General features: G+C 27.2%; 38 protein-coding genes and 1 tRNA gene. 15 read left to right on the top strand and 24 right to left on the bottom strand.

Going from position 1 to position 42,261, the window contains the following annotated elements; genetic code table 4:
- Positions 1-101: 101 nt before the first annotated feature.
- A complete protein-coding gene (locus N9R85_RS01235; protein ID WP_262858256.1) occupies positions 102-779 on the bottom strand; it encodes a hypothetical protein in 678 nt (225 codons plus the stop codon).
- Positions 780-1,032: 253 nt separating this feature from the next.
- On the opposite strand from N9R85_RS01235, the gene N9R85_RS01230 reads away from it, so the two are divergent.
- Genes N9R85_RS01230 through mip form a run of 3 tightly spaced genes read left to right on the top strand, consistent with a single transcriptional unit; the run spans position 1,033 to position 8,810 of the window.
- Positions 1,033-3,375 (top strand): putative immunoglobulin-blocking virulence protein, encoded by a 2,343-nt coding sequence (locus N9R85_RS01230; protein WP_262858255.1) that lies wholly within the window; start codon positions 1,033-1,035, stop codon positions 3,373-3,375.
- A gap of 37 nt (positions 3,376-3,412) precedes the next feature.
- On the top strand, positions 3,413-5,767 hold the full coding sequence (locus N9R85_RS01225; protein ID WP_262858254.1) for a putative immunoglobulin-blocking virulence protein: 2,355 nt from the start codon (positions 3,413-3,415) through the stop codon (positions 5,765-5,767).
- 10 nt (positions 5,768-5,777) lie between these two features.
- Positions 5,778-8,810 (top strand): Ig-specific serine endopeptidase MIP, encoded by a 3,033-nt coding sequence (gene mip / locus N9R85_RS01220; protein WP_262858253.1) that lies wholly within the window; start codon positions 5,778-5,780, stop codon positions 8,808-8,810.
- 39 nt (positions 8,811-8,849) lie between these two features.
- Here mip and N9R85_RS01215 read toward each other — a convergent pair whose 3' ends face one another.
- Positions 8,850-9,584, bottom strand: a complete 735-nt coding sequence (locus N9R85_RS01215) for a nitroreductase family protein (protein ID WP_262858252.1) — start codon at positions 9,582-9,584, stop codon at positions 8,850-8,852.
- Between the two features lie 172 nt (positions 9,585-9,756).
- Between N9R85_RS01215 and N9R85_RS01210 the strand changes: the two genes are divergently transcribed.
- Positions 9,757-10,158 carry a hypothetical protein gene (locus tag N9R85_RS01210; RefSeq protein ID WP_262858251.1) on the top strand — a complete coding sequence of 134 codons (402 nt, stop codon included), beginning with the start codon at positions 9,757-9,759 and terminating at the stop codon, positions 10,156-10,158.
- A gap of 72 nt (positions 10,159-10,230) precedes the next feature.
- Here the strand turns inward: N9R85_RS01210 and rpsR are convergent, their stop codons facing one another.
- Genes rpsR through rpsF form a run of 3 tightly spaced genes read right to left on the bottom strand, consistent with a single transcriptional unit; the run spans position 10,231 to position 11,531 of the window.
- Positions 10,231-10,491: a 30S ribosomal protein S18 gene (rpsR, locus tag N9R85_RS01205; protein WP_205852676.1), complete on the bottom strand. Its 261-nt coding sequence runs from the start codon at positions 10,489-10,491 to the stop codon at positions 10,231-10,233.
- Between the two features lie 18 nt (positions 10,492-10,509).
- On the bottom strand, positions 10,510-11,073 hold the full coding sequence (locus tag N9R85_RS01200) for a single-stranded DNA-binding protein (protein WP_216490128.1): 564 nt from the start codon (positions 11,071-11,073) through the stop codon (positions 10,510-10,512).
- A 29-nt stretch (positions 11,074-11,102) separates the two neighbouring features.
- Complete coding sequence (gene rpsF, locus N9R85_RS01195) at positions 11,103-11,531, bottom strand: 30S ribosomal protein S6 (RefSeq protein WP_262858250.1); 429 nt, start codon at positions 11,529-11,531, stop codon at positions 11,103-11,105.
- 187 nt (positions 11,532-11,718) lie between these two features.
- Between rpsF and topA the strand changes: the two genes are divergently transcribed.
- Entirely contained in the window at positions 11,719-13,578 is a 1,860-nt protein-coding gene (gene topA, locus N9R85_RS01190; RefSeq protein WP_262858249.1) for a type I DNA topoisomerase, read from the top strand.
- A 36-nt stretch (positions 13,579-13,614) separates the two neighbouring features.
- Here the strand turns inward: topA and tyrS are convergent, their stop codons facing one another.
- Both tyrS and tapR read right to left on the bottom strand, forming a co-directional pair.
- The gene (gene tyrS / locus N9R85_RS01185; protein WP_262858248.1) at positions 13,615-14,859 is read right to left on the bottom strand and encodes a tyrosine--tRNA ligase; all 1,245 of its coding nucleotides are present in this window, start codon (positions 14,857-14,859) and stop codon (positions 13,615-13,617) included.
- A complete protein-coding gene (gene tapR, locus N9R85_RS01180; protein ID WP_262858247.1) occupies positions 14,844-15,434 on the bottom strand; it encodes a TyrS-associated PheT N-terminal domain-related protein TapR in 591 nt (196 codons plus the stop codon). The genes tyrS and tapR overlap by 16 nt, the downstream gene beginning before the upstream one ends.
- A 48-nt stretch (positions 15,435-15,482) precedes the next feature.
- Between tapR and N9R85_RS01175 the strand changes: the two genes are divergently transcribed.
- The 4 genes from N9R85_RS01175 to tsaD are packed head-to-tail and all read left to right on the top strand — an operon-like array spanning position 15,483 to position 18,207.
- Entirely contained in the window at positions 15,483-16,349 is an 867-nt protein-coding gene (locus N9R85_RS01175; protein ID WP_262858246.1) for a DegV family protein, read from the top strand.
- A complete protein-coding gene (gene tsaE, locus N9R85_RS01170; protein WP_205852000.1) occupies positions 16,330-16,716 on the top strand; it encodes a tRNA (adenosine(37)-N6)-threonylcarbamoyltransferase complex ATPase subunit type 1 TsaE in 387 nt (128 codons plus the stop codon). The genes N9R85_RS01175 and tsaE overlap by 20 nt, the downstream gene beginning before the upstream one ends.
- Position 16,717: 1 nt before the next feature.
- Complete coding sequence (locus tag N9R85_RS01165; RefSeq protein ID WP_205851999.1) at positions 16,718-17,275, top strand: hypothetical protein; 558 nt, start codon at positions 16,718-16,720, stop codon at positions 17,273-17,275.
- Positions 17,275-18,207: a tRNA (adenosine(37)-N6)-threonylcarbamoyltransferase complex transferase subunit TsaD gene (gene tsaD, locus N9R85_RS01160; protein WP_205852683.1), complete on the top strand. Its 933-nt coding sequence runs from the start codon at positions 17,275-17,277 to the stop codon at positions 18,205-18,207. Before N9R85_RS01165 ends, tsaD begins: the two co-directional genes overlap by 1 nt.
- Positions 18,208-18,286: 79 nt before the next feature.
- Here the strand turns inward: tsaD and N9R85_RS01155 are convergent, their stop codons facing one another.
- On the bottom strand, positions 18,287-19,948 hold the full coding sequence (locus N9R85_RS01155; RefSeq protein WP_205851997.1) for a PTS transporter subunit EIIC: 1,662 nt from the start codon (positions 19,946-19,948) through the stop codon (positions 18,287-18,289).
- Positions 19,948-20,229, bottom strand: coding sequence for a hypothetical protein (locus N9R85_RS01150; protein ID WP_262858245.1), 282 nt, complete (start codon positions 20,227-20,229; stop codon positions 19,948-19,950). The genes N9R85_RS01155 and N9R85_RS01150 overlap by 1 nt, the downstream gene beginning before the upstream one ends.
- A 251-nt stretch (positions 20,230-20,480) precedes the next feature.
- On the opposite strand from N9R85_RS01150, the gene N9R85_RS01145 reads away from it, so the two are divergent.
- The 5 genes from N9R85_RS01145 to obgE all read left to right on the top strand — a co-directional run bounded on the left by N9R85_RS01145 (position 20,481) and on the right by obgE (position 26,619).
- Entirely contained in the window at positions 20,481-21,332 is an 852-nt protein-coding gene (locus tag N9R85_RS01145) for an N-acetylmuramic acid 6-phosphate etherase (protein WP_262858244.1), read from the top strand.
- Positions 21,325-22,446 (top strand): N-acetylglucosamine-6-phosphate deacetylase, encoded by a 1,122-nt coding sequence (gene nagA, locus N9R85_RS01140; protein WP_262858243.1) that lies wholly within the window; start codon positions 21,325-21,327, stop codon positions 22,444-22,446. The genes N9R85_RS01145 and nagA overlap by 8 nt, the downstream gene beginning before the upstream one ends.
- Positions 22,447-22,448: 2 nt before the next feature.
- Positions 22,449-23,174 carry a glucosamine-6-phosphate deaminase gene (nagB, locus tag N9R85_RS01135; RefSeq protein WP_262858242.1) on the top strand — a complete coding sequence of 242 codons (726 nt, stop codon included), beginning with the start codon at positions 22,449-22,451 and terminating at the stop codon, positions 23,172-23,174.
- A gap of 46 nt (positions 23,175-23,220) precedes the next feature.
- Positions 23,221-25,200 (top strand): excinuclease ABC subunit UvrB, encoded by a 1,980-nt coding sequence (uvrB, locus tag N9R85_RS01130; RefSeq protein WP_262858241.1) that lies wholly within the window; start codon positions 23,221-23,223, stop codon positions 25,198-25,200.
- A gap of 150 nt (positions 25,201-25,350) precedes the next feature.
- On the top strand, positions 25,351-26,619 hold the full coding sequence (gene obgE, locus N9R85_RS01125; protein WP_262858240.1) for a GTPase ObgE: 1,269 nt from the start codon (positions 25,351-25,353) through the stop codon (positions 26,617-26,619).
- A 249-nt stretch (positions 26,620-26,868) separates the two neighbouring features.
- Here the strand turns inward: obgE and rplA are convergent, their stop codons facing one another.
- The 13 genes from rplA to gltX form a co-directional block, all read right to left on the bottom strand.
- Entirely contained in the window at positions 26,869-27,564 is a 696-nt protein-coding gene (gene rplA / locus N9R85_RS01120; protein WP_262858239.1) for a 50S ribosomal protein L1, read from the bottom strand.
- Positions 27,565-27,566: 2 nt separating this feature from the next.
- Positions 27,567-28,166 carry a 50S ribosomal protein L11 gene (gene rplK, locus N9R85_RS01115; RefSeq protein WP_262858238.1) on the bottom strand — a complete coding sequence of 200 codons (600 nt, stop codon included), beginning with the start codon at positions 28,164-28,166 and terminating at the stop codon, positions 27,567-27,569.
- Between the two features lie 235 nt (positions 28,167-28,401).
- Positions 28,402-29,301 (bottom strand): MurR/RpiR family transcriptional regulator, encoded by a 900-nt coding sequence (locus N9R85_RS01110; RefSeq protein ID WP_205852686.1) that lies wholly within the window; start codon positions 29,299-29,301, stop codon positions 28,402-28,404.
- Between the two features lie 12 nt (positions 29,302-29,313).
- Positions 29,314-30,396: a M24 family metallopeptidase gene (locus N9R85_RS01105; RefSeq protein ID WP_262858237.1), complete on the bottom strand. Its 1,083-nt coding sequence runs from the start codon at positions 30,394-30,396 to the stop codon at positions 29,314-29,316.
- An 81-nt stretch (positions 30,397-30,477) separates the two neighbouring features.
- Positions 30,478-30,630, bottom strand: coding sequence for a 50S ribosomal protein L33 (gene rpmG / locus N9R85_RS01100; protein ID WP_174892645.1), 153 nt, complete (start codon positions 30,628-30,630; stop codon positions 30,478-30,480).
- A gap of 117 nt (positions 30,631-30,747) precedes the next feature.
- Complete coding sequence (locus tag N9R85_RS01095; protein WP_262858236.1) at positions 30,748-31,575, bottom strand: deoxyribonuclease IV; 828 nt, start codon at positions 31,573-31,575, stop codon at positions 30,748-30,750.
- Positions 31,568-32,644 (bottom strand): potassium channel family protein, encoded by a 1,077-nt coding sequence (locus tag N9R85_RS01090; protein ID WP_262858235.1) that lies wholly within the window; start codon positions 32,642-32,644, stop codon positions 31,568-31,570. The genes N9R85_RS01095 and N9R85_RS01090 overlap by 8 nt, the downstream gene beginning before the upstream one ends.
- 38 nt (positions 32,645-32,682) lie before the next feature.
- On the bottom strand, positions 32,683-33,672 hold the full coding sequence (locus tag N9R85_RS01085; protein WP_262858234.1) for a LacI family DNA-binding transcriptional regulator: 990 nt from the start codon (positions 33,670-33,672) through the stop codon (positions 32,683-32,685).
- A 335-nt stretch (positions 33,673-34,007) separates the two neighbouring features.
- Positions 34,008-34,982, bottom strand: coding sequence for a 6-phosphofructokinase (gene pfkA / locus N9R85_RS01080; RefSeq protein ID WP_262858233.1), 975 nt, complete (start codon positions 34,980-34,982; stop codon positions 34,008-34,010).
- A gap of 17 nt (positions 34,983-34,999) precedes the next feature.
- Entirely contained in the window at positions 35,000-35,830 is an 831-nt protein-coding gene (locus N9R85_RS01075) for a bifunctional 5,10-methylenetetrahydrofolate dehydrogenase/5,10-methenyltetrahydrofolate cyclohydrolase (protein ID WP_262858232.1), read from the bottom strand.
- Positions 35,818-38,304 carry a valine--tRNA ligase gene (locus N9R85_RS01070; protein WP_262858231.1) on the bottom strand — a complete coding sequence of 829 codons (2,487 nt, stop codon included), beginning with the start codon at positions 38,302-38,304 and terminating at the stop codon, positions 35,818-35,820. Before N9R85_RS01070 ends, N9R85_RS01075 begins: the two co-directional genes overlap by 13 nt.
- 198 nt (positions 38,305-38,502) lie before the next feature.
- Positions 38,503-38,877: a hypothetical protein gene (locus tag N9R85_RS01065; RefSeq protein ID WP_262858230.1), complete on the bottom strand. Its 375-nt coding sequence runs from the start codon at positions 38,875-38,877 to the stop codon at positions 38,503-38,505.
- A 1-nt stretch (position 38,878) separates the two neighbouring features.
- On the bottom strand, positions 38,879-40,288 hold the full coding sequence (gene gltX / locus N9R85_RS01060; protein WP_262858229.1) for a glutamate--tRNA ligase: 1,410 nt from the start codon (positions 40,286-40,288) through the stop codon (positions 38,879-38,881).
- A 64-nt stretch (positions 40,289-40,352) separates the two neighbouring features.
- Here gltX and N9R85_RS01055 point away from each other — a divergent pair.
- Positions 40,353-40,428 (top strand) — tRNA-Lys (locus N9R85_RS01055).
- Between the two features lie 51 nt (positions 40,429-40,479).
- On the opposite strand, the gene N9R85_RS01050 is transcribed toward N9R85_RS01055, so the two are convergent.
- Together N9R85_RS01050 and recA are read right to left on the bottom strand one after the other, a co-directional pair.
- A complete protein-coding gene (locus N9R85_RS01050; protein WP_262858228.1) occupies positions 40,480-41,031 on the bottom strand; it encodes an inorganic diphosphatase in 552 nt (183 codons plus the stop codon).
- A 50-nt stretch (positions 41,032-41,081) separates the two neighbouring features.
- Entirely contained in the window at positions 41,082-42,053 is a 972-nt protein-coding gene (gene recA, locus N9R85_RS01045) for a recombinase RecA (protein ID WP_262858227.1), read from the bottom strand.
- Positions 42,054-42,261 lie beyond the last annotated feature (208 nt).

Below are 42,261 nucleotides of genomic sequence, written 5' to 3'. Positions count from 1 at the left end.
TTATTTTGATTTCAAATTTTGTATAAATTCATTTCAACTCCTTTAGATTTTCTGTATTTTTCCAAAACTCTTTTAAAAAAGAGAAAAATAAAAAATAGGCTTTAACCTATTTTGTTTTCAGACCCCCTAATTTTTTCATAATGTAACAAGATAAAACTTACTATAAGCAAAACAGACGAAACTATTATATTAGTTATAGCAACACCATTTACTCCTAATTGTAAAGAAATACTTAAATTAGAAATGAAAAAAATATCTAAAATTATAATTAAAAATAATTGTAAAAATAATGGTATATAGATATTTTTGTCTTTTTTTATTGTTATTAAGGAAACCAAAATAAATCTAAACATTATGTTAATAATACTTGCAATAGACTCTAACCTAACATAAGCAACGGTTTGATCAATAATAGACTCATTTTGAGCCATCGCTATTGTTAAAGGCCTAGCAGCTCCAATAACAATAAATGTTAAAAGTAAATAAATTGAAAAAGTAAATAACATACCTGTTTTCAACCTATTAATTAATTTTTCTTTTTGACTAATAACGGCTCCAACAAAGAAAAATAAAGGTAATATAAAGGACTCTTGAAGAATTTCATATAACAATTGAACTCATTGCATTTGAGCAGCAATAGAAAAGGTTCAAACATTAGGAACTTGACCTAGTCAATAAATTCTTATTGTATTGTAAATAGTTGGCAAAAACCCAAAAAACAATAAAGCCAAAAACATTCTTAAATTAATTCCTTGAAATATTTTTTTATGAATAACCATTTTAAAACTCCTTTTTATTTTTAATAACAAATTTATTTTACAAAAATAAGGTATAAAAAATAAAAAAAGAATAAAATAATAAAAATTTATAATAAAAAAACTAAAAAAAATGAATTTTTATAATTATAAAATAATTATATATACCTATATACAAGGCATAAAAGTAATAATGTTTTGCTATTTAAAAAATTTGGTAAAATATTTTTTAAATTATTAAAAGAATATAATTTAATTGTATTAAGGAGAAATGAATATGTTTAGTAGAAAAGTAAAAGTTAACTTGATTATAGGACTTACAAGTGCATCAGTTAGTGCTTTATCTGGTGTGGTAGTTTATGCTACTAACAATTTAAACTCTAACTATAATCAACCAGGTTTTGTAATAACAAGTAGTGATGCTAAGATTATTAGCAAAAATAATTTAGATTTAGACGTTTATACTCCAAGCGTTGTTGATAGAAACATCAAAGAAAAACCTGAACCGAAACCTATTGAAAAACCTCAACCTAAACCAATTAAAAATGTAATTATTGACAGGCCGAAACCTATTGAGGAAAAACCAAAAATTGAAAAACCAAAAGAAGTTATTCCTGAAGTTATAAAAGAACCAATCAAACCAAAAGAGGAACCTAAATTAACTCCACAAGAACAACCTAAACCTAAACCCAAAGAAGAATATAAAACCAAAACAATTAAAAAAGTTTATCAAAACTTTGGAGAAGTAGAAGTTAGTGTTACAGAATTTCCGGAAAGACAGGATTTTAGAAATGATGTTGAAAAAGGGATTGTTAACAGAGTTCCTTATAGAGCTGAAATCACACCAGATTTAAATGGTATTACTGTGACTGATCAATTAATTGCAAGAACCGCTGAAAACGCGAGAAAATCGATTTCAACTAAAATAAATACATTTAAGTTTATTCTAAATGAATTTAATTTGGACTCAAGACAAACTGAGACAGCAAAAAAATCACTAATTAGACAAAACGAAGATTATTATATTGACATAGTTTATAAATTTGGTAGACTGCTACAAAATGGAGATAAAATAAAAGAATTCCTTACAGATGAAGGGGTTCAAAAATATGACCAAATAAAACAAATACCAGGAACCTATGAGTATTACGATAGAGCCGGTAACCGCCATGAAATTAAAATTAGCGACATTGCTCTTATAACATATATTGATTTCGAAAAATTTAAAAACCCTACACTAAATGCTAGAAAACAACTAGAACAAGGTTATTTTATAGACCCAGATGATCCTAATATTTACATAACTGAAAATGGGGAATTAGATTCTCATACATACTCACCAATTGTAAATAAAGTTACAGCAGAATATGAACGTAATAACACCGAAAAAAGAGTTTTTGGATTTAAAACCATTTATACTCGTAATCCTGAACAAATTGCAAACGGTGGATATTATGGTTGAAGTAATAGAGATGTAACTTCAAATTACGCAAGCGAACATAATTTAGATATTCAACCTGGCGACGGAATTAAAGTCGATCACTTAACAAGAGATACAAGAGAAGAAGGAAAATTAAATGAAGCAGATGTTATTACAATTGACGCAAGTAATAATATTGGATATAAAAAAGCTCTCAAATTAATTAATGATATAAAAGAAAAAAATATTCCAGTTGTGGGATTTAGATTTAAAAATATAGGTAAAAACGACAGTTCACAAAAATTTAAAGATATTTTTGCGGCATTACCTAATAAAATACCATTATTAGAATTATTCTTAGAAAGTACAAACACTTCATCATTAAGAGCTCTTAAAGATAAAGAAATTGATGAAATGGCATTTTATACAACAACAAATTCTTTAGTTGAAGAATGAAACTTAAATCCATGAGCAGTTAAAGGGGCAGCTTGAGTTAATACAGCCGACTATAACGTAAGTTTCGGATATGCCTCCGATGCAAAAATAGTTTCAAGAATTACATTTGATAGTTTATCTTTTGACAAGGAAGATTTTATTAAGACAGATAACGGAGTAGATGCAACTTCAGTTAATAACGGATTGCGTATGGCATATTGAGTTAGAAATAATGAAAAAATATTCCAAGGTGGTTTTGGTCCAGGTTTAAAACCTGACAGAAACGAAGCAGGCAACAGTTATCCTGTTGGTTTAGATTTAAGTAGGGTACCTGCAATGAAATCTTTAAGATACTTAGTTTTTAATGATATAGAGCATAAAAATACAGGAACAAGAAAATTAAGAAGATTAGTTTTATTTAATGATAGAGATTATTTCGAAATAGATACTAACGAATTAAATAATGCTCAATTCTATGATATTATTGATAGAAATTCATTCAATGTTCCTAAATCAAAAATTATTTTTAGTAACGGAAAAACAACCAATAAAATACGTATTAAAGGAACTTCAAAAGGTCATACTCTCAACCCGAGCGGATTTAATAACTTAAATACATTAATTGATTTTAGTGATAATACTTTTAGTAGAAACACTATAATCGAAGTTCCACAAGATGAAACAAATTTAATTAATCAATTGAGAAATAGTGGATACAACGTAAGTACATACGACGAACAAGAAGGCGATATCCAATGATCATAGTTCAAATTTATGATTTAAATTTAATAGGAGGAAAATAATGCATTTTTTAAAATTAAAGAAAAATAAGATAAATGTGGCTATTATTATTTCCTCGTTAGCTATTTCCACTTCTTTGGCCGCTGGTGTTTATAATTTTTCATCAGGAAAAAATTCAAATGAATACGAATTTAAAATAGAAAACACAAGACCAAAATTAATTAATAAAAATAATTTAGATATTGTCAGAGGTGAAACTTCAATAATTGATGATAATTTAAAAGAAATTCCACAACCAAAACCTATTGAAGAACCTAAACCAGAACCAATTAAAGAAAAAGAAATAATCAAAAACGAAATAAATCCTAAAAGAGAAAAAATTGCTCCTAAACCAATACCTAAACCAATAGAAAAACCCAAAATAATTACTCCTAAACCAATACCTAAACCAATAGAAAAACCCGAGTCAAAACCAGTTGAACAACCTTCACCAATTGTTAAAGTAGTGCCGGAACCTGTACCTGAAGAAGTTAAAGATCCAGAACCTAGTCCGTCAGATAATAGGGCAGTTATTGATGGAGTTAGAGTTAGAGTAAAAAGAGAATTTCCGAAAGAACCGGTTGTAGAAGAATATGATATTAATAATAAATTAAATAATAGGATTAAATATATTGATTTAATAGGGACTAAAATCACAAGCATTGAAGCAACAGAAGAACTTAGAAAAGCTCAAGTTACAAAAGCTACAGATTTCTTATTTACTAATAAAAGCTTATTTAAAGCACACATAGAAGATTACAAACAAATAGTAAAACAAACTGAACAAACTGGTAAAACTTGAGATTGAGAACTTTATTTTAGTAGACCATCTAATCAAAATACTTTTAGCAAATTTGAGGATAGATTTGGATTGTTATTTGATCCTAAAAACGAAAAAAACTTTGTTAATTTTTTAACAGAGCAAGGACAAAGGGAGTGGCCTGAACATAAAAAATTATATGAAGGCAAACCATATGAAAAGATAAAATATGAGAGACTTTTATGATTAATGAGTAATTTAGATCAAACTAAATTAACAAAGATTTCTAACGATGTAGAGAATCTTTTCAAGGAAGGTCATACTTTAGGAGCGGAAGGTTCATATATAAATGAAAAAGGTGAAATAAGCAGTCATATAGGTGCCGTTCCCGATGGTCATAACCAAACATTAAATAGATATTATAGAGATAATATTGAAAAAAGAGCGTTTGGATATAATGATTGAATGTGGAGAACTGGCGGACAAATTAAAGACGGCTTATACCCTGGATGAGAAAAAAGAAATATAAAAAGTGATCCTAAATTTCAAAAATATAATATCCAAAACATTGATGGTATAGAAATTTATGAACTTACAAGAACCAATAATGACCCTGCAATCAAGAGAGAAAAAGGTACTGTTGTAAGTATTGACGCAAGTGATGATAGAGCTTACGAAAAAACCAAATCATTAATTGAAGAACTTACAGAAGATAAAGTTGAAATAACTTCATATAGAATATTAAACATGGGTCAAAAGTCAGCAGGTCAAAAATTCAAAGACATTTTAAAAGCTTTACCCAAAAAGTTACCGCAATTAGAATTATTTTTTGATGCGGCAGCTTCTAATACTTCATCATTAATTGAACTTGAAGATAAAGAAATTGACGAACTTTCGTTATACACAGAAGGTAATTCGTTAAAAGAAGAATGAAATCTTAACCCACTTTCTTTCCGTAATGTTGCTTGAGTAAACAGCATTGATTATAACGTAGGTTTTGATTATAAACCCGGTTCAAAATTAGCTACAAGATTAGTATTTAATACAATTTCATTTGATAAAGGTGACTTAATAGAAAATGCTCCAAATGATGTTGCTAAATTTAAACGTATCAACGACGGTCTAAGATTGGTATATTGAGCAAGACACCACGAACCTTTTTTTAGTAGTGGAGATTACTCGTACCCAATGAATTTAGATTTTAGCAGAGTCCCACAAATTAGATCACTCAAAAATTTAGTATTCACCGACATAGTTCACCCAGAAAAACCACAAAGAAGACTTAGAAAAGTTAATTTATTTAATACTGGTTCTTACTTCGACATTTACGCAAACGAACTAAATGATGCCGGATTTTCTAAAAATATGGTTATAGGAGAACCAGGACCACCCGAAACCAAAATTACCTTTTCAAATAATAATGAAACTCAATATGTTTACATTAAAGGAAATACAACTTTAAGTACAAGTGGTATTAACGAATTAAGAACTTTAATATCATTGGGTAAACTTAAAAATACAATAAAAGTGGATAAAGAAAATATCGCTTTAATCGAACAACTAAAAGCAAATGGATATGAAGTTGTTGATAGTGATGAAACATGAGAATTTTCATAGGAGATAAAAAATGAAAAAAAATAAATGAACTAAATTGTTATCCTTAACATTCGGAATGACTTCGATTGTCACTGCAATTTCGTGTGGAGCAAACAATAAACAATCTTCTGAAAAAGCTAATAGCAATTCTACTAATAGCTCAGAAAATGAAGATCAACCTACAAGTGCAATTGATATCAAAAAGAATAAAGTTACTGATTTAATAAATTTCTTACCAAACGATGTTAATAAGGACGAATTTATCAACAAAATTAGAGAAGCGAGCGATGATAAAGCACTCGATGCAATTAATAACGAAATAAAAAAATCAATATTAGAAAATGGTAATTCTGAACAATTAGTAAAAACAACAAAAGAAATTTCGAGAAGGATAGTTGACCAATCAAAAAGAAGTGAAATTAATTCAAAAATAGATGATGCTAATAACGAAACTAATGTATCTAACAAAAATAAACAACTACTTAATTTATTTTTATCAGCAACTCAGGAAGCAGAAAAACCTGCAACCGAAGAACAAAAAAAATTATCTAAACAAAAATTCACTGAAGTAGTTACTGACCCAGCTGAAGGAACACATTTTAATTTCGCATTTGAATCTATTAGAAATCAAAGTAAATCTGAAGTTTTACCTTCACAAGTAATTAGAAATATGTTATTAGATAAATTTGTACCTACCGATGAATATGCATGATTCTTAGATATAGAAGTAAATAACGCAAAAGGTGTAGAAGGAGAAGAAAATCCAAACAAAACAGGAAATGTTGTTTTTTATGTTACATTTAAAAATAGATTAACTAGAGAGACATCAGAAGTTAAACAAATTCAACTTTCTGGTTTTAAAAGCAACCAACAAGGTACTGATGAAAACGGAGAACAATACGGCGGAACTGAATTAGGCGGATTGCAAAAACCTACATCAAACAACGAAATAACAGAATACGTTAAAAAAACTCCAATCGAAAAATTTAAATATGACGATAACATTTATTTAACTGCTTTAAAGAACTATATAAAAAGTGCAGGCGATTTACAAGCAATTAGACCAGAATTAACATCAAACACTGACGAAAACATAAAATTCTTCAATAAAAAGGCCGAGGAAGTTGGTTTTAGCCCTTACGAAAGTGCTGTATATAAAGGATTTACATTACCAAAATATGGATCAAACAATAGTGTAGAAGGTTTATCTTTAAATAATGTAATGGAAATAGGTAAAAAAGATTCGTGAGTAGATTCTTTAGGAAAAAAACCTGGAAACGATCAAGGTTTAGCTAGAACAATAACAAACAAAAATTATTTAGATGCATCTTACATTACATATCACGTAGAAATTAATAATTATTTAGCTAGTGAAGATGAAAATCAAAGAAACCTATTAAGAAAGCACGTTAAGAACCCTGAAAAATTAAAAGAATTTGCAGAAAAAATAAACGACAAAAACGCAAAAGATGAATTTATTAGAAGAATTAACGAAGCACACGGCGATACTATGGAAAATCCTCTTCAAGATTATTTAGAGCAAATAACAATCGATATTTTTAGAGCATTAGTTCAACAAATGAATGGCGATGAAAATGGCGCAGCTAGAATTTACACAGATTACTTAAATAAATATAAAGATGTTGTTTTAAATAAAATAAAATCAGATAATGAAATAAACGAACAAACCAAACAAAACGCAGAAAACTTTATAAGAAAAGCACAAAGTATGTGAGATATTCAAAATAAATTTATAGACTCTCAAGATGTTATTGCAGGAACCATTTGAATTATGGATTACGAGTTACCTGAAAGCGGACATTATCCAACTAAATTTTACTTTGGTACAAACTTACATGTTGCGGATGCAATAAATCCAAGTAGATTTGCGGGAATGTCAATAACAAATGTAAATAAGGAATCTGTTAGAGGTGATTATTCAAAATTAAAAGTAATACCACTAGATTCTGATAAATATAATACAGGAGTTATTCAAAAAGAATCGTTAAAAAGAATTTTTGATGCTAAAGATTATTTAAAAACAAATCCATCACAATATTTGATAAATAAACAGCAAGAAAAATATAAGGATGTACAAGAATTTCTTGATTTTTCAATATTTGAAATTGATTTCGAAAAAATTTCAACCAACGAATTAAAAGGTAAAAGTCCTCAAGAATTTGCAAAATGAATAACAAATGATTATGCAAATTGAAAGGACGAAGATAAAGTTAAGTTTAAATCAGAATCATATTTAAAGAATTATGAAAAAATAAATAATCCTATTTTATCTAGAAATGTAGACTTAAATAAATTGGATCAATTAATTATTTTAGGTTATCCTAAATCAAAATCTAACAACTGATTTGATTGATTTATAAAACAATACGTTGAAGAAGATCAAATGAAAGTTCGTGAACATGGTTATAGCTTATGAACAAATGCTGATGGGGATTATTATAATAAAACTGTGACAGAAGACGAGTTCGATAAAAGAACAAAAGAGAAACTTGACCGTGGTAACTTTTTATCATACAATGTTGCTTGGCGTGGTTTTATAGACAAACCAGGTGTTGTCGACGCTTTCATTTCTTCACCAACCGTAGGAGCAAAACAAAAACCATTTGATAACTTATATGTTTCTGACGATAACAAAAAATACATTTTATACGGTCTTGAATATCTACCAAGAAATTATGTTCCGGGTGGTGGAGCTTCGGGAAGTGGTGTGAGAACAAAAAATAACGAAATGGTTTCTGTATATCACGCAAGTTTTCAAGGAGCTAAAACCGGATTATCATCTGCTTTTAGATCAGAAGGATATAATTATAAAGGTTTATTCGGAGATTATAACCTACCACAATATGATTTAATTTATGGTGGTGGGAAAGATCAACAAAATTCATATCGTGAAAGTATGGAAAAACTTTTTAAAGAAAATAAAGTTAAAAATACATGACTATTCCCTAATGGTTTTGAAAAAACAAATATTCCTACAGAATTCCAATTTGACAATAATAAATTAATAGAATATACACCAACAAAAAATACATCAGATATTTAATAAAATTAAAATGAAAGGAAAATGCTTCCTTTCATTTTTTTATTTAGTTAGTTCTAAATCTCAAATTTCTTCAATAAGTTCAGTTTGAACCGAATGTCTTTTTGCCGAATTTATTGAAGAGTCCACATAATTTAAAGGATCTATATTTGGAAAAGATTCCTTTATATAATCCACTAATTTTGGATTATATTCCTCTATATCCGAAGATATTCTTTCAATATCATAATTATTCATAAATACACGATTAATTTTAGGCTTAACCAAAGTATTGTTATTAAGTTTATTACCAATTGTAAGACCAATGACCGGAAATGCTTGCCCTTTTATATTTAATAGTTCAATTATTTCTTTTGCTATATGTCTAACAAAACCAACAAAACATGTTCCAAGCCCTAAATCAATTGCTTGATCTTGTGCACTAGTAGCTTGAATAAATGCATCACCAACAGCTATAGTATATGTTTCTGTTGAATTCTTATTAAATTTAACATCAGGATTACTTTTTAAAACCATATTCATCCTATTAAAATCTGCTAAAAATATAACAAAAATAGAAGCTGTTCTAATGTGAGTTCCTTTAGGATAAAGTTCAGCTATTTTATTTAATATAGTTTTATCAGTAATAACAATAGCACTTGATGAATGTCAATTCGAAGAAGTTGGCGTATTTTTAATTACATCTATAATATATTCTTTTTCTTCTTCAGAAACCGGATGATTTAGATCATATTCTCTAATACTTTGTCTTGATAAAATTTTTTCATGAAAATCCATAATAACTCCTATCTACATAAAATTATATCACTTTGAAAAATACATTTTTATGCTTAAATTTACTTTTAAATTTTTTTAAATAAAATAATTAATAAAATTTTTTAAAAATACTTCCGTTTTTTTTTTTTTTTTTAGAATTATATTGATTAATTCAAAAAATAGAAAGGTCAAAATGAATAAAAATAAAAAATTAGCTTTAACAAATTTATTAAGTAAAATTCTTATCTTAATACTTATAATAGTAATTATAGCCATAAACGTAACAAGCGTTGTAAAAGCAACCAACAATTATAACAATTATGGATATGATAATTATTACACAAACAAAAGTGAAGTTTATAATAGTGCTAAGGGAGTTTTAATCGGTTCTATAATAATAGGAATTTTATTATTTGCATTTTCTATAATAACACTTGTTACTCATATTATTTTAACTATAAATGCAAAAGATAAAATTAGAACTTTATTATTAATCGGATTCATCGCTCCGTTTGCAACTTTTGCTGCTACAATAATGATTTTAAGTTCTTCTAAAAAAGAATTCGTAAACAAAAACAAAATAATTACTGAATAAAAATTTAATCGATACAAAAAGCCTCTCAAAAACTTAATTTGAGAGGCTTTTATTATGAATTGTAACTATTAATTATTTTGATAAGTTACGAACACGAACTACTGTGTAAGGCATTAAAGCAATAAATCTAGCTCTTTTAATAGCTGTAGATACTTTTCTTTGATGTTTTGCACATGTACCTGTAATTGATCTTGATTTAATTTGTCCAGTTGCTGATACATAACCGTTTAATAATTCAACGTCTTTGTAGTCAACATAGTTAGATTTGTTTTCACAAAATGAACACACTTTTCTTCTACCTGAAAAAACTTTTTTACGTTTGTTGTAAGCCATATTAATCTCCTTGAAATATTAACCAAAAACTTCTTGGTCATCTGGTTCATTATTTTCATTTTCAGAATATCCGCTTGTGATATCTTCGAAATTATGTTTACTATTCATAACATTATTTTGAACCGAATTATTATTTTGTCATTGGTTTTGATTGTTAAAATTATTTTGTTGTTGATAGTTATTATTAAAATTATTATTAAATCCATTATTTGACATTTGTTGGTTGTTATTGTCGTTATTTCTCAATCTTCTTTGGAATTCATCTTTAGATTCCAAGAATTCAAATGTATCAACAACAACATCAAACGACCTAACTAATTGATTAGTTTCTCTAGAAGTATAAGTATTTGTTTGTATACTACCTTCTATCATAACTTTAGAACCTTTTGTTGTGTTTTTCGCAATTAATTCTGCTGTAGATCTTCAAGCAATAACATTAATAAAATCAGTAATTTCATTATTAGAAGAATTTGATATTCTTCTATTTATTGCTAATGTGAATCTTGTGTATCCTACACCTGAGCTTGTTGCGTTATACACAGGGGTAGATGTTAATCTACCTATTAAAATAACTTTATTCATATTAAATAACTACCTTTCTTTCTCGAAAATTATTTTTCAACTTTTTCAATTTTTACTGTTGTACGTCTTCTTGGTTTTTCAGTATTTTCAGTTGAGTTATTTTCATTTCTTGTGTTGTTTTTATCGTATGGTTTGAATGTTCTTCTTTTTCTATTTGGTTTTTCTTTTTTAGAACTATTTAAACCTTTTTCACTATCTAAATTAATTACAAGTGTTCTTCAAATTTGTTTAATGATATTTGCACGACGTGTAAATTCTGCAGGTAAGTTAGCTTCTGTTTCAACTTCTGCTTGAATGTATTGTGCAAATTTAGATTTATTTATTTCGTATGCTAATTCGTTTTTCTCTAATTTTTCAGCTTTTTTAACTCCTGCACCGAAAACTTCATTAAGTAAATCAAATGCAATTTTAGAGTCTGCTTTAGGATCAACGATCATCATAATTTCGTATTTAACCATTTTTTATCTCCTTTTGGTCTTTCTGGGCAATATTTGCCAAGGAGTACTCTATACATACTCATAGTTAATTATATAAAATTTTGTATATTTTCTTAATAATATTTTAAGAAATTTAAATTTTAAATTTAATAAATATTAAAATGAAAAACTTGACAAAAAAGTTAATAATTGTGATATATTTATGGTTATGAAAAATTTAGTTATTGTTGAGTCACCAAATAAGGTAAATACAATTAAAAAATATTTAGGTGACGATTATGAAGTTATTGCTTCAATAGGTCATTTTTTAAAAATGAAAACAAGCGGAGAATACGGTTTAGGTATTGATTTTGAAAATTGAGAACCTTCTTATTCTCTAGAAAGAGGCAAAAGTAAATTAGTTAGCGGAATAAAAAGCGCATTAAAAGAAGCTAAACATGTTTACATTGCAACTGACCCTGACCGTGAGGGTGAAGCGATAGGATCACATATTGTTGAATATTTCAAAATAAAACCTGAAATGTACTCAAGAATTAAATATAACGAAATAACAAAAGATGCAATTTTAAAATCTTTTGAAAAGGCAAGCGTACTAGATGAAGGTTTAGTTGATGCACAAAAATCTAGAAGAATGTTAGATCGTATCATTGGTTTTAGAGTAAGTCAATTGATTAGAAAAAAATTCAAAAACTCTCCTGGTACGCCAACTGCGGGTAGAGTTCAATCAATTGCGCTTAAGCTTGTCGTAGATAGAGAAAAAGAGATAAATGCTTTTATACCTGAGCAATATTACAAGTTGAATGCAAAGTTAGTAAATAATGATGTTTTAGCTATGTATTTTAATTCTGAAAATAGTTCTGAAAAAAGAGAATGAATCGAAACAAAAGATATCGATAAAATTAAAAAAGATTTTGAAAACATAGATCTAAAATTAGAAGTAATTAATATAACAAAAAGTCAAAGAAAAGTTGGAGCATTAACACCTTTCAAACAAGCTACATTATACAAAAAAAGCCCATTAAGTTCTTCTTCTACACAATCTGCGGCACAAAATCTTTATGAGGGTTATGGAGATGGAGGATTAATAAGTTACCCAAGAACCGATAGTTCAAGAATGTCGCAAACTTTTGTGAATGAAGCTCATAAATTTATTGCTAAAAAATGAGGAAAAGACTATATAGCTGAAGAAATAAAAGGCTTTAGTGGTGATCAAGATGCCCACGAAGCTATTAGACCAACAAATTTAGAGCTAACTCCAGAATTAGCAAAAAGTAAGTACCCCGAAATGTCAGAAAGTGAGTTAAAAGTTTATAAATTAATTTATGAAAACACCTTAATGGCACTAATAAAACAACCTATTAGAGAAAGCAAACAATATACTTATAAAACTAAAGAATATATGTTTAAAAACACTTATTCAAAAATTATTTTTGATGGTTATTATATAGTTACAAATAAAGAATTAGAACAAAATGATCCAAATTATCAACTAAATCAAATTGTTGCTGTCGAACAATTTAATTTTGAAAAACATGAGACAAAACCTGCGCCAAGATATAATGATGGAACATTAATTGAAAAACTAGATGAAATAAAAGTAGGTAGACCTTCAACTTTTGCTTCAACAATTAAAATAATCAAAGATCGTGCTTATGTTAATATGCAAGGTAAACAACTTGTACCTACAGAATTTGGTATAAAAGTAAGTGATTCTTTAATAAATGCCTTTCCAGATATTTTTAATGAATTGTATACAGCTTCAGTTGAAGAGCAATTAGACAAAATTGCAGATAATGAACTCGAAAAAAATAATTTAATGGAAGCTTTTTGAAACAAATTTCAAGTGGCATTAGAACAAGCTACAGATAAAATGAGTGTAGTTCAATTTGAATTAATTGAACTTGATGAAAATTGCCCACAATGTGGAAATAAATTACTTATTAGAAATAATAAAAAAGGACAAAAATTTATCGGATGTAGTAATTTTCCTAATTGTAAATACACTGCTAGTTACGAAGAAGGTAATAATTCTTCAAATAACGATAAGTACGATGAAGAAGAAGAATAAAAAAATCGCAAAATGCGATTTTTTTATTTATTAAAATTAAAAAATTATTTTAACAATATAAATAATTTTTTTACCAACGTGCAATAACGCGTATTTGTTGTTAAAATATTCTGAATAAACAACAAAATCTTCGTTTACTGGCTTTAAATTAAATTTAATTGCCTTATTTTGGATAAATTCTCTTGCTTCTCTTTTAGATTTTAAAATTGATTTACCGATTAATTGTTCTATTAAATTAGAGTCTTTTTTAATTTCTACTAAAGGTATTTCTTTTTCAAGAGAAGATAAAATATTAGAATCAAAACTACTCAAATCAAGTTTTTTATTATATAAAATTTCGCTTATTGTTTTTGATTTAATAGCCTCGTTTTCTCCATGAATATTTTTAATAACCTCATATGCTAGTGTTTTTTGAGCATATTGAGATGATGTATTAGAATTATGAATTTCCATAATTTCATTTATTTTTTCAATAGGTAAAAAAGTTAATCATAAAAGTAATTTTTCTACTATAGTATCAGTTTGTTTTATTAAAAATTGATACATATTAAAAGGCTTTGTACGTTCTTTATCGAGTCACAAACTACCTCCACCTGTGGATTTACCGAATTTATTACCATTCTCATCAGTAAGAAGCCCGGAAGTAAACACAAAAGCTTCATGATCGTTTCCAACAACTTTAGAAATTATTTCTAAACCTGTTGTAATATTTCCTCATTGATCTGAACCACCAAATTGGACACGTACATTGTACTTTTTATAAAGTTGAAGAAAATCTCACCCTTGTATCAACGGATATGAAAATTCAGTAAAACTCAATCCCTTTTCTAATCTTCTAGCAACTGAATCTTTATTAATCATTGTTGATATGTTTACTAATTTTCCAACATCTCTTAAAAATGTTAAAAAATTCATATCCTTATAAAATTCAAAATTATCAATAACTTCTATCCCAAATCCTTCTAGTTGTTGTCTAATTTTATTTTTATTTTTATTTAAAGTTTCGCTATCAAGCAATTGACGTTCGCTATCTCTAAAAGAAGGGTCTCCAATCATACCGGTAGCACCACCCAAAACACCAATAACTTTTCAACCATATGATTTAAACCTTAAAAGTATTGCAATTTGAATATAATTACCAAGATGTAAACTATCAGCTGTAGGATCAAAACCAGCGTAAACAGCACTTTCATCGTCAGTTTTATAAAACTTTTCAATATTACTTGTATCTTTGAGAATACCTCTTTTTTCAAGGTCTTTTAAAACTAAATGTCTTGACATAAATCAAACTCCTGTCCCACTTGTGTCTCATCGCCAAAAATTAAACCATCTCTTTCAATTCCTAATGTTTTATAGCTTGTTACCATACCGTTACTTTCTATATTCATAACTTTACCACTTAAAATTTCAAGTCCTGAGAAGGTGGTTGCACCAATTCTAGCAAACACACACACTTTTCCTTCTAAAGTATCCAATGTATTCGTTATTATTTGAGTAGTTTTTTCTTCATTAAAATTAACCTCTAAAACAAACAATTTATTACTTTTTTCATGAATAGTTCTTTTTAGGATTTTACCATATTGAAACATTTTTATAGGTTTTATCACTAATCCTAGTTTATTAGCCACATCTTTAATGATATTAATTTGCTCGCTACTTAATCTAAAAAATTTATTATTATTTTCAATAAAATACTTCTTATTATCCAAAATATTTATCGAAGAAACATTCTTGTTTTCGTCAACAAAAAATACTATTTTATCACCATAAATTTTATTAATTTTTTTAATATTTGAATTAACAAAAACAATACTTGTATTTGCGAAATTTTCATTTAAAACATTGCATATAATCATTTTTATATTATAACACATTTAATTGTTATTTTATATTATAATATACGTATGAAAAAAATAGCAATAGTAGTGGATTCATCAATTGGTTTAACAGAAAAAGAAGCAAACTCGAAAGGTTTTTATTTTTTACCTCTAATTATTGAAATTGATGGTAAAAATTTTTATGACGGAATAGATATTAGTCATTATAATATTTTTGAAAATTTTAATTTAGAAACTAAAACATATTCTACATCCGCTACACCAATAGGTTATTCTTGCAAAATGATCGAAAAATTATCAAAAGAATATGATAAAATAGTGGTTTTTCCTATTTCAAAATACTTATCAAGTCAATACTCAATGTTAAAAAATTTAGAAAAAGATTATCCTAAACTTAGAGTTATTGAATCGGTAAATATTTCAGGAACACTGCAAATGCAAGTTAATAAATTTGTTAAAACATATAAAAAAACTAATGATTTAGAATATTCGATAAAACAAGTTGAGCCATGAGACGAAGATTTAGACGTTACTTTAATACCGAAATATAATAATTATTTACTTAAAGGAGGACGTTTAACACCCGCTGCAGCCACACTTGCAAAACTCCTTAAAGTAGTACCATTGATAAGGTTCGAAAACGGAGAGCTTTTAAAACAAGGTAAAGGTCTAGTTTTTAATAGAACGGTAGAGAAAGAAATTGAATCTAAATTAAAAAAACATAATTATAATACGGATATATTGATAATATCTTCTGATTTAGAGACAATTAACTATTATATAGAATATATAAAAAACAAATATGACATAATAGCAAAAAGTGCATTTATTCCTTCTGTTATTTTGATTCATGTTGGACCAGAAGCGGTCGTAGTAGCTACTAAAAAAGATATAAATAAATTTTGAGAAAATAATGATGAAAATAAAAATTAATGATTTACAAGAATTGGATGATTTTATAAGAAAAATATTACCATTGATTAAGAAAAATAAAATTTTGTTATTATACGGTGATTTAGGTTCAGGCAAAACAACTTTCGTTAAGTTGTTAGCAAAACAACTAGAAATAAAAGACAAAATTACATCTCCAAGTTTTAATTACATGAAAACATATAACGGACTTATACATATTGATTTATATAACTACAAGGGAGATTTAGACGAATTTGTAGATTATTTCGAAGATAATATTGTTGCCATCGAATGGTCTGAATATTTAAAGTATCAGTTTGATAATTTTACAAAAATTAAGATTAGTATAATTAATGACCAAAGATTTATTGAATTAGAGGAGAAATAAAATGAATATATTTTTAGACACTTCATCAACTGATTTTGTTATTTTTTTATTTGATAATAATTTTAATGTAGTTGATTCAATAATTTTAGAAGGTTATAAAAAGAAAGTCGATTTAATTGTCGATCAATACAAAAAAATATTAAGTAGAAACAATTTAACTAATAAAAAAATTGATGCATATTATACAAATGTCGGTCCTGGTTTCTTCACAGGAGTAAGATCTAGTTTGGTTTTTTTAAGGACAATGGCAATGTTGGAAAATAAAAACTTATTTTACACAAATTCTTTTTTTATATTAGAAATTCAAAATCCAAATCAAAAAGATTTTTTTATTGATGCTCAAGGTAAAAAAATGTATTTTTATAACAAACTAGATTTAAATAAAGAAATTAAAACATCAATTAAAATTTTAGATGATAACGGTAAACAAAAAAGTAAGATAAATTATTTTGAAATGAAATTAAATTTCGTAAATTATAAAGATATTTTCAAAACTAAAAATTTATTGGAAATTGAACCTTTATACATTAAAATGCCTCAAATAGGAGAAATTAAGTAATGAAAATAATTGGCATAGAAACCTCTCATGATGACACTTCAATTGCAATAATGGAAAACGGAAAAATATTAGATATGTGATCAATTTCTCAAACTGATATTTTTGAAAAATATGGCGGAACTATACCTGAATTGGCATCTAGAGAACATGTTAAAAATATAGCGATACTACAAAATGAAATCATGAAAAAATATAATTTGTCCGAGATTGATTATATAGCATATACTAAAGAACCTGGATTAATAGGTTCTTTACAAATTGGTTATTTATTTGCGAGTGCATTATCTATATCTATGAATAAACCTCTAATTCCGGTAAATCATTTACATGGTCACTTCTTGTCTGCTACAATAACAGAAAAGATTTTTTTTCCATCGTTATGCCTATTAGTTTCAGGAGGACATACCCAAATTTTATATGCAAAAGATTACAATAATTTTGAAATTGTAGGCGAAACCTTGGATGATGCTGTTGGAGAAGCGTTTGATAAAGTTGCCTCTAGAACTGGTATAGGTTTTCCTGGAGGACCATTAATAGATAAGATTTATCAAAATTACAAAGGAGATTTTTTTAACTTTACAAAGCCTAAAACAGAAAATGAATTAGATTTTTCTTTTAGCGGTTTAAAAACTCAGGTTTTAAATTTAATTAATTCTGAAAAAATGAAAAATAATTCAATTGATAAAAATAAAATAGCCGCTAGTTTTCAAAAAATTGCTGTTGAATATTTAATTGAAAAGATGAGTGTTGCAATAAAAAAATATAATCCAAAAAGTATTGTATTAGGCGGTGGTGTTAGCGCAAATACTTTTCTTAGAAATGAATTTTTAAAATTACACAAAGATGCAATTATTCCATCGCTAAAATACTCCACCGATAATGGAGCAATGATTGCACAAGTTGCATATTTAAAACTTGAAAGTTCTAAGTAAATATTAATTAGAACTTTTTTATTTAAAAAAATTCAAGCATCTTAAATACTTGAATTTTTATTATATTATTTAAATTATATTATTGTAATTTTGCACCTTTGTTTGAAACTATTTCGTTGTTTAAACTTTCTGCTTCAACACCAACAATTGCATGATATCCTGTATCTGAAACTTTTGATAGTCCAAAAATTCCTGATTTTTTAAGTTCTTCTTCGTTAACTTTTGAAGAATCTTTAACTGTATATCTTAATCTTGTTGCACAGTTGTTGTATTCAACAATATTGTCTCATCCACCAAATGCACTAACAATTTTTTTAGCTTTTGCTGATAATTCACCTTCTTCTGTTGTAGAAGTTGTTTCTTCTTGTTCACTATCTGCAATAACTCCGGCTCCACGTCCTGGTGTACTTAAGTTTAATTTTGTAATCATGAAGTAACCTGTGAAGTAGTATGTTACACCTGTTAATAATCCTAATGGTAAAATTCAGAATGGATTTGCCATAACTTTAGCAGCACCTTCGTAACCAGATTCATTAATAATTCTTAATGATTTAGGAATTGAAAGAACGAAGTCCATAAATCCAGCACTAAATCCGAATCCTAATTGAATTCCGAATGCACCTGTAATAAATGCAAATATTCCTGTTAATAATGAGTGAATGAAGTATAGAAGTGGTGAAATGTATAAGAACGCAAATTCGATTGGTTCTGTAATACCTGTCAAGAATGAAACTACGGCTGCTGAACCAAATAAAGCAATAACTTTTGTTTTTTGTTCTTTTGTAGCAGCTGTTTTAACAAATGCTAAAACTAAAGCTGGTAAACCGAACATCATCATTGGGAAGAATCCTGCTTGGAAGATTCCACCAGGGTTACCTTTAGCAACACCTTGTAAGAAGATGAAAATATCTCCGTTAACTGTTTCGCCTGCTGCACCACCTTCTTTAGCGAATGTTCCTAATTGGAATCAGAATAAGTTATTTGGAATGTGGTGTAATCCAAATGGAATTAATAATCTATTTATAAATCCATAAACTCCCATAATTGCAGCTCTTGTTCATCTAGCTGATTCAAAATCTGAACCTTCTTTTATTGAAACTGCATCTGACATAGCTTTAGAAATTAAGTAAATTACGTATGCTATTCATGGGAAAACAATTGCTCATACGAATGAGAATACTAAACCAGAAATGATAGCTAATGCTGGAGCTAATCTTTTTCCTGAGAAGAAACCAAGAACTTTTGGTAATTTAACTGAATTTGTATTGTTGTATACATACGCAACTAAAGCACCAATTGCAAGTCCATTAAGTACGTTTCCTCCTAAAACCGCATTATATTTTCCACCAAATAAGGCTTCAAAACCATTTCCTTCACTAAATGCAACATTTCCGTAGAATCCTGTTGTAAATGAAGGAACTAAAGCTATAACAATATATGTAGCTATTAATCCGGCAAATGCGGCTTCCGCACGTTTATCTTTTGTAAATCCAAAAGCTAAACCTACACCAAATAAAATTGGTAAATTATCAAATACTGCAGCACCAGGTTTGATAATGATTTCTTGAATTAATTTTGAGAATGCTGTATCTGTTGGGATTTCAGCACCAATTCTTAAAAGAACGGCTGCAACTGGTAAAACTGCGATAGGGAACATAAGTGTAGCACCAATTGAGCTTAATTTTGACATTACTTTTGTTCAAAAACTGGTTTGTTGGTTATTTTTTGACATTGACATCATTATTTTTTACCTCCAGATTTTGAAATTGAATTTTTTTGAGCTTTTTTAAGCACAAAACCGTGTACATAAACTGTAGCAACGATTGCTCCTAAAAACACAATAACGAATAATAACGCGATTGCTGCAATAGTATTCGCTCTAGATGCGATAGCTGCTGCATCTTCAGGTTTTGTATATAGTGTACTTAATAGTACTACTGCTACAAGTAAAATTGCGAATAATATTCATAAAGCAATATATGCATATTGTGATTTGTGTAATGAGGATAATTTATTTGACATTTTTTTAGACATTTTTAATTAAATAAAATAACCTTTCATTAGTCGAGCAACTATTAGGTCGCTCAATATTATTTAAACATTTTAAAGAAGATAAAAATATTTTTGCATAAAGTATTCACTATATTTTTTAAAAAATCAACTTTTAATAACATATAAAAATATAAAAACATATATTATTCATTTATATTTTATAATGACTTTTAAAACTAAAATATGTTTGAACCTAATATATTAGAAAGTTGAGGGCCAATATGAAAAAATTAGATAAATACGAGTTAAATGAATTAAATAATTTATTTGTTGAAGCAAATTATAAAGTTGCAGATACTTATAAAGAACATTCAAAAGATATAGAAAAAATAGCTTCAATGTGTATTGAATCTATTAATAAAAACGGAAGAGTTTTTTATGTTGGAGCAGGAACTAGCGGAAGAATAGGAATGCTCGATGCATTAGATTTTTATCCTACTTATGGAGAAAAAAATTGATTTAAGTATGTAATAGCTGGCGGAGACGATGCAGTTTTAGATTCTCTTGAAATGAATGAAGACGATTTTGGGTTAGGAGAATCAAATGCACTTGAAAACAAAATTAATCAAAATGATTTAGTAATAGGTTTAAGTGCTTCTGGAAATACTAAATATGTAAAAGGTTTTCTTTCAAAATCGAAAGAAAAAGGCTCAAGAACAGTTTTAATATCAAACAATAAAAATGGTGCTATTGAAGAATTTGCTGACTTTACATTGGTATTAGAATTAGGGAACGAAGTTATTTCTGGCTCAACAAAATTAAAATCAGCTACAATGCAAAAATTAATTTTAAATTCAATTTCAACAATAACAGCAATAAAAACTGGAAAAGTATACGATGAATATATGATTGATGTTAAACCTATAAATGAAAAGTTAGTAAAAAGATCTATAAACATGATAGTAGATATTGCAAATGTTGATTTTAATTATGCAGAACAAAAATATAATGAAGCTAAACAAAATGCTAAAATATCCATAGTTATGATATTAAAAAACTTAGACTATAAACAAGCTGTTGATTTACTAAATGAAAATAACTCCAACTTAAGAAAGGTTATTGAGCATGAATAATAATATTATTAAAATTGAAAATGTAAAAATTATTAACCCTGAAAAAACAATAAAAAATGCTGATCTTTACATAAAGGATAATAAAATATTTGAGATTGTTGAAAAAGATGGTGAAGGACAAGCTTTATTAGTTCCTGGTTTTATTGACACACATATTCATGGTATATATAATCAAGATGTTATGGATGGAACTAACGCAGTTAAAATAATTTCCAAAAAACTTGCAAATCACGGTGTTACTTCATTTATGCCGACAGCTATGACAAATTCTTGAAAAACTATTTTAAAAGCTTTAAAAGATGTTTCTGAAAATAAAACATGAGTTTCTCGTAATTTAGGAATACATATTGAAGGACCTTTTATTGGAATGTCAAAAAAAGGGGCACACAAACCTGAATACCTAATTAAAGGTACAAAAACCAGGGTTGATAAAATGTACAAAACTTCAAACAATATGTTGAAGAAAATTTCTTTCGATCCTTTAATGGTAAATCTAGATGTTTTCAAATATATGCAATCAAAATTAGGGATTATTGGTTCAATTGGACATAGTAGTGCTTCCTTCCAAATTGCCGACAAATTCTTTAAAAATGGATGTTACTCAGTTTGTCATATGTGAAATGCTATGTCAGGGGTAGATTCTCGTAATCCAGGATTATTAGAAGCTGCACTATATAATAATGATGTTTATACAGAACTAATCATAGATTTATTACACGTTTCAAAAGAGTCTATTGATTTTTCTATTAAGTTAAAAGGTGTAGATAAAATAATAGCAATATCTGATTCTATAAAACCTGCTTATGCTCCTAATGGTGAAAATATTTCAGGAGATATACCCGTTATTAAAAAAGGTAATTTAATTACATTAAAAGGAACAAACACTATAGCAGGTTCTGGAATAACTATTCATGATGCATTTAAAAATATCGTTAAAATTGGTTATTCACTCAATGATGCTGTTAAAATGACATCTTATAATTCGGCTAAATATTTAAATATACAAAATTTAGGTAAAATTGAGAGTGGCTTTTTAGCTGATTTAGTAATTTTAGATAAAGACACTTTAAAAATAAAAGAAGTTTATATTGATGGTAAAAAAATAAAAGGATAAATATGAAAGTAATTATAAAAAATAACGCAACAGAAGTAGCTTTTGAAGCTGCCAAAATTATTAAAGAACAAATAAATAATAAACCGGACACAAATTTATGTTTTGCAACAGGAAACTCACCAATTGCAACATATAAAAATTTAATTGAATATTATAAAAATAAAGAGTTAGACTTTTCGAAATTAACAAGCTTTAATTTAGACGAATATGTTGGAATACCAAGAGATAGTAAATGTTCATATTACTACTTCATGCATAATGTTTTATTCAATCACATTAATATCTCAAAAGAAAATATTAATCTACCTCTAGGTAATGGTGATATAGAAGAAAATGCTAAACAATATGAAAAATTAATCAAAGAAAAAGGTGGAATTGATTTTACAATATTAGGGATAGGTACAAACGGTCATATAGCATTTAATGAACCTGGTTCAAAAATTACAGATAGAACACGTGAAGTTAGCCTAACCCAAAGTACAATTGAATCAAATCAAAAGTACTTCGACAAAAAAGAAGACGTACCACAAACTGCGATTTCAATGGGTATAGGTACAATATTAGAATCTAAAAAAATAATTTTACTTGCTGATGGAGAGCATAAAGCAGATGCTATATTCAAAATGATTCAAGGGCCTATAACCGAAGATGTGCCTGCAAGTTTTTTACAATCACATAATGATGTAACAGTAATAGTTGATAAAAACGCAGCAAAACTTTTAAAATAAAACCAAAAGCGAACTTTTAGTTCGTTTTTTTATATATAATTTACATATGAGCAATTTTAAATTAGAAACAAAAATGAAACCATCAGGAAGTCAACCGGAAGCAATAAATTTTATAGTCGATAAAATTGAAAATAATGAAAAAAACATCGTATTAAATGGTGTTACTGGTTCTGGAAAAACTTTTACCATTGCTAACGTCATAAATAAAATTAATAAACCTGTAATTTTAATATCGCACAATAAAACTTTAGCTAGTCAATTATATTCAGAATTAAAATCTTTTTTTCCTAATAATGCTGTAGAGTATTACATTTCATATTTTGATTATTTTAGGCCCGAAGCTTATAAACCAGATACTGATACCTATATTGAAAAAGAATCACAAACAAACGAGCAAATAGAAATAATGCGTTTAAGCACCATAAATTCTCTTTTAAATAGAAAAGACGTAATAGTGGTTGCAAGTGTTAGTGCAATTTATGGTGCATTAAATCCCGAAATCTACAAGAAAAGTTTTTATAGATTTTTTAGAGGTCAAAATATAGAATTAAAAACATTCATTAGAGACTTAACAAAGGTAAAATATGAAAGAAATGATTTAGCACCAAAAAATGGTAATTTTGCGGTCAAAGGAGACAATGTATTTATTTATCCTTCTGACAAAGAAAACGAAGCAATACGTGTTTCATTTTTTGGAGATGAAATTGAGGAAATTGCGAATGTTGATCCTCTTAACAAAAACTTGATTAAAAAACATATAGCTTATATTCTTTCTCCTGGAGATGAATATGCTGTTGACAATAATGTCTACGATATAATAATCCCAAAAATCAAAAAAGAATTGAAAGAGCAATTAAATTATTTTAATAGTAAAAATAAAATTTTAGAAGCACAAAGATTAAGTCAAAGAATAACTTCAGATATTGATGAAATGGAAGAATTCGGTATGTGTAAAGGCATCGAAAATTATTCAATGTACCTTGATGGTCGTGAAATAGGACAAAGACCGTACACTTTATTAGATTATTTACCAAAAGACTCTTTAATGATAATAGATGAATCACACCTCACTGTGCCACAAATGGGTGGTATGTACAAAGGTGATCAAGCAAGAAAAGACAATTTGGTTAACTACGGTTTTAGATTACCTTCTGCTAAAGAAAATAGACCTCTTAGTTATGATGAGGTCGTTGAAAATTTTGACTTTACCAAAATATTTATTTCAGCTACGCCTAGCGAATATGAAATAAATATTTCAAAAAACAATATTGCTAAAATGTATGTTAGACCAACAGGATTGCTTGACCCAAAAATTAGTATTAAGCCAACTTTAAATCAGGTTGATGATATTTACGACACAATAATAAAAGAAAGAGAAAGCGATGGTAGAACTATTGTTCTTACAACCTCAAAAGAGAGTGCCGAAAAATTAAATGAATACTTGATTAATTTAGGAATAAAAAGTTGATATGTTCACTCTGAACACAATACATTCGAAAGAAATGAAATTATAAGAAAATTTAGACTTGGCGATTATGAAACAATTGTTGGTATAAATTTATTGAGAGAAGGGATAGATATACCTGAACTTACAAAAGTATTAATTTTAGAAGCCGATGCACAAGGATTTATGCGTAGTGCTACTAGCTTAAAGCAAATAGTTGGTAGAGCATCTAGAAACGCCAAAGGTGAAGCGATATTTTATGCAGATAAAATCTCACAAGCAATGAAAGAATGTATAGAAGATAATATAGAAAAAAGAAAAATACAAGAAGAATATAACAAAAAATATAATATAATTCCAAAAACTATTTTAAAAGAAATACCTGAATCTATTTATGGTGATGGCACAAGTAATTCATTAGATTTAATTTTAAGTAAAAAATCTAAATTTAAGAAAAAAGAGATAGTTAACATAATAGAAGAATTAACCAAAAAAATGGAAGAAGCTTCAAAACAAAGAGATTATGAAAAAGCAATCGAACTTAGAGATATGATTTATGAATTAAAAAGGGATAAAAAGTAATATTTTATATCCTTGGCTTAAAAACTCATTTTTTATTATGATATAATTAATAAAATAGTTTTAATATAAAAACATATATATAAATTCAATATTTTTTAAATAATAATTTTATTAAAATAATTAATTTAAAGTTAAAACAGGAGGTTGTAAATGGCAAAATTTATTGATGAAGTTACAGTTAAACTAAAGGCCGGTAAGGGAGGAGATGGTATGATCTCATTCCGTAGAGAAGCTCACGTTGATAAAGGTGGTCCAGATGGCGGAGATGGTGGTCGTGGCGGACACATTTATTTTGTTGGAGATTCCGGAAAAAATACATTACTAAGTTTTTATAGCAATAAAATAATTCAAGCAGAAGACGGAGTAAAGGGTGGTCCGAAAAATTTATACGGAGCAAATGCTAAAGATACATATATTAAAGTCCCGGTTGGAACATTGGTTTATAAAAATGATAAGCAAATTGCAGACATAATAGAACCTAACACACCATATCTTATTGCTTCTGGCGGTAAAGGTGGTCGTGGTAATAATAAGTTTAAAACACCCAAAAATACTGCACCAAGAATAAGCGAAAACGGTATGCCTGGTGAAAGTTTTGAAGCAAAAATAGTTTTAAAAATACTTTCAGATGTAGGTATTGTTGGTAAACCGTCCGCTGGTAAATCTACTTTATTAAGTGCTATTTCGAATGCTAAAGCAAAAGCTGCGGAATACGAGTTTACAACACTAGTACCACAATTAGGTATGGTAGAATACTTTGATAATTCATATACTGTTGCAGATTTACCCGGATTAATAAAAGGAGCTTCATTAGGTAGAGGTTTAGGAACACAATTCTTGAAACATATTGAACGTTGCAAAGTTATCGCACATATTATTGATTTTGGTTCTGAAGAAAAAAATCCAATTGAAGATTTTGAAATAATAAATAATGAATTAAAATCGTATAATTTAAAATTAGAAAATAAATCTCAATTAGTAGTCGCAAACAAAAGTGATTTACCAAATTTTGAAAAAAATATATCTAAATTTAGAGAAAAATATCCATTAATTCCAATTGTTAAAATTTCTGCTATTTTTAGAGAAAATTTAAACGAATTAAAAGGTAAATTATGAGATCTAATCAAAAACTTTGATTACTCAACAATCGATGAAGAAGATGAAGAAGAGTACAAAGTAATCGAATTTGAACCAGATTTTATAGTGAAACAAGAATATAGAGGTTACTTTAACGTTAGTGGAAAAAAAGTTGAAGAATTATATTATAGAACACCAATTAATACTTATGATAATTTAGTTAGATTTAATAATATATTAAAAAAAATTGGCGTTTGAGACGAATTAATTAAACAAAATATTCAAAAAGGAGATACAGTATCTATTTTTGGATTTGAATTTGAATGGGATGATGAGGAATAAATTTCATATTTTTTTAAAATAATGTTATAATTACAATATATTTATAAAAAATAATAAGGACATATTATGAAAAAATTTTCTGTAGAAAAAATTAAGCTATTTTGACCAGCAATCATTGGTCTAATAACAGGTATAGGTATTACTATTATATTAGCTTTAATATTTAACCACATTTAATTTTAAAAATTGCAATTATAAAAATTGCAATTTTTTATTATAAATTTTTTTATAAAAAAATAGGCATTAGACCTATTTTTCTATTTTAATCTTTACACTTGGCCCCATTGAAGCTGAAACTGTTAAGTTTAACATATATGTACCTTTAACAGCAGCTGGCTTAAGTTTTTTAATTAAAGAAATAAGAGTTTTAGCATTTTCAACTAGTTTTTCAGTATCCATACTTGATTTACCAATTAATGAATGTACGATTCCAGCTTTATCTGTACGATAGTTAGCTTTACCTTTTTTAAGTTCTTCAACAGCTTTTTCTGGAGTTGGAGTAACTGTACCTGTTTTAGGATTAGGCATTAAACCTTTAGGACCTAAAACTTTACCGTATTTTCCTAATAAAGGCATCATTGTTGGGTCTGCAACCATAACATCAAAATTAAAGTCATTTTCTTTAATTTTTTGTTCAAGTGCTGGTCCATCTAATACAAAGTCAGCACCAGCTTCTTTAGCTAGTTTTTGTTTTTCTACATTATTTGTTGCTACTAATACACTGATTGATTTACCTGTACCATGTGGAAGTAACACAGCACCACGTAATTGTTGATCTGCTTTACGAACGTCTAAGTTTAAGTTAAAAGCTAAATCGATTGAAGCATCAAATTTTGCGTATGAAGTTTTTTTAGCTAATTCAATAGCTTCTTCTAATTCATAAGCAACAGTTCTATCGAATGATTCACGAGCGTTTTTAAGGTTTTTTGATAATCTTTTAGCCATAATTATTTTGCTCCTTCTTCTGTATTTTCAGACTCCTCATCTGAAATTGTTTTAACTTCAATTGATTGTCCTTTTGTTTCAGCTAAATTAGCTAAATCTGCTTCTAATTCTGCTTCTTTTAATTGTGCTAATTTTTCTGCTTTTGCAGCGGCTTTTGCAGCGGCTTTAGCTTTAAAAATGTCGTCGTATCCTTCAACTAAAACACCCATTTGTTTAGCTGTACCAGCAATTGTAGCCATAGCAGCGTCAATATCATTTGTGTTTAAATCAGGTAATTTATATTCTGCAATTTCTCTTAATTGATCTTTTGAAATTGTTGCAACAATTGTAGTTTTAGAATTTTTTGATCCAGATTGTAAGTTTGCAGCTTGTTTAATTTTGTATGATGCTGGAGATGTGAATAATTGGAATTCAAATGTTTTATCTTTGTAAACTATAATTTTTACTGGAACTGGTTCATCACCTCTATCTCTAGTTGCGTCATTAAATGCTCTTGTAAATTCTGGCATGTTAACACCAACACCAGCTAAAGCTGGACCTGGTTTAGCTTTACCAGCAGGGAATTGCAATTTAGCAATTCTTTGAATTTCTTTTTTTGCCATATTTCTGTATCCTTTCGATATTGTGGTCCAACGATATTTTAATTAAAAAATATCTCCCACTTTGGCAATATTTTTATATTGCTTTAATATTATATAATAATCTATTTTTTTTAATAATTTTCTTTGTATTCTTTTACTCCCTTAATATAAGGAAATAATTTTTTTATTGTGTTTATAAATTAAAGTTAAAAAATAAACGAAAGAAAATAAGGCATTTTAATTTGCCTTATTTTCTTTAGTTTTCTTCTTTTTGTTCCATATCAGGAAGCAATGAATTTCATTCCTTTATTTGGTTATTAATTTCTTTAAAAATTATTTTCTTTTGATCAATAACTGATGACAAGTAAGAAAAAATAATATCACTAATTAAGAAAGCTGAAATTTTTGATCCAATATGACTAATACGGTAATTTTGCTCAATACTTTCTAAAAGAAGTATATTTTTACAATTTTCAGGTTTTATTTTTGTATTTTTGGTTCAAATTGAATAAGTTACATTGTTTTTAATCAAAAAGTTAATAATATTTTTTACTTCAAGTGTTTTACCACTTTTTGAAATTATTGTTACATGTGTTTTTTTATAAGATGTTATTAAACTTGAATAACCGAAAAATGAATGTATATTATCTACAAATATAGTATTAAAACCAATTTTTCTAATGCTTCACGAAAAATAACGGCCCACCATTCCAGATTCTCCAATTGCGAAAATTACATTAACCTTATTTTCTCTTATTGTATTAATATATCCCATTAAATCATTGCTATCTATAAATCTTTCAACAGTTTTTTGTACGGAATATATATAGTGAGTTTTTATGTTGTTAGAAACCTGATTAATAGAATTAATATTTGAATTATCTATATTATCATCATAAGTATCTTGCTTTAATTGTAATCTTTTAGAAACATATATTTTAAAATCAGAATAGCTTTTAAAACCTAGCCCTTTTGCGAATCTAGAAATTGTTGATTGAGATAAATCTAAATGTTCCGCTAATTCTGAGGAATTCATTTTTAAAAAATCATCCGTTTTATTTTCAATAAAATTTCTAATTTTATTTATTGTGTCAATAGAAACCTTGTCAATCTTCTCCTTGTCAAGATTCTGTAAATCAATAATATTAATTTTCATGCTTAACCTCTATTAAAAGAAATTATTTTTCTTTTCCTCTGGTTTTGATAATACGTAGTAACCATCTTCTGTTACTAATACATCATCTTCATTTCTTGCTCCACCAAGACCTTCGATATAAATACCTGGTTCTACAGTTAAAACCATACCTGGTTCTAAAACCACATCACTAGATGAAGATACATTTGGGAATTCATGTACATCAATACCTAAACCATGTCCTGTAGAGTGAACAAAATATTGACCATATCCTTTTGATTCAATGTATTCACGACAAACTCTATCAATTTCAGAGGCTTTAATACCTGGACGAACGATTTTACGACCTTCTGCAGCTGATTCTTCAACTATCTTTAAAATTTTTAATAATTCAGGATTTGTTTTTTGAGGATCACCTACCACAAAAGTTCTTGTTATATCTGCTGTATAACCTTTATATCTTGCAGCAAAATCAACTTTTAATAAATGATTTTCAATTAATAAATTATTTTCATTTGGGTGATGATGTGGTTCAGAAGCATATTGTGCAGCAGCAACTATTTCATCAAAACCTTCTTTTTCAGCACCGTTCATTTTTAATAAATAATTTAACTTGGCCGCAATTTCTTTTTCATTCATGCCAGGTTTAATTCATTCCTTTAACTGTTCTAATGATTTTAATGAAATGTTAACAGCTTCTTGTAAATATTTTAATTCTTCTTTTGATTTTAGAATTCTTAATTCTTGAGCACTTACTCATACTACATCATTAGAGGTTAAATTTGTTAACGATAAAATGTAATTTTCAACATTTTTAATTAGGTAATCTTTTTCTAAGGCTATTTTTTTAAATTTCTTTTCTTCAAAGAATTTCTTTATTGAATTTCCTTCTTTTGTTCTTTGTAGTAATTTAACATCAACATTTTTTGCGTTTGCTCTAACATATTCAATATATCTACCATCAACAAAAAGTGTTGCTTTATCTCTTTCGATTATAATAAATCCATCTGTTGTTTGAACTCCAGCATATCATAATCTTGTTTGTGGAGCTTCAGATATAAGAGCTTCGACTTCCGGGTTGTTGTTAAAAAAAATATCAAGTTTTGTTCTATTCATTTTTACCTTCCTTCATTATATAAATTATATATGTTAAATAAAAAAATAATAAAAAAGATGCTAAAAGCATCAAAAATATTATTATTTCTTTTCTCTGTGAGCTGTATGTGCACCACATTTTGCACAAAATTTATTTAATTCGATTTTTTCTGGGTGAGTTTTCTTGTTTTTCTTAGAAATGTAGTTTTCCATTTTACATACTGTACAAACTAATGTATAACCTTCTCTTGCCATAATATGCTCCTTTACGTGTTTTATTTAAATATTGTATAAATAGTATTTATATTATAATTTAATTTTATTTTTTTAAAAATATTTTTTTAATTTTGGTTTTTTTAGAAAATAAATAATTTATTTGTGAAGTAACATTTTGATTTCTTGATCATAAATTGGACCACCTTCTGGTACGGGTGTTTCCAAAATAATTGGAATATTATCAAAATCTGGATCATGAACAAATTTTCTTAATGTTTCTAAACCAATTGTACCATGACCAATGTTTGCATGTCTATCTTTATGTGAAAAAACTTCATTTTTAGAATCATTTAAATGTATGACTTTAACATGCTTCAATATATCTCATTTTTTTAATTCTCCTTTAAACTCATCATAATTTTGTAAATCATACCCCGAATCTCACATATGGCATGTATCTAAGCAAATTTTGAGACGTTCAGAATTTATAAAGTCTATTAAAAATTTTAATTGTTCAAAATTTGTTCCAATTTCTGTTCCTTTACCACTCATTGTCTCAATACATATAACAACATTTGATGTATTTTCGATTACATATCTTAAAGTTTGGACCAATTCATCCAATGCTTCTTGTTCACTATAAACAGTATACGCTCCAGGATGTAAAACCAAATATTTTAAACCTAAAAAATTCATTCTTTTTATTTCTTCAATTAAAAACTCTTTTGCAAAACTAGATTTTTCTAAAGAAGCAGGATTCACAATATAAGGAGCATGAACTATAATGTCTTCTTTAGGTATAAAATTTTGGAATTTAGCTTCATACTCTTCAAGATTAAATTTTTCTACACTAACCCTTTTAGTATTTTGTGGTGCACCTAAATAAATCATCATTGTGTTTGCCTTATTATCTATAGACTCTTTAACAGAATCGACTAAATAACCGGGACTTTTGAAAGATATATGAGAACCTAATTTAATCATTTTTTACTTCCTTTTCATTCTTTAATTTCATTTTTTCTTTCTTTTGTTTTTTTAAATGTTCTTGCATTTCATTTAAAAACGAACCGGCAATAATTCCGGATGGAATTGCAATTATTGCTAAAGCAACTAACGCATTTACTGAAACTATTATTTTTGTTATTGGTGAGTGTGGTAGTAAATCTCCGTAACCAATTGTTGTTAACGTAATGGTAGCAAAATATATTGCATCTAAAAACGTAATTACATAACCTGATTTTAATTGATCGTATTCTGGAAAAATAGCATCATAAATAGTTATTTTATCTTGATCATAATATAAGTGTTCTTTTAAATAAAGCTCTTTATTATTAGATTCTTGTGCCTCGAGATAAATTTTTCATGATTCTTCACTTGGTTTTATATTGTTTGACAATAAGAAACTATTTCTTTGTTCTTCTAAATAAGATGTTTCGTTACTTCAAATAATAATAGCAAAAATAAATATTAATAATATAGCCAAAAGCAAGACATATGTTAAAACTTTTTTTTGCTTTTTGAAAGCAGCTGCAATTATTGCGAAAGGCGTAAAAATTGTTAAAATCCAAAAAAGTCTTGCAAATCTAAAAAAATTAAGTAACTTAAAAAATTCAAATGCTTTTTGCGAAGTTGAATCTACACCTATAAAATATTCAATAACATGTAGTGAAGATAAAATAGACAATAATATTACGATACCTTTAATTGAAAATATAAACTTATATGAACTTTCATATAACATAGTATGATTATCTATTTTTTTGTATGTCCTATAGGTTAATAAATGTAATATATAATCAATAATAAAAAAGAAAAATGTAAAAATTTGTAGTATTGTAATAAAGTTCTTTCAACCCTGTCCAAATATTTTTGCTGTTGTAGCAATAGATAAGACTGACACTAATGATGCTAAAATAACTAATAATATATAAATAAATTTAAAAATCTTTGACTGGGTTTTATATATATTATTTTTATCCTTCATATCATCATTAAAATTTCAAACTATTGGTGTTAAAAATTCGAAAACCATTTTATAATTTCTTTTTTTCATTTGTCTCCTTTTAATTAAAAAAGATAAACCAAAAAGATTTATCTTTTTGCAGTTTCGATAATTTCAATTGGTATCGTTTTTGTTATTATTTCATTATTTATTTTGTGCTTAGTAATCATATCTTCTATTCTAAACCCCAAATTTGGATAATCAATAAAAATTTTAGCAACATATTTTTTAATATTATCGTATATAGATTGATAACCAATATCAGTATAATTATATTCTTTAGTACCCAATGCTTGAGCTAAAGCCACATAAGTTTCATGAGTTGAACAAACAATATTATGAATATTATATTGTCTCAAAAACTTTGAAATTTGAGCAATATCTTCTAAGGTTTTTTTAGAACTAAAACTATATTCATAATAATCATAGTTATTATCTACGCATGCACGTTCAAACCCTTGATATCTTTCTGTTTTTTGGGTATTCGAAAGTCTTCCGTCGCTTATGAAAGCAACTTTTTTACTTATTAAAGAACCGTCTTCATTTCTATTTGCCGATGAATTTAGTAATTTTTCAGTTAATGTATAAAAACCTTTTGCAATATCAACTTTTATTGAGTTAATCCCATTAACTTGATGTTCATATAATATTACTGTGATGTCTTCTAAACCTTTTAAAAAATCAAATAATTCTTTGTAATATTGAGGAACAAAAACAACAATTGCGGATGGTTTTCAAGAAAAAGCATATCTAATTGCATCTATATATTCTTTAGTAGAATTACCCGCATAAGTTGTATTAACTCTTCTTCCTTTTCGGGCACAAGCTATGGTTATTCCGCTTACAATTGAAGAATAAAGATTTTGAGCTCATATAGGCATAATGATAAAAACAGAGTTATCTCTACCCCTCACTATTCTGGCTCCTGTATTAGGATAAAAATTATTATTTTCTATCGCTTCAGTGATTTTAGCTCTAGCTTTTTTTGAAACATAACCATCATTATAAAATCTTGAAACTGTAGAAACCGACACATTTGCTTGTTCAGCAATATCTTTGTACGAAATTTTTTTCTTCATAAAATTATTATATATTAAAAAATAACTATTTTTAACATTTTTACCAAATTAAGATATTAAAAATAATGTTTAAAATATTATTTTATAGTTTTTTAAATAGAAAATAAAAATATTAAAAAACACCTAATTAAAGGTGTTATCTAATATATTAAATATTAGTATCTATTTGTTCTAATTTAATCATTAATTTGAAAGGAGGGTTAATATCTCAAGAAGCGACCCTTAAAGGGATCTCACACTTACTTTACGTAAGAATCAATATTATTATAACATAAATAAATTAAAATAAAAAATAATTAACAATAAATTAATATATACTGTTAATTATTTTTTTATTATGATTGGTTCAATTTATTAAATTTAATCGCTCTTTGAACCGCTTTTTCTTTAGAAGCATTTTTCATTGATAAAGCTTCTAAAATTGGTATTCCAACAACGTCATTATTTAAAATACCAACCGCTAAACCTGATTTCCCTTCCATTAAATACTCAACTGCTTTAGAACCTAATAATGTCGCTAAAACTCTTTCTTGAGCAGAAGGTGTACCACCTCTTTGAATATGATTTAATGGGTTTATACGTGTATCTCAACCTGTTTTGTCTTGAACTATTTTTTCAAGTTGTTTAATATCGTAACATTTTTCAGAAACAACAATAATTATACTTCTGCGATTAGGTTGTTTTGTTAATTCTAATGATGTATTTGCAATTTCTTCCATTGAAGGTTGAAAATCTTTAGTTGCAATAATTTCTGCGCCTGTCGCAAGACCTGAGTAAAGTGCTAAATCACCACAACCATTACCCATAACTTCAACTATCATAATTCTTTTATGACTACGGGCTGTATCTCTTATCTTATCGATTGCATCAACAATTGTATTTAATGCAGTGTCATAACCTATAGTAAAATCACTTGAAGCAATATCATTATCAATAGTACCAGGTAATCCGATTGTTTTAATTCCTGATTGATGTAAAAGTTGAGCTCCTTGGTAGCTTCCATCACCTCCAATAACAACTAAAGCGTCTATTCCTCTATTTTTAAGGTTATTAATTGCAACTTCTCTTACTTCGGGTTTCTTGAATTCAGGAAATCTTGCTGAATAAATAGCAGTACCACCTTGATTTAAAAATAAATCTAAATCAACGTTATCTGCACTAACTATATTATCGTTATACAAACCTTTATAACCTTCATAAACTAAAAATGCTTCTAAACCATTTGATTTAGCACCTTTAACTACCGCTCTAACGGCGTTATTCATACCTGGTGCATCACCACCAGATGTTAAAATAGCTATTTTTCTCATTTTATCCTCTTTTTAAATTATCTATAAATATCTAATAAATTTTTTAATAAACAAACAACAGTCATAGGTCCTACTCCACCAGGGACAGGAGATAATGCGGATGCTTTTTTAGAAACTGACTCAGCGTCTACATCACCAACTAATTTTTCAGTTAATTTAGCGTCTAAATTTGTACCTACGTCTATAACTATTGCGCCTTCTTTTATGTTTTGTTCTTTGATATATTCGGCAACTCCGATTGCAACTATAACTATATCACCAGTTTCAACTCCTTTAACTCCAGTATTTTCGTTATACGTCGCAACATCAGCTCCCATTCTTTTTATTATGTGTGCAAGAGGTTTACCAACAACGTGGCTTCTACCTACTACACAAACTTTTTTATCTTTTACATCTATATTGTAATGTTCCATCAATTCCAAAACTGCTCTAGCGGTAGCAGGCACAAAATGATTTTCCTCAATATCATTGTATAAAATAAATTCGTTACGGCTACTTAAACCATCAACATCTTTAATTGTTGGAACAGCATCCAATATAACTTGTTGTGGAATATGATCAGGTAAAGGCAATTGAATAATTACACCTGTAGAATTTTCATTAATTATATCTAGTTTTTTAAGTAATGAATTTTGACTTATAGTTTCGGGAAATTGATGTAAAACTCCTTTAATACCTATTTCTTCACATTTTCTTAATTTAGCATTTACATATTTTGTAGAAGCAGGATTATCTCCTACTTGGACGATAGAAAGAACAGGTTTATCATCAGGATCTATTTTCTTTACTAATTCTTTTAGTTTTTCTGTTTCTTGTTTTGCTAATTCTTTACCACTTAATATTTTCATTTTAATTCCTCTTCGTATTTTTCTAAATTACTGCGATGCATTTCTAATTTATGTCTTTCAGCATCAACTTTTTCCTTAGGTGCACTCTCTACAAATCTCTTATTTGAAAGGATTTTTTCAGCTCTATTTATTTCGAATTTTGTTGTTTCCATTTTCTTTAATAAAGAAATTTTGTTTTGATTTTTTTGATCATCTGAAACAACAATAAATAAGGATCTTCCATTTATCGAAATTAAATAATCATTATTCTCTTTAACTGTTGAATTTGTCATTTTATTAATAATATTACGAGAATGATTGTCTAATTCTATGTCCGTAAAATATTGGATAACTTCTTTTTTCGAAATATTGTATTCTTCACGATATTTACGAATTTCGTTTACTACTAAAATAACATTATCAATATACTTAGGTTTATCTTTTTTATAAAACCTTGGTCATTTATATTCTAAAATTTCGCTTTTATATAACTCTAAATAAATTTTATCAGTTATAAAAGGCATAAAAGGATGAAGAATTATTAAAACCTTTTTGAATATTTCTAATGTTGTTTTTTTATTATTGTTAACTTTAATAAATTCTAAATATCAACTACTTAAATCATTAAAAATAAATTTATAAATTTCGGAACCAATTACTGTGAAATCATATTTTTTCATTAAACGATTAATATTTTTTGATAATGTTGATAATTTATTTAATATTCATTTATCTGCATCAATCATTTCGTTTGAATTACTTTCAGGCAATTCATTAATATAATTTGCTATATTTCATAATTTATTATTTATTTTTCAAGCACTTTCAATTTTATCATTTGAAAATTTGAGGTCAAATCCTGGAGTAGAATTAGTAATTAAAGATCAGCGCAAGGCATCTGAACCATATTTTTCGATAACTTCAATCGGATCAATACCATTATTTAATGATTTAGAAAATTTTCTACCTTGAGAATCACGAACAAGTCCGTGTAACATAACTTTTTTAAATGGAATTTTATCCATAAATTCAAGTCCGAAAAAGTACATACGAGCTATTCAAAAGAAAATTAAATCAGTACCAGCGACCATTAAATTAGTTGGATAATATCTTTTTAAAATACTATTTTTCTTAGGTCAACCCATAAATACAAATGGTGCTAACCCGGATGAGAACCAAGTATCTAAAACATCAGTTTCTCTTGTTCATCCTTCTCCAGGTGAGTCGATTTGAACTTTTACTTCGTCATCTTTATATCAAGCAGGAATTTGATGTCCTCATCAAAGTTGTCTTGAAATAGTTCAATCATAAACCTTATCCATTCATTGTTTCATTGTTTTTTTGTATTTTTTAGGTAAGAACTTAACGCCATCTTTTGATTTTAAATCTTTTAATATTAATTCCTTAAATGAATCCATTTTTAAAAATCATTGAGGTAATATTAAGGTTTCAATAACCGTTTTAGAACGATCGGAAATTGAAATATTAGAAGTTGTCATTTCAACTTTTTCCAGCATATTATTTTTACTTAAATATTCACCAATAGCTTCTCTAGCTTCAAAACGTTCCATTTTATCAAATTGAGAATTAGGAACTTTTAAATAACCATATTTATCAATTGTTTCAATTAATTCAAAACCGTGTTTTTGAATTATTTCAACGTCACTTTCCGCATGAGTTGATAATTTCATTACACCTGTTCCGAATTTTGGATCAACATAACTATCTGCTATAATGGGTATTAAAACGTTTCTAAGAGGATGCATAACACGTTTTCCTACTAAATCAACAAATCTTTTATCTTTTGGATTAACAACTAATGCTACATCACCATATAATGTTTCGGTTCTCACAGTTGCAACTGTTAAATATTTATCGGAATTTTCTAAATAATATTTTATATAAAACATTTTTTGTTCAGTCGGAACATTATTTATTTCAATATTAGAAACTGCGGTTTGTAATTTTATATCTCAACTAACTGCTCTTACGCCTTTATAAACTAAACCTTTATTGTATAAATCGACAAAAACTTTTAATACTGCTTCATTACTATTTTCATCAAGAGTAAAACGTTCTTTCGAATAATCTAAAGCTAAACCAAGTCTTTGTCATTGATTTCTAAAATAATTTGCATATTCATCTTTTCATTCTCAAATTTTATTTATAAATGTTTCATAACCTAAATCGTGTCTAGTTTGTCCGGTTGTTTTAAATAAAATATCTTCTATTTTAGATTGAGTGGCAATACCTGCATGATCCATCCCGGGCAATCATAAAACATCAAAACCTTTCAATTTTTTGAATCTAATAATTGTATCTGGAATATATGAATCAAGAGCATGTCCAATATGTAATTTTCCTGTTACGTTTGGTGGTGGTAACAAAATTGAAAAAGGTTTCTTTTTAATATCATGTGTCATGAAAAATTTCTTATCTCTTCATTTTTTTTCAATACCCTTTTCAACTTCTTTATGATTGTAAATTTTGTCCATAAAAATCCCTTCTTTATAGTGTAATCAATAACCATTATTCTAATATTTAAATTATACATTATTTTAACTAAAAGAATAAATTCACAATACCAAACCTTATAAAAAGCAAATATCTTTTTCTACTATTTTTTAAAACTTATAGTTAAATTTTATGTAAAAAAACAAACCATAATATTTAGTTTGTTTTTAATGAGTGTTTTATTCTTCAATTATTTCAATAGAAATTTGATAGGTTCCAATTTTGAAATCAGAACTACTTAAAGAATATGTAAAATTATATTTATTTTTCAAAAATTCTTTATTAGTTCATATTGAACTAAGAGGTAAAATCTGATTTTCAATTTCATAATCAAAATTTATTTTTTGATTATATTTTAAGAAAATAGATGCACTAGATGAAAAAATGTTAATTTCCTCTTCACTAATTTCAATAAGATTTTTTTCTTTGCTTTGTGGATCTAAAAATTCAAGTGAAGTAAACTTACCATTTACATTCAATTTACATTCTACTTCGAATTGAATTTTATTAGATTCGCCATTTTGGTTTATTAACGATAAAAATTTTAATTTCATTTTAATATTTATCCAAAGATTTTAAAATAAATTCGTATCCAAATAAATAAATAGCTTTAGCCAACTCTGGACCATGTTCTTGAGAAGTAGAAGCTAATCTAATAGGCATAAATAATTTTTTACCTTTTACATTTAATTCTTTTTGTACATTTTGTATAACTTCTTGAATGTCTTCTACAGTAAATTTATTATCTTTTATTTTTTCAACTAACATTTTTTTAAAATATCTAACAACATTCAATTCTTCATTAGTAAATTCAATATCTTTATTTATTGGATTTTTATAAATTTCTAAGTTTGAAAATAATTCTTTTATAGTAGTTGAACTTTGCTTGAAAGTATCAATAAAGAGAAGTAATCATTCTTCTGAAAATAATTTTTCATTTCTAAATAATGTTATTAAATCTAGATTATTCATATTTTTTAAATATTGTTTTGAGAATCAATTCATTTTTAAAATATCAAACTTAGATGGACTCTTACTTAGTCTTTCAGGTTCAAATTTTTCTATTATTTCATCATGTGTCATTAGTTCTGAACCATCTTTTGAAGTTCATCCCAATAATGTTAAAAAATTAAATATCCCGTGTGGTATGTAACCTTCTTCTTTATAGTCTGAAATAAATTGTTTTAAACTAGTATCACGTTTAGAAAGCTTTTTACCTTCCATATTTGTAATAATTGTTAAATGACCAAATTCTGGTTTTTCTCATTTTAGATAATTGTATAAAACTAATTGTTTTGGAGTATTACCAATGTGTTCTTCACCTCTTAAAACATGAGTAATTTCCATATCATGATCATCTACAACAACTGCAAAGTTATATGTTGGATATCCATCTGATTTAAATATTACTCAATCTGTTATATCGTTAGAATTAAAAGAAATCTTCCCTCTAACAATATCATTTCAAGATAATTCTTCGTTTTTAGGAATGCTTAATCTTATAGAATATTCCCCAGATTTATCCCTTTTTTGTTTTTCTTCATCGCTTAATTTTAATCAATTTTTATCATATCTAAAGTTTGGGATACCTTTTTGATCACTTTCAAGTTTTTGTTGTTCTAATTCTTCTGTTGTATCATAAGCCTTGTAAGCTACACCTAATTTAAATAATTGTTCTAAAACTTCTTTATATCTATCTATTTTTTCACTTTGTCTGTACTTACCATATTTTTCTACAGGATTAAGAGGCGATTCATCAGGTATTATTCCTAATCAAGCTAAGTTATCTAATTGTGATTCCTCGCCTCCAACAACATTTCTTTTGATATCAGTATCTTCAAGCCTAAAAATAAAATCACCTTTATAATGCTTTGCAAATAAATAATTAAATAAAGCTGTTCTTGCACCACCTATATGTAAATACCCTGTTGGGCTTGGAGCATATCTTGTTCTTATTTTCTTCATTTTAAAAATCTCCTTTTTTTTAAAAAATAAATTTTTATTTTTATAAAAAGAATATAATTAAAGTGCATCATTAGCTCAGTAGGTAGAGCAACTGGCTCTTAACCAGTGGGTCGCAGGTTCGAACCCTGTATGATGTACCATTTTTTTATACTTTTTTTAATCAAAAATGCTAGTTTTCTAGCATTTTTATATTACTCATACTTTTCAGGATGTTCTTTTTGCATCTTTTTAATAAATTCTTTTTTATCCATTGAACCATATTGATTCATTAGGTGTACACATTCTTCATACTCTTGTAATGCTCAATCTACATTTTCGAAGCCAGAGACTTTTGTAATTCCCGGTCTTTTTCAATTTTTATATGTACTAAAGAAAGTTTCTACATTTTTTAAAAAAGGTTCAGGTAAGTCTTCTAAAGTTTGAATATTATCCAAACGATAATCATCAGCATGAACTGCAATTAATTTTGTATCAGTTTCTCCATCATCAATCATTTTCATTGCACCTATAATTCTAGCTTTTAATAAAACTCCTGGTTGGAATGTTTCGTCAGAATACAATAACACATCTAATTCATCACCATCTCAATCTAAAGCGTTAGGTACAAAACCGTAATTACATGGATAAACAAAATCTCCACGTAAAATACGATCAACTTCTATTAAATTTGTCTTTCTGTTATATTCATATTTTATTCTTGAATTTTTTTGAATTTCAATTTTTACATCAATTATATTTTTCATTCCTATATTATACAATATTTAAAAACAATAATTACACTTTATAATAAACTTTAATTTTCTTTAATAAAATTTATTATTTCTTTTTGTAAATTTTCATTTTCACTTAAATACTCTCTCATATTTTTTTTACCTTGAGCAACACTGTTGCCATCGATATAATATCATGAACCTTTTTTAGTAAATTTACCTATATTTTCTCCAATATCTACTAATTCACTTATTTTATCAATTCCTATATTAAAATAAAATTCTGTTTGAGCATTTTTATAAGGTGGAGCTATTTTATTTTTTACAACTTTAAGTTTTATTTCAGCACCTATAATATCTTTATTTTCGATAATAGGACTACCTTTTCTTACTTCAACCCTTATTGATGAATAGAATTTTAAAGCTCTACCTCCAGGAGTTGTTTCCGGACTACCAAAAATAACACCCACTTTTTCTCTAATTTGGTTTATGAAAATTATTGTTGTTTTATTTTTATTTGAATTGGCAGTAATTTTTCTTAGTGCTTTCGACATAAGTCTAGCTTGTGCACCGATTTGTTGATCTCCCATTTCGCCGTTTAGCTCCGCTTCAGGTACCAATGCAGCAACGCTATCCACTACTATAAGATCAATTTTTCCTGATTTAACTAATATGTCAACAATATCTAAAGCTTGTTCACCTGAATCAGGTTGAGATAAAATAAGCTTTTCTATATCTACACCAATTTTTTGTGCAAAAGATGGATCTATTGAATGTTCTGCATCTATAAACGCTGCAAGCCCACCATTTTTTTGAACTTCTGCAATAGCATGTAAAGTCAGTGTCGTTTTTCCTGAACTTTCAGGCCCATATATTTCTATGATTCTTCCTTTAGGATACCCAAACCCCCCTAATAAATTATCTAGAATATAACTTCCACTATGAAATGTTTCTAAATCAATTTCCGGAACTTCTCCCAGAAACATTATAGTTTCTTTTCCGTATTTTTTTTCGATTATATTTATAATATTTTTTAATTCGTGATCATTATTCATTATTCCTCCGAATAATATTTATTAAGAAAACTAAAAAAGAACCTTAAAAAAACTTTTTTTATTAAAAAAGAAATAAAACGCATAAAAAAATGCCCTTCTGGGCTTATTCTTTGAAAACTGAATAGTAATTAATAATTCATTAAAATGTCTTAAATACATCTTAACTTCTAAACCTATCAATTTATTAGTAATGGTCAGCTAAATGTAT

The organism is Mycoplasma sp. CSL7503-lung (genome assembly GCF_025515455.1).
Classification (GTDB): Bacteria; Bacillota_I; Bacilli_A; order Mycoplasmatales; family Metamycoplasmataceae; genus Mycoplasmopsis.
This window is presented reverse-complemented; position numbering and strand designations above follow the sequence as displayed.